Here is a 57,671-nt window from a genome sequence, read left to right on the forward strand (position 1 = left end):
GACATGGGCTTTAGAGATGATATCGAAGCGATTCTTCAGGAAATGCCAGAAGAAAGACAAACAGTATTCTTCTCAGCTACTATGGCCAAGCCAATCATGGACTTGACTAGAAAGTATCAGACTAATCCTGAGATTGTCAAAATCGACAGAAAGGAACTTACTGTTTCTAACATCGAGCAAACATTCTACGAAGTGAAGTCTCAATTGAAATTAGAATTGATGGCTCGCTTGATGAACGTACACAACATTACACTAAGTGTGGTATTCTGCAACACGAAGAGAATGGTAGATGAAGTAACTGAAGGACTAGTAGCTAGAGGTATAGCTGCAGATGCTCTTCATGGTGACTTGTCTCAAGCTCAGCGTGATAAAGTAATGGGCAAATTCCGTAAAGGACATTGCAAAGTACTAGTAGCTACTGACGTAGCAGCAAGAGGAATTGACGTAGATAATGTAGAGGCTGTATTCAATTATGACCTTCCATTAGACGAAGAATATTACGTACACAGAATCGGTCGTACAGGCCGTGCAGGTAAAAGCGGAAAAGCAATCAACTTCGTAACAGGTAGAAGAGATAGCTTCAAGATGAGAGATTTGGAAAGATATACCAAAGCTACTATCACAAAGATGTCCCCTCCTTCTGCTGCTGAATTGATCGAATTGAAGAAAGCTAAATTCGTAAAAGACGTAACAGAGCAAGTAGAGAAAGAAGAAGACAATCAAATCTTCGAAGCAACTATCGGTCAGATGCTTGCTGAAGGTCTTACTCTTGATCAAGTTGCAGTTGGTTTGATCAAAATTGTAATGGGTTCTTCAGTTAAAGAAATGGCTGATCAGAACTTCAGCATCGATGCTTCCGGCGGAGACAGAAGAAGAGAAGGTGGACGCGATGGCGGACGTGACGGAGGAAGAGATCGTGGCAGAGGTGATCGTGGAGATCGTTTCGGTGGTCGCAATGAAAGAGGTGGAGATAGAGAAAGAGGCGGAGACAGAGAAAGAGGTGGTGAGCGCAGAAGAGAATTCGGCAACCGTGAAGGTGGCTCTAGAGATGGAGGCAACAGACCTGAGCGTGTGCGTGAAGCTAACATGACTCGTCTATTCTTGAATCTTGGTAAAAGAGATAGAATCCGTCCAAATGATATCGTAGGTGCAATCGCAGGCGAAACTGGTGTACCAGGACGTAGCATTGGAGGCATCGATATTTATGACAACTTCTCTTTCGTTGATGTTCCTACTAAAGATGCTGATCAAGTGATCAACGGAATGAAGAACAACACCATCAAAGGCAAGAGCGTTAGCATGGAAGTTTCTAAAGGATAATAAGGTTATAAGGTTTATATTGTTTAAAGCACATTTCCTCGGGAAATGTGCTTTTTTTGTGTCTTAGAAAATCTGCCTATGCAACTCTTTTTTCAAGAAAATATCACCCCTCCTCTAATTAGCCTTGAGCCAGATGAGTCCAAGCATCTCTGCAGAGTGCTTCGCAAAAAACAAGGCGATCAGGTACATGTTACTAATGGAGAAGGTACGCTTTTCGAATGCGTGATCTTGGAGGCGAATCCAAAAAAAACAAGCCTGAAAGTAATTCATACAAAAGAAGTAGAAGAGGATGATTTCCATATTCATCTAGCCATAGCTCCTACCAAAAGTCCTGACCGGATGGAATGGATGGTGGAAAAGATTACTGAGATTGGATTTCATGAACTCACACTGTTGGAAACCATGAATTCTGAAAGGAGCTATCTCAAAACTGACCGCTTGGAGAAAAAGATTATTTCAGCCTGTAAGCAAAGTTTAAAGTATAGAATACCTACGCTTCATGCTATTTCAAAGCTGGATGAAATTCTAGAGAATGATAAATTTGAAGATTATCAGAAATTCATCGCTTATGTAGATGAAAACCATGATCATCATTTATTTGATCGTGCAGAAGTAGGTGGAAATTATCTCATTCTAGTTGGTCCAGAGGGTGATTTTGATCCAATTGAAATCCAGAAAGCATTCGATGCAGGCTTCAAACCTGTGTCACTTGGTAAAGCTAGACTGCGAACAGAAACAGCTGGATTAGCAGTAGTTCAAATGCTACAAACACTAAATCGTTAAAATATTCGTTTTTTTCTTCAGTAGTTAAAGTACTTGTTGAAGAAATCGAGACAGCCATTCAGCCCTTCTTGAGGCAGAGTAATTACTCAAGAGTAACATACTAGAATGTTTATAATTCATGCGAGATTCCATGTGCCAAATAAAAATCAAATCATAAACACATGAAACTATTGCATTTTCATTAATTTAGACTCAAAGACCATTTTTACCGTGCCGTACAAAGAGCGAGAAATAGAAAAAAAATATCATTCCATTGGAGAAGTAGCACTGATGTTTAAAGTAGCCCCTTCGTTGATTCGATACTGGGAAGGCGAGTTTGATATCATACGCCCGAAGAAAGATCGTAAAGGCAATCGTCGCTACACCAAGATAGATATTCAGAAGATCAAATACATCTATCACCTAGTGAAGGAAAAAGGATATACCCTTCAAGGTGCTCAAGAAGTGATCAAAGCTGGAAAAGAACAAGGATTTGATAAAGTACAGGCGGTACAAAAGCTTCAAGAAATCAAGGACTTTTTAATTAATATCCGGGACGAATTCAATGCTAAATCAGGCTCATGAAGATTTACGATATTTTCTAGCATTATCACTAGCTCCTAAAATAGGGCCTGGAGTATTTAAAGCTATTATTGCCTACTCTGGCTCAGCAACCCATTTTTTCAAACTCCCAAAAGGAAAAGTTGCTAAGACGCCGAAAGTTGGTGAGAAGCTTTTAGCACTTCGAAATCAAGAAAACGAACTGCTTCGCAAAGCAGATGAGCTAATCAACGACTGTGAGAAAAAGCACTTCAGTATCCTCACCCCCCTTCATCCTGATTTTCCTCAGCGTTTCAAAATGCAGGAAGATAGTCCTGTGGTAATTTTTGCTCAGGGCATTACCAACTTAAATTTTGATCGCACCGTAGGAATAGTAGGAACTCGAAGCGCCACGACTTATGGTAAATCCGCTACTCGAAAGATCATTGAAGATCTGGCTATTTATCAACCCGCAATTATTTCTGGTTTGGCCTACGGAATAGATATAGAAGCGCATAGAACAGCGCTAGCGATTGGCTTACCCACTATCGCAGTACTCGGATCTCCTATCGGCCGTATATACCCTGCAGTTCATAAGAAAACAGCTGAGGCAATCATGGAAACCGGTGCTGTGATCAGCGAGTACTCCTCTGGTAGTACAATGGTTCCAGGCAATTTCCCAGCAAGAAACCGTATAATAGCAAGCCTTTCTGATGCACTGATAGTAGTAGAGGCAGCTGAGAAAGGAGGCGCGTTAATCACTGCAGAGATCGCCTACAGCTATGATAAAGATGTTTTTGCCGTACCAGGCAACTTACAATCCCAGTACAGCGAGGGCTGCAATTTGCTTATCAAGAAAATGAAAGCCAACATCTATACTGGCCCCAGTGACGTAGCTGAAGCATTATTGTGGAGCAAACCCGGCGAAGTCAAAATCCAAAAAGCCCAGCTTGATCTTTCAAATCGAGACGAGGAAGAACAGATTATTTTGAAACTTTTGCAGGAAAAAGGCGAAATGGAAATTGATACCTTGAGCCTAACCTCAGAAATACCTCTAGGCTTACTTTCTTCTAAATTACTATCCTTAGAATTTGAAGGAATTGTAAAGTCCTTACCCGGGAAAAAATATAGATTGCTGATATAGCTTGTTAAGCTGAATTAAGGATTAAACACAAACCCAGCTAGTTTCATCGCCTCATCAAATTCTGGTTTGTTAAGCTTAAGATCAAATCCATTTTCCTCTAAAGTCGCTATCATCACTTCAGTGGCCATATTACCTACCAACTCGTCATCAGCCATTGGGCATCCTCCAAATCCTTTTAGCGCTCCATCGAAACGTCTACAACCTGCTTTAGCACCTGCTCTTACTTTTGCGCCAATATCCTCGGTCCTACTATGGAGATGTGCACCAAATTCTATATGCGGAAAAGCGGAAATCTGCAAGCTTAACAAACTTGTAATTAGCGGTGCATCTGCGACACCAATCGTATCAGATAAGGAAATTATTTTAATGCCCAACTGATCCAACTTCTCCACAAAACCTGCTACCAATTCAGGAGAATATGGATCTCCATAAGGGTTCCCAAAGCCCATACTTAAATAGGTGACCAGGGTTTTTCCTTTGACTTCACATAGATTTTGAATTTCCTCAACCGTATTCAATGCCTGCTTGATACTCGCATTCGTATTACGTTTTTGGAAAGTTTCCGACACGGAAAGAGGAAATCCTAAGTAATCAATCTCCGGAAAATCCATAGCATCTTCTGCCCCGCGAACATTAGCTACAATAGCCAATAATTTACTCTTAGCATTATGCAAATCCAGCAAGCTCAACACTTCTGCTGTATCTCGCATCTGTGGGATAGCCTTTGGGCTTACAAAGCTCCCAAAATCAATGGTATCAAAACCGACTTCCAATAATTGATTGATATAAGCAGCCTTAATCGCTGTATCAATGAATTCCGGAATTCCCTGCATCGCATCGCGCGGACACTCTATCAATTTTATCATGATCCAAGTTACCAAAGATCATTTACTCCCAAACAATATTTTGCACGAAGTATGACTCTTACTGATAATCAACTTCCTAACTAAGCTAAAAAAAATGGCTTTTAGTCTCTACCAAAATGTACTTATCATGGAAAAATTGGGTAATAATAATCTTAAACTGGGGAAAATCTATGACACTCACATTTCAATCACTCCAAACAAAATAGGCGTTTACAGCCAATAAAAGCACTTTTTATACCTTAGCACTTCCGCAACGAAGGATTGGAAACACTATTGCAACGGTATGGATAGATTCAACCATCAAAACCTTTAAATTTTACAACCAAACCAATCTTGAAAATGAAAACTAAAGCAATTTTAACTATCGGAGCAGCAGTAGTAGCCTTGTATTCTTGTGATACGAAAAATTACACCGAAGCAGATCGAGTTCAGGTCACTAAGAACTTAGAAAGTTATGTAGACAGTGTAGAAAATGCTGTCAAAATGGTACCTGTTCATAACTGGTCTGTGATCGACGAAAGATATGACAGCCTAGATTCAAGAGCCGAGAAAGTTTACAAGGACTTGGATATTGAGGATGACAATCTGGACATGATCGAAGAACGCTACGAAGTAGCTATAAAAAATGGTAAAGCAGAAGCTGAAAACTTCGAAAGAACTGCCGATATGCACATGAAAAATGTGGAAACTTGGTGGGACAAAACTTCAGCTGAAATAGAAAAGGGCGCTAAAAATACAGCTGATGATATCGAAGATGCCACTCAGGAAAGTATGGATTGGCTAGAGAAAAACTTTGATAAACTAGACGACAATTCTAAAAAGAAATATGAAGATATCACCTTGAAACTTCGTAAAGATTAAGAAATAATCTAACTGAAAAAAGCCTTCTGAATTAAATTCAGAAGGCTTTTTTATGTCTAAAATCACGAAATCTAGAATATTTCTTTAGCTATTTTATAAGTCGTATCGGCTTTACTCATGGTGTAGAAATGTAGGGAAGGCACATTCTGTTTCACCAATTCCTTACACTGCTGAATAGACCATTCTATCCCCACCTCTTTCACTTCTGCATTTGTCTTACACTTATACAATTCATCCATCAAAGGATCAGGTAAGTCCAAAAAGAAAGTTCTTGGCAGCATGGTAATCTGTCCTAGGGTAGTAATTGGTTTGATTCCAGGTATGATCGGAACAGAAATACCTGCCGCACGAACCTGATCCACAAACTCAAAGTATTTCTGATTGTCAAAAAACATCTGAGTGACGATGTACTCAGCTCCTTTTTCAACTTTTTCTTTCAGGTATTTCAAATCGAATTTCAGAGAAGGTGCCTCGAAGTGCTTCTCAGGATAACCCGCCACTCCCACACAAAAATCTGTCTGAAATCCTATCTCCGTTTCCTCATGAAGATATCTCCCTTCATTCATTCTCAAAATCTGCTCGACCAATTCACTGGCATAACCATGACCCTCTGCCTCAGCGATAAACTTACCTTCACTCTTAGGTGCATCACCGCGAAGTGCCAATACATTTTCTACCCCGATGAAGTTTAGATCGATCAGAGCATTCTCTGTCTCTTCTCTGGTAAATCCTCCACATAGCAAGTGCGGAACAGCATCTATGTGAAAACGATTCATAATCGCCGCACAGATTCCTACCGTGCCAGGGCGCTTTTTTGTACTGATTTTCTCCAGTAATCCGTTGGGATGCTTCTTATATATATACTCTTCTCTGTGATAAGTAACGTCTACAAAAGGAGGTTTAAAGTCCATCAAAGGAGAAATCCCTTCAAGCAATTCTTTCAAACTTTGGCCTTTCAGCGGAGGAAGTATTTCGAAGGAAAACAGCGTTTCTTTAGCGCTCCCTAAGTGTTCTGTTATTTTCATAAGGTAGGTTCTGCAAGGGTTAAATTAGGTTGATAAGCTAGATTTGGAGATAATAATCGCTCTGCATCTTTAAGCGAAATTCCTTTACGCTCAGCATAGCTGGCTACTTGATCCTCTCCTATTTTTCCAAGACCAAAATATTTACTTTCAGGGTTTCCAAAGAAATAACCGGACACCGAAGAAGTTGGATACATCGCATAGCTTGATGTCAACTCTATCCCTATCTCATTTTCCATATCCAGAAGCTGTGAAATAGTAATTTTCTCTGAGTGTTCGGGACAGGCAGGATAACCCGGTGCAGGTCTGATACCAGGATATTCTTCTCGAATCAAAGAGTCATTTTCAAGATTTTCATCCTGAGAATACCCCCAATAGTCTTTTCTCACTTGTTCGTGAATGTATTCAGCTGCAGCCTCAGCAAGCCTATCTGCAATAGATTTGAACATGATATCATTGTAATCATCTCCATCCTTTTGAAACTCAGCAAGCTTGGTTTCCATACCAATACCCGAAGTCACCGCGAAGCAACCTAAGTAATCGGTCTGCGATGGATGTAGATAGTCAGCTAAAGAACGGTTAGGTACACCTTTACCTTTTTTACCCTGCTGACGCAAAAAGTGAAAAGAAGCGGTCTGCTTACCTTCCAAATCAAATACAGCTGCGTCATCATCCGAGCGTTGAACTGGGTATAGTCCGAAAACAGCATTTGCGGAAAGCCACTTTTCAGCAATCGCCTTATCAAGCATTTCATTCGCTTCATCGTAGACCTTCTTTGCCTCCAATCCCACTACAGGATCTGCGAAAATCTTTGGAAATTTCCCACTTAGCATCCAAGTACTGAAGAAAGGAGTCCAATCAATGTACTTTCGTACTACATTCAAATCCAGATCCTTAAGTACTGTCCTGCCAAGTTTTTTAGGAACTACAGGCACATAAGAGTCCCAGTCCATCTCCACTGGATTGGCTTTGGCTTGCTCATAAGTCACCAATTGCTTGAGTGATTGCTTTGCCTCGTGCTCTATGCGAAGCTGCTTGTAAATTTCTTTGTATTTCAGTCTATAGGCTTCTTTCGTTTCTTCAGAAATAGCCTCTCCAGCGATGGGTACAGACTTACTCGCATCCATCACATGGATTACTGTACCACTGTAAACGGGATCTATTTTAACAGCAGTATGAATTCTAGAGGTGGTAGCACCTCCGATGAGTAAAGGAATCTTAATTCCCTGACGCTCCATTTCTGAAGCTACGTTCACCATTTCATCCAAAGAAGGCGTAATCAAACCACTCAGTCCGATAATATCCACCTTATTCTTTACTGCTTCATCTATAATCTTCTGAGCATCCACCATCACACCCAAATCGATGATTTGATAGCTATTACAGGCCAAAACCACACCCACGATATTCTTACCTATATCATGCACGTCGCCTTTCACAGTTGCCAAAAGAATTTTTTTCAAGGTAGACACTTCTCCTTCTTCTGGAAGTGGCATAAATGGCTCTAGATAGGCCACTGCCTTTTTCATCACACGGGCAGATTTCACCACTTGCGGAAGGAACATTTTTCCTTCACCGAAAAGATCACCAACTACATTCATTCCATCCATCAAGGGACCTTCGATCACCTTCAGCGGATTCTTTAATTCTATCCTTGCCTCCTCTGTATCTTCTACAATAAAATCCAAAATCCCCTTCACCAGTGCATGCTCCATTCGCTTGGACACAGGATCAGAACGCCAAGCTTCATTGACAACTTCCTTCTTATCTGCCGACTTTACTGTCTCAGCAAAGTCAAGCATACGCTCAGTTGCATCTTCTCTACGATCAAAAAGCACATCTTCCACTCTCTCCAACAAATCCTTAGGAATATCATCATAGATCTCCAACATGCTAGGATTTACTATCCCCATGTCCATCCCGCTTTTGATCGCGTGGTATAAGAAAGCCGCATGCATTGCTTCTCTTACCGGATTATTTCCTCGGAAAGAAAAACTCACATTACTCACTCCTCCACTGACTTTGGCGCCAGGAAGGTTTGCTTTGATCCACTTAGTAGCTCCAAAAAAGTCCAGCGCATTCTTTTTATGCTCGTCCATTCCCGTTGCTACAGGGAAAATATTAGGGTCAAAAATGATGTCCTGAGGATTAAATCTCACTTGATCCACTAGGACTCTATAACTTCTCTCGCAGATTTCGATTCGTCTTTCGTAGGTATCGGCCTGTCCATCCTCATCAAAAGCCATCACTACTACTGCAGCCCCGAACTTCTTCACAGTCTTGGCTTGCTGTATAAATTCTTCCTCGCCGTTTTTCAGAGAAATAGAATTGACAATCCCTTTTCCCTGCACACACTTCAATCCCGCTACGATGATCTTCCACTTGGAACTATCGATCATAATCGGAATTCTAGAAATTTCTGGTTCCGAAGCAATCAGATTGAGGAATTTAACCATGGCGAATTCCCCATCAAGCATTCCTTCATCCATACAGACATCGAGCACCTGAGCTCCCCCACGCACCTGATCCAAGGCTACTTCTAGCGCTTCATCATAGTTTCCATTCAGTATCAAACGGGCAAATTTCTTCGAACCAGTAATATTGGTTCGCTCACCTATATTGACAAAGTTGATTTCTGGAGTAAAAACCAGAGGCTCTAAGCCTGATAGTTTCATGTAATTAGTTCTTGCCATCTTCTCAGTCCAACGTTTCTTCTAATTCTTCTTCTTGTAATTTTCTAGGCTGAAAATTAGCAGCCATATGTGCCAGAGCTGAAATATGCTCAGGCGTAGTTCCACAGCATCCTCCCAGAATATTCAGCATTCCTTCTTTCAAAAAGTCTCTTACCTGATCAGCCATCTCATTGGCTCCCTGATCGTATTGCCCAAATTCATTTGGCAACCCTGCATTAGGATAAGCACTCACGTAGAACGGAGCCTTTTGCGCCAACACTTTCAAGTAAGGTCTCAATTCCTTGGCTCCCAGAGCACAATTCAATCCAACTGAAAGCAGAGGAACATGAGATATTGAGATCAAAAATGCTTCGGTAGTCTGTCCAGATAGTGTGCGTCCTGAAGCATCCGTGATAGTACCTGAAATCATTATAGGTATACCTCCCTCTTTTGGATCAAGTGGAATGCCTCTCTCCTCGAATACTTCCTGAATCGCATACAAAGCCGCCTTTGCATTAAGGGTATCAAAAATTGTTTCTACCAAAATGATATCTGCCCCTCCATCCAACAACCCACGTACTTGCTCAGAATAGGCTTCAGCAAGCTGATCAAAAGTAACTGCACGATAGCCTGGATCATTCACATCTGGTGAAAGAGAAGCCGTTCTATTCGTAGGACCAATAGCTCCAGCCACAAAGCGCGGCTTATCAGGGTTCTTCGCTGTAAACTCATCAGCTACCTCTCTTGCAAGCTTTGCTGATTCTACATTAATGGAATATGCCAAATGAGAGAGCTCATAATCTGCTTGAGCTATTGTGGTGGCAGAAAAAGTATTAGTTTCTATTATGTCCGCTCCAGCCTTGAAGTATTCGGCATGAATATCCTTGATAATCTGAGGTTTGCTCAGAGATAAAAGGTCATTATTCCCCTTTAACGATTTGGGATGTGAGGCCAGTTCAGGAGTACGAAAATCTTCCTCCGTAAGTGTATATCGCTGAATCATGGTCCCCATGGCTCCATCGAGTATCAATATTCTCTGAGAAAGTTGTTGAAGTAGGGATTCCGTTCTGTTTTGCATACTAATCTTTCGTTAATCTAAAAGCTTGTCGAGCAACACACGGAGATAAGTACAAAGTACTAGTCCGCTCATCTGTTTCCGGAAATCCGGAATGGGAGTTAGCACCTTATTCTCAGGTTGCTAAGACGTCATAGGGCCCTTCCCTCGGTCTTTCTCGATAAGCAACTCAAAGGTAATAGCATTTTGACAATAAAACAGCGGTTTCCCTTAAAAGGACTTACTAAAAATAGAATTGCATTACCAAAACCATAAAAACTATGGTCTCACTCCTACTCCAAAACTTAAGTATGGGCCGGCCATATAACTTGACATACTGAAATCCCCAAGTTTATAATTAGCCAATGGGATTTCATATCCAGCTGCTGCAGTAAACACTAAATCAAACAATTTTCTTTTAGTCATCGGTATTCCAAATTCAGCAAAAACCTCTGGCTTCACCATTAAACCACTGTTTTTCAAATACCCGTCAAATTCTCTCTGCTCAAATAACTCTGGAAAATCAGGCTTATTTTCCGTCATAAGTGTATAACGAATATTTCCATAACCAAGCCCTGCGAGAGCTCCCAAACCAAAATTTCTATATTCAATCAGGTTATAACCAAAATTTCCATAAACTCTCAGGCTATTCAAAGAATGCTCCTTATTCGTCTCAGCATCGCCATGCAAGGCTAGATTGTAGAGTTCTGCTCCATATAATATCCGCTCCGTATTTCCAAGAATCCTCAATCCCCAGTTTGTAGGAGTACCGTTCAGCGGATTAATTCCTGCATCCTCTAATTTGGCGTTGAATTCCTTAGCTGAAGAAAAATGCACACCTCGTATAAGTGAAATACCTATGCTTGCATCTTTGTAGAAGAAATTCCGATCCGGAAGTGAAATTCCAGCTCCCACTCTTATAAATGCTCCACTCTGTGCATTGTCAAAAGAAACTCCCTTCATATTCCATTTCCCTTCCAATGGACTGAAAGAATATCCAACCTTAGTGATAATTTGAAATGCTTCTTGTCTGTTGGGTAGATCAAAATCATAGCTTAACTGGAAACCTATCTCAGTCAGAAAATTACCATAATGAAATGTTCCTTTTTGAATATCCTTTTCTCTAAGAACAAAACCTTGCTCTGGGTTAGCTAAAAAAGATTCTAAATCATCGGGCTTTTCAGAGGGTAACATCTGAAAATTGAGAAAGCCAACTCCCAAAGACATGTAGTGTATAAGCTGAAAACGGGATTCTTCCGTAAATGCATAGCCAATATTAAGCAAGGCTCTGGATGTGCGATAGTTCATTCTAAAATCGTCCAGTTCACTCACTCCTCCTCTATTGTGGAACACATCCATTCCAATCACAAAATCATTGATCCTAGCTTGATACCCTAATCCAAGTGTTTGATACCTATTTTGCAAACCAGTCAATCCACGTTCTTCGAGCATTTTATCAAACTGATTGAGTTTTCCGCCTGAAGTACCTAACAATGCATAGAAAGTCGATCGTTTGGTCATTAACTGCTGAGCATGTGTTTCAGCAACTATAAAAAAAATAAAAAACAGTAGTATGGATTTATTAAAAAGAGGCATTGAATGGTCGATTTGTAATAAGCTGGCGTGAATCCATAGCCCACAGGCAAAATTAATGCTAAACCGATTTTAACTGCGATCTTTTGGCTTCAGATATTCTGTTACTTTCTGATACAAGCCTTCAGGACTGAATGGTTTTTCCACAAAATCATCAATCTTAAATTCATCCATCTCTGCTTTAATCTCCTGATAGGAACTGGCAGAAAGAACTAAAATGGGCACTTGAGCTTTGAGGGAATCACTGTTTTCACGAATCATTTTTGCTACCGAAAACCCATCCAAGACTGGCATCTGTATGTCTAACAGCACTATATCAAATTCCGCTTTTTCGTATTCATCAATTGCCTCCTGACCATCTGAGGCAATGACTAGATTTCCAACATGCCATTTTTTAAGAAATTTCTTGATCAAAATCTGGTTTACGACATTATCTTCTGCCACCAGAATAGACACATCATGCAAAGACTTTTCTCTATTCTCTATCGCTTGAGTAATACCAAAATTATTTTCTTCCACACTAGTAAATTTCAATGTAAACTCGAAGTTTGTACCAACATTAAGGCTTGACGATACCTCAATTCTCGCGCCGTGAAGTTCTACTAATCTTTTTACAATAGCTAGTCCTAGCCCCGTGCCTCCAAACTTACGAGTGGTGTCTGTGGATGCTTGCGTAAATGCTTCGAAAATTAAATCTAGCTTATCTTCCGGAATTCCTATTCCAGTGTCTTGTAGTCCAAATTTGATTTCACATTCATTATTAGATGCGGAGACTAATTGCAGATTAAGACGAATCTGCCCATCATTAGTAAATTTGATGGCATTGGAAAGCAAATTATTAATGATTTGACTTATCCGAACCGAATCACCAATTAGAGTGTGAGGAATTTCACCATCAATTTCAGCACTAATTTTAATTCCTTTTTCCTTCGCTTGAAAACTGTAAGAATGTATAATTCGATTTATTAAAACCCTTAAATCAAAGGAGATACTTTCTAATTCTACTTTACCCGAATCCATTTTATTATAATCAAGGATATCATTGATGAGCACCATCAGGTTCTCTGCTGAAAATTGTAAGGTATTGAGAATTTCTAATTGGTCTTCCCTTGGGTTTTCTTCCACCAGTAAATGGGACAACCCTATCACCGCGCTCATCGGAGTACGTATCTCATGGCTCATAATCGATAGAAACTGCGATTTCACTCGGGATGCTTCCTCTGCTCTTACCTTTGCATGAAACAAATCCTTTTGAGTCTGTTTTAACTCCGTAATATCTCTTGCTATTCCCGTATAATTGCGCCCTCCTCCATCTCTATCATAAACCATTTTTCCGTTGGAGCTAAACACACAATAATGTCCATTTAAATGCTTCACTCGGAATTCTAAGTATTGGTTTTCAGCCAAAAAGTCACGGGTTTCTCCAAGCATGGATTGGAATACATCCAGATCCTCAGGATTCAAGTAATTTAATATGCTTTTACCTATTACATCTTCAGCTGCATACCCTAAAAATTGCTGAACGTTCGGAGATATATACGACAGTTCAAATGTCTCAGATAGCGAGAAAATAATCTCAGTAGATTCTTCTACCAGAGTCCTATACTTTTCCTCTGACTTTAAAAGATTTTCTTTTGTCTGTTGCTCCTCCGTTTTATCCCTAACCACGCTCAAGGCATACTTCACTTCACCATTCTCAATGATAGGTCTGATGATGCGATGATAAAATCGCTTCTTAAAAGTAAACTCAGTCTCAACTATTTCTCTATCTATATAAACCTGATGAATTATCGTTTCCAGCTTGGCATAATCAGTCAGGGATATTTCGGATATATTTTTACCTTCAAAATCGAAACGAGACATCTCCCAATGATCAAAGTTTGTACCCTCAGCTAAAATGAAATTCCTGTCTTTATCGAGTAAAAAGATATTAATCCCAGGAATATTAGCAGCCAGTATACGGTACAACTTATCTTTTTCTTTATTGTAAATCTCTAGGTTTTTGCGATCTGTAATATCCTGCAAATAGCCTTCATGCATGATAATATCCCCCTTGTCATTCAACACATCATAGGTTCGATCTTCTACCCACGCGTAAGTTCCATCTGACTTCCTGAACCTATATTCTCCAGAAACTGATGGGATTCCTGTAGCTCCTTTTGAATTTTCTGCGTGGAATCTAATGTTTTTTGCATCGTCCGGATGAAGAAAATCCACAAATGAGATTGATTTCAGCTCCGTCGACTTATATCCATATTGAAGTATATTTTCTGAGATATACTTAATGATATAAGATTTTTCGGGATCTACTCGAAATAGCACTGCAGAACTGTTTTCCACTATCATTTGTGCGCGCTTAGCCACACGCTCATTTTCATACTTTTCTGCTAGGCTACGCAAAATGAAAGAATAGCCAATGAGGTCTTCCTGCTCAGCCTGAAACTTCTGAATAGAAATTTCAAAAGGGGTAGACTCAGTATAACTATTCTCTAAATAGGCTACCTTTTTCCATTGCTCCCCAACTTTCAATGCAGAAGAAACCTCCTTTAAACCTAACCCATCATCCAGCTTCAGCTTAAATAATTCGCCTATTTGACCTGAAAATCCAGAAGTTGATTCAGGACAACACAGAAGAATTGCCGCTTCATTCAAAAAAATCACATCTAGATTCAAATCTGTCACTAAGATTGGATCACTTACCTGTGCCAATATTTGGGATTGTAACTTCAGGTAATTCTCAGTCGCTCTTCTATGAGTGATATCATTACAAAAACCAAAAACTTCTAGACCTTGGGTTAGCGCATCTTTCCTGGCTTCGATTTCATAATTGATATACGTGAATTTCCCAAGTCTATTTTTAATCACAAATTCACCGGAAGCTTTACTCAACTCCTTAATGACCTTTTTGAGATTCTTTAAAAAATCAGGTCTGCTCGATTTCTCGATTTTATAAAGCAACGTTGGAAAATCCGCAGCCCCCAAGTCTCCTTCGAATTCAAACAGATTAGACAATCCTTCGGAGATGAAAAATATCTTGAGTGAATTGTTAAATCGCCAAGAACCTGACTTTGATAGTAACTCAGTCGTGGTGAGCAAACTCTCATTTCTCTCTATTCTCTTGGTCAGTTGATTTCCTTCGTATGCACTAGCAAGTAGATCCCCTAATTGACGAAAGATTTGAAGTTCAATATGCTGTTGAGAAAAAGAATCTAACCCAAGTGCAATAACACCGTTCATCTTAGATTTTGAAATCATCGGAATCAGCAGCACTGAGACATCATCACATAGCTCAAGTAAAACTTCCCCTACTTCAAGAACTTCTTTGCAATTCTCCAGCAGGATTAATAATTCTACATCCGTATAAATGCTAGTTTTATTGGAATTCATTTCCAATCCAGTCAGCGATTCAAATCGCTGAGAATCCTTATTAAAAATAAAAACCTGTGATTTAGTAGCCTGGAAAAACTCTGCAACGAGCCTTAAGGAATCTTTGAAAAGGGTTTCAATCTTCAATGAGGAGGAATTAATTAACAGACCGGAAATCTGATTAATCAAATTCTCTATTTCATACCTTCTTTTAAGGGAAATTTGAGATTCTATGTAATCAGTGATATCCCGAGAACTAAAAAGGACTCCATTAATCTGAGGATGCTGAAGCAAGTTCTTAGCAAAACTTTCCAAATAGACTCTTTTGCCATTTCTCAATCTTACCCAAAAGTCTATGCTCATAGCTTCATTGGAGCTAAAAACATCCTCGAAGCTACCTTTTACCAGTTCCAATATTCCAGACTGAACAAGTTCCTTATAGTTTTTACCAATGATTTCCTCCACCGGGAATCCCATTTTTTCACCTACTGAAGGACTGACAAATTTGTATGTTCCTTCTTCATCCAATATTGCAATTAGATCATGGCTGTTCGAAAGAATGCTTTGCACATACTCGAGTTCTTCAAAAAAAGACCCTTTAGTATTGAAATCCAATTTCTTCTTATCCCAATCTTTTTGAAACTTAATCTCATGACCTCTTATTATAAGAAATCTGGATGTATAGCTTGATGGGAGATTGGTAAATGACCACTCAAACTCTTGATAAGTCGCTGTCTTGGTCTGAATCTCACCAATAAAAGTATTCTGTGGCACTTCGCCGGTTTCAAAAAATACTGCCAATGACTTTATCAGCTCCTTATCCTTGAAAACTTCCATCCAAAAATCAGCGATGGGAGAGAAATTCTCAAGATAGAACGAATTGAAAAATATGATTTCCTCTGAATCTAAGACCAATAAAGGATCTTTAATTTCATTGAATACATCAGAAACATCAAATTGATTGAATTGATTACGTCGATTCATGAGCTGAAATTTTCAAGCAATCCGAAGACACTTAAAAGACTGTTGGGTTTATATGCAAATCCAATATCAGAAAAATTGAGATCAAAATATAAGAACTAGATCTTACAAACTAACTAATGAGACCAATTAGAATTTTTAGTTTGATGAATTAAAAGAATCTACTCTAAGCAAGGTTCAAAACTTTTGGCAAGGTAAATTCGTGAAGTGAGACATAATTACTAATTCTAAAACTATTAACATATCACAATGATTGTAACTACCACTAACACTCTTGATGGCTACAGCGTGGAACAATACTTAGGTATTGTTTCAGGAGAAACCATTATAGGAGCCAATTTATTTAAAGATTTTTTCGCCAGTATCACAGATATAGTCGGTGGACGTTCTTCAGCATATGAGCAAGTTCTAAGAGAGGCAAAAGCTACTGCTATGACTGAAATGGAAATGCAAGCAAGAGCATTTGGGGCAAATGCAATAGTTGGAATTGACCTAGATTATGAAACCATCCGCGATGGAATGCTCATGGTCACTGCAAGTGGCACGGCGGTTAAAGTAATAAAGCATTAAAATAGAAAAAGCCCTTTAAAAGGGCTTTTTCTATTTATTGAACACGATACTTTCTCTATATCGATGGATATTTCTTAGGGTTAACCTCATTCATCATCGCATATACTTTTTCCACTACATCTTCTACACTAGGCTTGGAGAAATAATCCCCATCAGATGAATATGCTGGTCTATGTGGTTTGGCAGTGATAGTCTGTGGCTCTGAATCTAAATACTTAAACACATCCTGTCCTTCTATCACTTGCTGAAGCATAAATGCTGATCCGGCACCAGGAACATCCTCATCTGCAAAAATCACACGGTTGGTTTTCTTGATAGATTCGCCTATGATCCCGTGAACATCAAACGGCAATAGAGTCTGCACATCCAGCACCTCTATTTCAATACCAATCTCAGAAAGCTCAGTAGCTGCTTCCATGATGATTTTACACATAGAGCCATAAGTCACTATGCTCAAATCATTTCCTTCTCTTAAAATCTCTGGCTTACCTAGTGAGACAGTATATTCACCCAAGTTTGAAGGCATTTTTTCTTTCAATCTATAGCCATTCAGACATTCAATGACTATTGCAGGTTCATCAGATTTCAACAGTGCGTTGTACATTCCTGCTGCCTGTGTCATGTCTCTAGGCACACATACCACCATACCTCTCAGTGTGGAAAGTATCATGCCCATAGGTGAACCGGAATGCCATACTCCTTCCAATCTATGGCCTCTCGTACGAACAATCATAGGAGCTTTTTGCCCTCCTTTAGTTCGGTACTGAAGACATGCTACATCATCGGCAAGCATCTGCAGGCCGTATAGCAAGTAATCCAAGTATTGAATCTCAGCGAGTGGCCGTAAACCTCTTAAGGAAGCGCCAATTCCCTGGCCTATAATTGTACATTCTCTAATACCTGTATCTGAAACTCTTAATTCTCCATGCTTTGCTTGTAACCCCGCAAAAGCTTGGTTTACATCACCGATTTTTCCTACATCTTCCCCGAAAGTAAAGAATCGAGGATCCTTTTCTAATGTGTAATCAAAATAGGATTGTAAAATCTCTCTGCCATCTACCATGGGAGAATTGTCATTAAATTTGGCAGGAACTTCCTCCACATTCAACACACTCCATTTGGAATGACTATAAAGATGGCTGTTATACCTATCGAAATTCAAATCAGTCTGCTTCGCATACCATGCTTTCAAATCTGCCTTGGCTGCAGGCGAATCCAACCTTAAAGTCAACAGCGCTTTTCTCACTGCCACGACAACATCTTTTCTTATAGGATTGATCGTCTTGGACAGCTCTTCTGCGAGTTGATTGATTAGTACTTTACGTGTGCTATGTTGTGCAGCTGCTCTCAAAAGAACTACTGCTTCATTTAACTCATTTTTGATATCATTAGAAAACTTGGACCAAGCAGCTTCTTTCTCCTGCTTCACCTGCGCTTTGGCTTCTGCTTCTATTTTATCCAGTGCATCTGCATTAGCAATTTGGTTGCTCAGAATATATTCTCTGAATTTGGAAATACAATCCCAGTCTTTCTCCCACTGAAGACGCTTTTTGTCTTTATATCGCTCATGAGAACCTGAGGTAGAATGTCCTTGTGGCTGTGTCATCTCCAGTACGTGAATCAACACGGGCACATGAGAAGTTCTCGCCAATTCTCCAGCTTCAACATATGCATTTAGCAAAGCCTCATAATCCCAACCATTCACCCGCATTATTTCAATGCCCTTTTGTGAAGCTGATCTTTGAAAACCTGCTAAGGCCTCTGAAATACTGCCTTTGGTAGTATGGTATTCATTTGGAACAGAAATACCGTAGCCATCGTCCCACACTGAAATTACCATAGGCACTTGCATCACTCCTGCAGCATTGATAGTCTCGAAAAACATACCTTCAGAAGTAGATGCATTTCCGATTGTGCCCCAGGCGACTTCATTTCCATTTACAGAAAATTTGGTCATTTCCTTCAAACCCTTATTTTCTCTAAAAAGCTTTGAAGCATAGGCCAAACCAAGAAGTTTAGGCATTTGAGCGGCAGTAGGTGAAATATCTGCAGCGGAATTATATTTTTTGGTTAGATCCTTCCAGCTCCCATCCTCATTTAGAGATCGGGTAGCGAAGTGACCATTCATAAGTCGTCCAGCACTGGCTGGCTCTGCTTCTACATTGGTATAAGCGTAGAGCTGAGAAAAATATTGTTGAACGGTCAACTCACCGATCGCCAGCATGAACGTCTGATCACGGTAATAGCCTGAACGAAAATCTCCGAGCTGGAAAGCTCTTGCCATAGCTATTTGGGCTATCTCCTTTCCATCTCCAAAAATCCCGAACTTCGCCTTCCCCATAAAAACCTCTTTCCTGCCAACCAAAGATGCATGCCTACTAATCATAGCGACTCGAAAGTCTTCAAGTATGGCCTCTTTAGAAAGATTCGGAGAATTCAGGTTTTTTGGTACTGATTGAACTTCTGACATAAATGTTAATTTACTAAAGTTATCTGGGTTTTGCTTTTATGATTTTTTGAATCATTCAAAAATAGCCAAATCCATTTTCTATGCAAATTTCGCTAATATTATTTTTCAATCAAAAATTTTGAAAGCGATGTCAATCGATAGTTAAAACAAAATTATATTTTGAAAATAGATCAATAGACAATAATAGAAGTACGTAAATCAAAAACACTGTCCACTATAAACCAAGCATTTAGCAAAAAAATCTACTCAAAATTATCAATGCTTAAAATTAGAATTTTAAAATTTATTGAACACTTACAGGTTTAATCGAAATATAATTTTGTAATCTTATTTTTTTCCAAAGCATACCAAATACTATTCTTTAACGTGCAAGTTGGTAGCCTCTCGCTTATTATATTTGTGCGCGAATTTATTTAAATCCAAATATAGAAGTCATGATTATAGGTGTTCCTAAGGAAATCAAAAACAACGAGAACCGTGTAGCGCTTACCCCTGCCGGTGCTAAAGAGTTAGTAAAAAGAGGTCATACTGTTTACGTTCAACATACTGCTGGTGAAGGAAGTGGATTCCCAGACGAAGTATACGTAGAAGCTGGCGCTACAATTCTCCCAACTATCGAAGCCACATATGAAATCGCTGAGATGATTATGAAGGTGAAAGAGCCTATTGAATCAGAATACAAACTGATCAAAGAAAATCAATTGTTGTTCACCTATTTTCACTTTGCTTCTTATGAGCCATTGACTAAGGCCATGGTCGCTAGTAAGTCTGTGTGTCTAGCATATGAGACGGTAGAAAGAGCAGACAGAAGTCTTCCTCTTTTGATCCCAATGTCTGAAGTTGCAGGTAGAATGGCAGTGCAGAAGGGTGCAAACTATCTAGAGAAACCACTTGGAGGAAGAGGTATTCTTCTTGGAGGCGTACCAGGTGTACTTCCTGCTAAAGTTTTGATTCTTGGCGGTGGTATCGTAGGTACTCAAGCTGCTTGGATGGCTGCTGGACTAGGTGCTGACGTGACTATCATGGATCTCAACTTACAACGTTTACGTTATTTGGCTGATGTAATGCCTGCCAATGTGAATACCATGATGTCTAATGAATTTAACATTAGAAAATTGATTCAGAATCATGACTTGATTATTGGTGCAGTATTGATTCCAGGTGCTAAAGCTCCTCATTTGATCACCCGTGATATGCTTAAAGAAATGCTTCCTGGTACTGTACTAGTAGATGTGGCAGTAGATCAGGGTGGTTGCATCGAAACTTGTAAGCCTACCACGCATCAGGACCCTACATTCGTTATTGATGATGTGGTTCATTACTGTGTAGCTAACATGCCAGGTGCTGTGCCTTACACTTCTACCTTAGCTTTGACTAACGCCACCCTTCCTTATGCTATGCAATTGGCAGACAAAGGCTGGAAAAAAGCAGCTCAGGACAACCCAGACTTAGTCCCTGGCTTGAATATCATCAATGGAGACATCGTATATCAGGCAGTTGCTGAAGCTTTTAATATGGATTACACTCCAGTTGTAAAATACCTTGCTGACTAAGCTCAGTATAGTTCAAAATAGAGAAATCCCTCTGGTGCAAACTGGAGGGATTTTTTTTTGCCACGCAAAACACCTAGAGATTTACTAAAGATCACAGCATAGAAATCAGCTTTCTACTGGCTCGTTAATTCGTAACTCCAAGCGGAATAGAAATATTGAATCCCGTTGGGCCAAAACTAATCTGATTAACGATCTGCGGAAGCTCCTTAGCATGTGTATGGTGAAATGTATACATCACCGCATCAAATGTTAATAGAAAGGCACCTTGGAGAATAATTGACTTGCCAAATCCCACAAATTTATCTTTGTTGATCCTTAGTCCACGCTCTTTCAAATACATACCTCCAGCGATATAGGCCACATCTAGTGCAGCGTTGAAAAGTAAAATTTTCTCCATATTCTGCTGTGCTTCCATTGTACTCCAAAAATCAGCTCCAGGATTCTCCTTAGTTGCTTGCCAATATCCAAATCCGGCAATGACCAGATTCACAGAATTCCAGTATAGGTTCATTTGGTGAAAAGCCTTGGTTTGACCAGACGTCTGACCGGCAGCTATTCCTCCCCAAATCATATTTCCAACGGCCCAGCCACCCAGAATCAGCATTCCTTTTTCGTTATATGAAATTCTGGTTTGATTGTATCCCGTAAGCTCGGGGATGTTTTGGGCCAGAGTTTCAAAAGGAATGAAAGCCAGCAAGATTAAAATCAGAAAAAGGATACCTGAAAAAGAAGATGATTTACTGAGCATAAGACATTTTTAAAACCCTGAAATTTATTGATTTAAAACAAAACTTATAACTTCATAAAGGTCAAACTGTTTGGCCGAACTACATTAATCAGCAATCTGAGAATACATATCCAAACTTTTCCAGAAATCTACTTCCATCGCTTTAGCATCCAGTTTGGTATGTACTTGCACCAATCGCGGAGTATTCTCAGGAGGAGTCAAAAACTCAGATTTTGAGCTCCATGCTGGATTGATCAAGCTCTCAATAATCGCCACATCCCACATGATCCACCTTTTCTTTTCCTTATCCTCCTCAGTCCAAAAGCGATCGAAACTATCCCAACGAGCAACCAAATAATCCCCTAATTCTGATTTGCCTTTGAGATGCGCATCCACAGTCTTTTTCTCAAAAACCAAAGCCTGACTTGCCGTAGCACTCATGATGATCAGGTCCAGGTCAGGTGTGTTAAATAACACCTCCACAGCAAGCGTGTCATTTCCAGAGTTGAATTCTTTCTTATTGTAGTGATTGGTAGCTGCGTCATGCCAGATCCCAAGGTAATGCACCTGAATATTCGGTATAATAGTAGGGTCTTGCAATATCGCTGAAGCTACATTCGTACAGGAACCCAGTATAACCAAGCGAAGTGGATTATCCGGACTTTGCTGCTTGGCTTGCTCAATAATGAAATTAGAAGCGGGAGAAATCGCTGGTTTGCTACCTGATTCTATTGGCATATTAGCTCCCAAAGGCAAAGGAATATCCTGCCTATTCATTAGGCGGATGATGTCCTCATTAAGCACCTGACTCTCTCGAACAGTGCTATCAGACGCTATCGGGGAAGTATGCCATTGGGCAGAAGTAATTCCTCTCAGATCAAAACTTGGTTCCAAAATCGCCCGAACCAACGCATACAGGTCATCCACCTCATTTGCGGTATCAGCGTCAATGATGATGGGAATTCTCGTCTCTTCTGGCTTGCAAGAAATGAAAAATGTCAATAAAAAGATGCTGATTAAGCTCAGGGTGATTCTATGCATGAAGATTTTATTAGGGGTTTTAGGAGAGTTTGCAGTCACAGTGCCAGTCTTCAGTTGTTAAATTCAGTGTCGGTGCACTGCTCATAGCCAACGTTAACTCAACCAAGCTAAGTTTCATTACTGCGATAAAACCCTACCATGAGTTAACGCTCGTGTTACCTAGTGCATATTAAACTAACCCATCGCAAACCAAATCAGCCGGAAACCGAAACCGATCATGGCTATTCCCACTGCTTTGTTCAGCCAAAACATAAACTTGGGAGTCACAAATTGCGAGAGTTTCTTAGCGATATAGGCTTTAGTCAAGTCTATTGAGAAAACTGTAACCAGAATTCCAATGTAGTAAAGCCATACATCCACTGAGTCATACGATTCCTTCAGATGAACCAAACTGGCTATTGAAATCCAGAAAAGCAGTACAAATGGATTAATACCATTGATGCTGAATCCTTTTAGAAAAGCACTTCTTTTCTTGGCTTTCTTTACCTCCTCTAAGCTAACTTCAGGTTTGACGGTCTGCCTTTTCACTAGGTAGCTAATTCCAAAACCAATCAAAATAGCCCCACCTACATAACCCAAAACAGATTCAAAATAGGTAGCCTCTGCCAAGAATTTAATACCAAAAAATGTAAGTAACACATAAAGTGTATCACTGGTCAAAATCCCCAAGGCAACCATCGTAGCATAACGAAAACCGTTTTCCAGACTACTTTGAATTAAAGTAAAAAACACTGGACCTATCATCGCCGATAGCAATAACCCCATGCTTATTCCTTCCAGCAAAGCTTGACTCACAGCTTCACCTCGTTTTTGAGCAGAAACTCCTGCCAACTTGCCACTTTATCTCCTTTCAATACTCGTGGAAATTTGTATTGCCCACCTTCTTTACCTTGTTCTTTCAGCCAATCGTAAAAGAAGGAAGAAGGCAAAACTGTTACTTTCACCTGCTTCAAAGCATGGTTTCGCTCCACGGCATAGTCATCATTGAGTACCTTCAAATTTTCATCAATGGACTTTTTCAACAAACTTTTCTTGACTTTGTCGTCTGATCCTATGAACCAGTGATGCGCGAATAAACTTTGGTGAGGCACTCCGAGCACAGTGAACTCACGAATATTCATATCATGTTCTTCGGCAGTAAGCTCAATGGCTTTGTTCATATTATCCACCGAAAGATGCTCTCCACAAAGACTTAAAAAATGCTTTGTTCTACCGGTAATTATAATCTCTGATTCCTCCTTAGACACAAAACGGACGATGTCTCCAATCAAATACCGCCATGCTCCAGCACAAGTGCTGATCAGTAGCGCATAATCCTTGCCCACCTCGATCTCATCGATTTTCAATGTTTGAGCCTCTGTTTTGATATTTCCTTCTTCATCAAAATTCTCCTCATTGAAAGGCACAAACTCATGGAAAATACCATTATTCAGTACTAAACGCATGGATTTCCGATTTGGCAAAGCCTGAAATGCCAGAAAGCCTTCTGAAGCCAAATAGGTTTCGAGGTATAATAGTGGCTTGCCTAATAGCCTTTCAAAACCTTTTCTGTATGGTTCAAACGAAACTCCTCCGTGTACGAAAATCTGTAGATTTGGCCAGATTTCATGAATATTATTGAGCTGGTAATGTGCAATGATTTTTTCTATCAGGATCTGTAACCAAGCCGGCACACCCACGATAATTCCTATATCCCAGGATTCAGCTTTCTCTACGATCTGATCTAATTTATCTCCCCAGTTTTTGCTTCTAGAGATCTTTTTCCCTGGCTTATAAAAACGCTGAAACCAAATCGGCAATCGCCCGGTGGTAATACCACTCAGATCACCTGAGAAATAAGTACCATTAAACTCCAAATCAGTACTTCCCCCAAGCATCAAAATCCCTTTGGTCAAAAGTGAAGCTGGCAAGTCGTATTTAGAAAGTGACAAAATCTGACGAACACCTGTTCTACGGATAGCTTTCACCATATCCTTGGTGATGGGAATGAACTTGGAAGTAGCTCCTGATGTCCCACTGCTCAGCGCGAAATGTCTTACAGGGCCAGGCCAGGTGACATTTGGCTTGCCCTCCAGCAGTTTGTACCACCATTCGCTGTGTATGCGATCATAATCGTAAATCGGAACCTGAGCCTTGTATCGCTCATAAAACTCATCTTCTCCACGACGAAAGCCTTTCAGAATTTTAGGAAAATCATACTTTTTACCTATTTCTGTTTCAGCTGCCTGAATCAGTAATTTCTTCAATTCCTGTCGCTGAAGTTCTAGTGGATGAGAATACTCTTGTTCTAAACTCTCTCTCAGGCGAATGCCTTTTTTTAGCAAAGTACTAATGATCGCCATATCTTTGTTTTAGGCCTTTTGGAAAAAAGTAAAGCATAAAAATAGAAAATGGACATCAAAGCCAACCTCGAAGCAGTAAAAAAAACATTCAAAAGTGAGGATTGCCTACTGGTAGCAGTAAGTAAAACCAAACCACTCGAAGATCTAAAAACCGCCTACGAGGCTGGAATTAGGGATTTCGGAGAGAATAAAGTTCAGGAACTTCAGGTAAAGCAACCCGAAATGCCTGAAGATGTCAATTGGCATATGATCGGACACTTGCAGAGTAATAAGGTCAAATTCATAGCTCCTTTCGTATATCTGATACATGGAGTCGATTCCTTCAAGCTTTTGCGAGAGATCAATAAGCAAGGCAAAAAGATCGACAGAAGGATCAATGTGCTCCTGCAAATGCATATAGCCGAAGAAGAAACTAAATTCGGTTTTGATAAGCTAGAATTAGATGAAATGCTCTCCAATCCGGATTTCCTAAGCCTTAGTCATGTGAAAATCCAAGGACTGATGGGAATGGCAACCTTCACAGAAAACAAAGATCAAGTCAGGAAGGAATTCAGAAGTTTGAAGACTCTTTTTGAAGAATTGAAAAGTCGTACACTTCCGGATTTCGTCCAACTCGAAGATATCTCCATGGGAATGAGCGGAGATTACCTGATAGCCCAGGAAGAAGGAAGTACGATGGTGAGAATCGGCTCAGCGATATTCGGAGGAAGGAGTTAAGGTTGCTGTTGGTTGTTAGTTTTTTGTTGGTGAGAATTGTGAATTTAAAATTGGAGACTTACATCACTTAAAGAGTTTTAGAATAGCTAATCACTAATAGCGGAATCTATTTTGTCGATTTGAAAAGACAATATAAATATATTTATGTGGTTTATATTCGACAATTATTAAATATATTTGCAGAATAGATTCGACAAATAATGGATATTCTATTTTCAAATTCCCAAAACTTACTCAATCAAACTGACGGTAAGTTCTTCAGGTACCTTTTTGATAAAATAGAATGGAATCAGCGGATGATTGCCATTAAAGGGCCTAGAGGTTCTGGCAAAACAACCTTAATGCTCCAACGAATCAAGTATGGCATAAAGCCTCAATCCTACGAAGCGCTATACTTTTCTGCTGATCACTATTGGTTTTACACCCACAATCTGGTAGAGACAACCGCAACTTTCTACGAAAATGGTGGTCGCTTTTTATTCATCGATGAAGTTCACAAATACCCGAATTGGTCACGGGAGCTCAAGAATATTTATGATTCATATCCTGATCTGAAAGTGGTATTCTCCTCCTCTTCAGCACTGGATATTTATAGAGGTGAATCCGATTTGAGTCGCCGCGTGATCAGCTATGAATTACCAGGAATGTCGTTTCGGGAATACTTGAATTTAACTCAAGAGAAGAATTTTCTACCAGTTTCTCTTGCAGAAATCCAGAATTCACATTCACAAATCACTCCTGAGATCACCTCAAAACTCCAACCCCTACCAGCATTCAAGGAGTACTTGAAAAGGGGTTATCTCCCCATCATCACCGAGTCAAACCCAGAATCCATCCCGGTTTTCCTCCAGCAGATCATCAACACTGTAGTTGAGTCTGATCTGGCATTTATAGCCGATTACAATGCTGGAACAGCTTATAAAGTCAAAAAATTGCTTGGTGTATTGGCAGAGTCAGTTCCTTTCAAACCGAATGTATCTTCGATTGCAAGAAAAGTGGAAACCAGTCGGGACTCAGTGTATGAATGGCTTACCCAATTAGAAAAAGCCAGATTACTTAATTTCCTGATCGCAGAAGGTAAAGGCATTTCACTTTTACAAAAGCCTGATAAAGTGTACTTAGAAAACACCAATCTATCCTACGCATTAAAGGCAACTCCAGAAATCGGTTCGGTGCGGGAAACCTTTCTACTAAATCAACTCAAAAACATCAAAAAAGAAGTTCGACTTCCAAAGTCAGGTGACTTCCAACTGGATGACCTAGTGATAGAAGTTGGTGGTAAAAACAAAGATGCAAGCCAAGTGAATCACCTAGAAAACTACCTCATCGCAGCCGATGAGATCGAGCTTGGCTTCGGTAAAAAAGTACCGCTGTGGATATTTGGGATGATGTATTGAAAAACTCCGTCCATGTAAGTGTCCTCACTCACATTATCAACCAGAGTTAGAGAGAACTTAAATTACAACGTTAAGCAAAAACAAAACAGTCGTGAGTGAAGACACCCACGACTGACGAAAAGTAATTTCTTTGCGCCTTCTTTGCGCTTTTTGTGTTTTAAAATTCTATCCTCCAAACTTCCCTTTCAGCATCTTTAGTTTATCCGCCATTGAGCCTTCAGGTTCTTTGGTTTGGGTTCTGACCTCAGGCTTTTTCTCCATCTTTTTTCCGCGCTCCGCAAAAGGATCTGACTTCATGCTCAGCCCAACGCGCTTTCGTGGAATATCAATTTCCATCACTGTCACTTGCACTTTTTGATTCACGGATACGATCTCATTCGGATCTTTCACGAAGCGATCTGCCAGATGACTCAAGTGCACCAAACCATCCTGGTGAACTCCCACATCTACGAAAGCTCCAAAAGCCGTGATATTTGTCACCACGCCTGGTAGCTTCATTCCTACCTTCAGATCAGACATGCTATTCACTGATTCTTCGAAAGCAAAAACCTCAAAGCTCTCACGTGGATCTCTTCCTGGCTTGGCCAGTTCCTCCAAAATATCCTGAAGCGTAGGCAAACCCACAGTTTCAGACACGTAATTCTTTAGGGAGATTCTATTTCTCAAGTCATCCGAACTCATCAAATCAGAAACCGAAGCATTCACGTCTTTAGCCATTTTTTCTACCAATGCATAGCGCTCTGGGTGAACAGCTGAGGAATCCAGCGGATGTTTTGCCTTGCTGATTCTCAGGAAACCAGCTGCTTGCTCAAAGGCTTTATCTCCAAGTCTTGGTACTTTTTTCAGTTGAGCGCGGCTCTTAAATGGTCCATTCTCATTTCTGAAATCAATGATGTTTTGCGCAAGCGTCGGTCCTAATCCGGAGACATAAGTCAACAATTGTTTGGAAGCTAAATTCACCTCTACTCCTACTCCGTTTACCGCCGACATCACCGTGTCATCCAGCGCATTTTTCAAAGCATTCTGATCCACATCGTGTTGGTATTGGCCTACACCAATGGATTTCGGATCTATTTTCACTAGTTCCGCCAATGGATCCATCAATCTACGACCTATAGAAACGGCTCCTCTCACTGTCAAATCAAGGTCAGGAAATTCCTCCCTAGCCACATCTGAAGCAGAGTAAATAGACGCTCCTGATTCATTCACCATAGTTACGATAACTGATTTTGGAAGACCAAGCCCTTTCACAAAAGCTTCTGTTTCACGACCTGCAGTACCATTTCCTATGGCTATAGCTTCAATCCCAAATTTTTCTACCAACCCTTTTACATTCATCGCAGCCTCTTGATTTCTACGGTTGGCTTCGTGAGGGAAAATAGCTTCGTAATGTAAGAATTGACCCTGAGGACCCAAACAAACCAATTTACACCCAGTTCTGAACCCCGGATCAATAGCCATCACGGACTTCTCTCCCAAAGGAGCCCCAAGTAATAATTGGCGGAGATTCTCTGTAAATACTTTGATCGCTTCCTCATCCGCTTTACGCTTGGTAAACAGACGAACTTCTGTTTCCATGCTTGGTTTTAGCAATCTTTTGTAACATTCCTTAATGGCGAGTCTCACCTGATCCACAGAAGAATTTGCCGCATCGGCAAGAATCATTTTCTCCATCTGATAGATCGAAGATGCTTCTTCTGGCACCGAATCCAACATCAGGAAAAGTTCTTTTTCCCCTCTTCTCATCGCCAAAACACGGTGAGAAGGCGCTGTCTTTATAGGTTCAGACCAGTCAAAATAATCCTTGTACTTAATGGCTTCTTGCTCCTTGCCAGGCAGAACTTTCGAAGAAAAAACTCCTTCATTAAGGAAAAGCTTTCGCATCCTTTCTCTCAACTCTGCCTTCTCATTGATCCACTCAGCCATGATATCACGGGCGCCTTGCAATGCTTCGTCTATGCTATTTACTTCTTTAGAAGCATCTACAAACTTCTCTGCTTCGGCTTCTAGATTGATAGAGTTCTGCCCAAAAACCTGCTCAGCAAGTGGTTCCAGACCTTTTTCTCTGGCAATAGTAGCCTTTGTTCTTCGCTTAGGCTTGTAGGGCAAATAGATGTCTTCCAGCTTCGACATAGTCTCGGCATCTTCTACTTTAGCCTTTAATTCTGGCGTCAATTTCCCTTGTTCCTCTATAGATTTCAAAATGGCTTCCTTACGCTTAGCTAGCTCTCGCAACTGCAATACACGGTCACGGATAGCAGCTACCTGTACCTCATCCAACTCACCAGTCGCTTCTTTTCTGTATCGAGAAATAAACGGAACCGTACCTCCATCATCCAGTAATTGCACAGTGGCATTCACTTGGTGCGGTTTGATTTGGAGTTCGGCGGCTATTTTTACTTCGTAATTCATATGGAAATGGGAAATCTACTCTTAATTTGTACCGCAAGGTAATGGTCATTTTGGAGACAAAAAGAGTGAAGTGTGTGTAATGTCACTAAGCGTCTGGAAATGTGCGAGTAATTTTGGGTTGAAATTTTGATTGCGACACTTAACTTTTGAAAAAATGGAAGGACAAGGCAGAAAACAACATTGGGAGAATATCTATCAAACCAAGGATTTTAAAGATGTCAGCTGGTATCAGGAAAAACCCGAAACTTCCTTAGAATTTCTACAGAAGTTCAATGTCCCCTTGGATGCAAAGATCATTGATTGCGGAGGTGGGGACAGCTATTTTGTAGACAACCTTCTCTCTCTTGGCTATCAAGACATTACGGTTCTAGACATATCTGAAAAAGCATTGGATAGAGCCAAACAAAGACTTGGAGATCAAGCCTCCAAAGTGAACTGGATTGTTTCTGACGCAACTTCATTTCAGCCTTCCGAAAAATACGATTTCTGGCATGATAGAGCCGTTTTTCATTTTCTTCAAGAAAATGAAGTCGCCCAGTACCTGGATACTATTAAGGCAAATTTAAACCCAAACGGTCACCTTGTCGTTGGCACTTTTTCAGTAAATGGTCCTACCAAGTGCAGTGGGATTACAATCACGCAGTACTCAGAAAAATCCTTAAGTGAAAAAATTGAAAAGTATCTAAAGAAAATCTATTGCTTTACTGTTGATCATCTTACTCCGTCCAAGTCTGTTCAAAACTTCGTGTTTTGCAGCTTTCAAAATCAGTTGGGCTAATCACCTTACTAATCTTCATTAATAACCTGCAAGATCAGAAAACCGCAAAGGTTCCAATGAATCTCGTAAATCGTAAATCAACTATCTGAAATGAGTATAGATTGGAAAAAAGAAATTAAAAGCTGGGGTATCATGCTCAGCGTAGTAGCATTTTTATATTTCACGGGGCTTTTGCCTGTTATCATTGGGGGATTACAATCCGTGTTGCTTTCTACGGGATTGATCAAACCTAAAATTGAAGTTCCTGATCTTACCGAGCAGCAATTCGACTACAGAGGGAAGTTCCTAACATTTGACGGTCAGCAAATCGATCTGGAAAGTTACCGTGGCAAAACACTATTTATTAATCTTTGGGCATCTTGGTGTGGACCATGTCGTGCAGAAATGCCGCATATTTCTGAACTCTATAAGTCTGTTCAAGATGAGCCTGACTTAGAATTCCTGTTGATTGGAATTGACAATGACATCAAAAAAAGTCAGGGTTTTATAGAAGGTAAAAGCTGGACTTTCCCTACAGCTCATGCTAGCTTCGGACTGAATCAAAGTTTACAAAGCCAATCCATTCCTACTACTTTGGTAGTAAACCCGGCGGGAAAAATCGTTTTCTATCAGGAAGGGATGAGCAATTTCAACACAGATGAGTTTCGGGAGTTTTTAATAGACCAATCCAAAATTTCAGAATAAGTCTCAGCAATTCGGCCGGTAAAAGCGCCAGAATGATAAAATGTGATGACTTTCTATCAAAATTTTTATACTTTATCCTTTTCTGTAAGATTGAATACCAGATCAATTCAGGTACCTGATCATTTACCTGAAAACAAAAATTAATTTGGCTTTATAAACTCTTTTTTCTTTTTCTTTGGCATCCATTTTCAGCATCTATGAACGAAAACAACCCTTCTACACAGGAACTCAATAAAGCCGAAGGCAAATTGATGGATTCTGTATTGGGGGAATTTCAGGAATTCAATACAGGATTAGCGTCTCAATCTTCGGCAGAAGAACTCTACTCCTACCTCTTCAACACTGGTACTACGTTACTTGAGTCCTACACCCTAGCGGGGGACACTTGCCTCGATACTTCGGGAAAGAATGCTGAAGTAACTGATCCGGATCATTATCTCGTTCACTTCTCCTACCCTGATCGATTCAAATCAATTATTCTGCTGGTACGGGATGTCTTACTGCAACTCAGCATTGCTAATCTTCGCGCTCTAGAGAATCTAGTGTCAGAGGAGACGGTGATTGATCACTTCGGGAAATCCAAAGAACTTCTACACACCGAATTAGAACAATGCCTCAACTACTTCAAGGTTGAGCGCAAAAGCCTGCTTGAAAAACCTGAAGTTCTCAAGCGGAAATTGGAATCAGTGCAGCACTTTTCCAATCCATGGAAAACCTATGCTTTGCAGTTTGAAACCATTTTGGGTCAATTCAAGGAAATCGATCTCAGTTATACTCGTCTGGAACAGACTATTACTCAATACAGACTTATTCGGGAGATGATACTCCAGATGAGAGCGGATGTTCAGAAAACCAACTCCTTATTGAAAACCAAAGCTGATCTATGTCTTACTGGGCTTGAAAACATCAGTGAATTACAGCAGCTAAACGATACAATTAAGTCATTTGAAGATCTAATCACTTCAGGCATCAGTCAGGAGATCCGGCCCGAAAGCACGATTCGCGATCTGGAAGACTCTGTAGACAAACTCCCCTCACTCTCTGTTCCTGTAGGCGCTCAGGAGGGATACTTGATTTTGAAAAAGATAGATTTCAAAAAGTCTGCTGAAAAGTGGTTGGATTACGAGATCTTGCCTTACCTCTCAGATTTATGGGATGGTCAGGAGGCTAATTTCTCACATCTTCTTAATGTCGCCACACAAATCAAAAGCAGCCTTTTGGTTGCAAAAAAAACGCAGCAACTCACAAGTTTTCATGGGGAGATTTCTTCTCTAAAAGCAATCAACTTAGAGCAGAAAAACACTATTCTACAAAGTGAAGAGGCGGTTGTTCATATAGAAAAGGAACTTGAATTGAAATTCAAAGTGACTGAAATCTATAAGGAAGAAGAATACCTCAAAGTCCCTTTACAGACCAATTTCTCACTTTTATCGAATAGCAAGCCTGGGAACTTCAGGTACTTTTCAGCACAAGTAGCGCAGCTTTTCAAAAATGTAGGGAAACAAGTAAAGGACGTTCAGGAAAAAACACCACATCAGCGGTTAGAAATAGCCTTGGAGATTCTGGAAACGAGAAACGAGAAAGAAACACCGGACCACTACCACTCCTTGTTTTTAAACAAGAATTTCATCGGTGATCTGTTTTTAGTAAAACGAAAGCAACAAGAAGAAGCGCTGGAGAAAATCATTCCATACTGGAAAAAAGGCCAAAACCGCTCCCTTGCTGTTATTGGAGACCCACTTACCGGTAAGTCCACACTTTTGGAATACGCTACCCATCAATTCAAGTCTAATGATGTGCATTATCTGACTCCGGGTGGAGAGATCAGCATCGAGGGCAGAAAACTCAAAATGGGTAGAAACTTAGAAGAAGTTTTAAGCTTCGTCAAAAGATCTATCAGTAATTCAAAACCTATTCTGGTCTTAGATGATCTTCACCTTTGGCGTGATTCAGATCGCTCACTACTCACCAATGTCACATCACTGGTTGATTTCATGAGTCTGAATGCTTCCAAAGTATTTGTAATTGTCGCTATTACTAATGCACTTCGATTACACTTAGATACCAGAATCGCATTTTCGCAAAGCTTCACAAATCTTCTGGACACGAATCTTTCCACATCCGACGAGATATACAAAGCAGTCATGTTACGTCATGGAGCATCTCATCGCACCTTATTTGAGAAAGAAGGCAAGGTGATGAACGATGGACAACTGAGAAAAAGAATTGGATGGTTAACAAAAAAATTCGATTTTAACATCGGAGCCGTTTTGCAGGCTTGGATATTCTGTACTGATGTGCAGGAGGATAGCACTATCCAATTTTCAGAGAAAGAAACTCATCTCAATGATTTCCTCTCCACTACAGAACTTCTAATCTTAAAAAACTGCTTGCTCTTCGGCTACAGCAGCGATCTTGAACTCAAAAATTTGTTTACCAACAGATACGAATCAGAGTACAAACCTGCCATACGAAAACTCCTAAACATTGGTATTTTGGATCGAGATCCTAATGGCTATTTGATAGTGAAAAACACAGTAAGACAGGATCTTTACTCCATTTTGAAATACAGAGAATTACTCGCTTAATAGAAATGAATCACTGGAATGATCTTTACGCTTTAATCCTTATCGTCTTTGCGATCTACCTCTTCCTTACCTTATGTTTTTTCGGATTTACTCGATATTTGAAAAAAAGAAGGATCAACAAAAGGTATTTAGCCTTAGTCAAAAAAATTCGGCTTTTCTATAAGCCGATTGCATGGCTGGTTGTCATTGGCGGTTTTGTAGCATTAGATCCTGTGACACACGGATTGATAATACTATTGGTAGCTGGATTCGGCTACAAGCAATTGGGAAATTATATCAGTGGCCTCTTTATTCGAGCCAGTCCTCTGCTTGCAAAAGACACACTTGTGAGGGCTGGAAAGATCCACGGCAGGATCAATCGCATAGGAAGTTTAGGAATGGTACTTGGTACCGACCAGGGTGAACGATGGGTTTGGTATCATTCTTTTGACCGAACTGGCTTTACGTTAATTTCCAATCAGACTAATGTGCTTCAACGTGCGCTCTACTTACGGTCAGATCTTAGCAAGGAAAGTCTCTTGGATTTGATTTTTGATCATCCCATCCTGGCGCTCGGCAAACCTACAAATCTGAAAGCCTCAGCAAATAAAAACACCTTCCTAATGCATTACACTCTTGTAAAGGGTGCGCGACACGAAGATTTTATAAACTACTTGCATGACCACGACGTCATGACTTATTCTACTGAAAACTTTGACGCCTAATGGAAATTATCTCCTCATATAATCTGATCATTGAGTTTTCGGTGATTATTATTTTATCCTTCCTTTTCAACGGCTTGTCGAAAAAAACCAATATCCCTGCGGTATTGATGCTGATAGCTTTGGGAGTGATTCTACAATACATCCTGCAGTATTTTACTACTGAGACAATAGACTTTTTCCCATTTTTGGAGGTTCTGGGCATAGTAGGATTGATCATGATCGTGCTGGAAGCTGCACTGGAACTGGAACTTAAGCGTGAGAAGCTAATTCCCATTCTGAAGTCACTAGCTATCGCGTTGATCGGACTAGGCCTTTCCACTTGGGCAGCTGCAAGTATCCTCTATTACTTCATTCCGGATATGTCCATGCAGTCAGCTTGGCTATATGCTACGCCTCTGTCTATTCTGTCGAGTGCTATCATCATTCCGAGTGTGATTGGGCTGAAAAGTAAAAAACGGGAGTTTCATATCTATGAAAGCACCTTTTCAGATATTATAGGAATTATGCTTTTTTACTTTCTGACTGGAAAGTTAAACCCTGCTGAAGATTCCGGATTGGTTGGATTTGGAGGAAATTTCCTACTTACTATTACCATCTCTCTCATCGCGAGTTATGCGATTATTTTGATTTTCCAGAATATCAAAAGCAACGTCAAACTATTCCTTATGATCGCGGTGCTGCTTTTACTCTATGCGTTAGGCAAAAAGATGCACCTTTCCTCACTGATAATTATTTTGATTTTTGGTCTGGTCATCGCCAATATGAAGTTGTTTTTTAAAGGACGTCTTTCGCGCTTGCTGGATTATGAAAAAGCACATCAAATTTACCATCAGTTGCACACGATTACGGGTGAAACTGCATTTGTCGTACGCACGCTATTCTTTGTAATTTTTGGACTTACTATTACCATTACCTCCCTGTTTAATATGCAGGTAGCCTTAATTAGTAGCATGCTGATTGGATCGATATATGGAATTCGAATCATTCTGCTTCTGATTTTTGAAGGAAAAGACATTATCCCTCAGGCATTTATAGCACCTAGAGGTTTGATCACTGTTTTACTTTTTTATGCCATCCCTGAGGAGGCTGAGGTAGCAGGTTTCGAACCAGGCATATTACTTTTTGTGATTATCGGAACGAGTTTGATTATGACTTTCGCGATGATTTACGAAAAAAGACGCTCCTCCAAAGCCGTTGATCTGGCGAGTAGTAGAACTGTAGGTTCCGTCAAATGGAAGGTGCCAAGTGTCATAGAAAATGATGAAAAAACTAGCTAAACCAAGCCATACTGGCTTAGCTGGCAGTTTTTCATTTCTCCCTTTTATCACTACTCCTACATTCGAATATCAGCCATTACTCATGTCAAATAGGCATTTAAGAACATTTTGGGTTGGCGACTTCAAAGATTTGTCGTAATCTTAATTTTTGACCCAAAATACTATGAAAAAGTTACTGCTAAGCACCCTGCTTACACTTGCTCTATACAATTTCACTCTTGCCCAATCCTCTTCAATTCTTTGGTATAATCAGCCGGCAGTGGAGTGGGAAGAGGCTTTACCCGTAGGGAATGGCCGGCTAGGAGCAATGGTGATGGGTCTTCCTGGTCAAGAACACCTGCAGCTAAATGAGGATTCTCTCTGGCCGGGTGGATATGATGACTGGGGATTGGCAGATGGTAAAAGAGCCGATTTGGATCAAATCAGAGCCTATCTACTAGCTGGAGAAAACAAGAAATCAGATTCACTTTTGGTATTGAAATTCTCTAGAAAAGGAGTCACCCGATCACACCAAACTATGGGTGACCTATGGTTTAACTTCGACTGGATCGAGACCAAAAACTACAGAAGAAGCCTAAATCTTGAGACTGCTACAGTTCTCACCCAATTCATAAGTGAAGGCTACGAAGTCAGTCAAGAAGTGATAGCTTCTGTACCAGATGATGCCTTGGTCATAAGATTTAAGACTACTCACCCAAAAGGCTTCAACGGTCAAATCACCATGAGTCGTCCACTGGACAATGGCTTTGCAACAGCAAAAACCAAAGCACTAAACGACAGTCAGCTGGAAATGTCGGGCATGGTCACTCAGCGCGGTGGACAGTTGGATTCCAAACCTATTGAGATTTTGAATGGTGTGAAGTTTCGCACATTACTATTCGCACAGAATCAATCTGGAGACATTTCTACTTCTGATTCATCATTAGTGATATCCGGTGCAAAGGAATTCACTCTTAAGTTGGTCTCAGAAACTTCCTTTTACCATGAGGATTTTGAGGCAGAAGCAGAGCGTCAGCTAGAAAAAATACAGTTGAAAAGCTGGGGGCAGATTCTTCATTCACATCAAAGTGAATATGCTTCCTGGTTTGAGCGTATGAGCTTACAGCTGGGTGCTGACATACCGGATAATATTGCTTCTGATGAGCGAATTAGTCGCGTGAAGAATGGAGAAGTAGATTTACATCTGGAGAAGCTTCTGTTTGATTATGGCAGATACCTATTGATTTCATCCAGTAGACCAGGCACTAATCCGGCAAACTTGCAGGGACTTTGGAACAAGCATATCGCAGCTCCATGGAATGCGGATTATCATGTGAACATCAACCTGCAAATGAATTACTGGCCTGCGGATGTCACCAATTTAAGTGGATTAAACCAGCCACTTTTTGATTTTATAGATGGAGTAATAGAAAATGGAAAAAGTGCAGCCAAGGATAATTTTGATATGGCTGGTTCCATGGTTCCACATACCACAGACCTTTGGCAAGTTGCATTTTTACGCGCGGCTACTGCCTATTGGGGGAGTTGGATTGGAGCTGGAGGATGGATAGGAAGACATTATTGGGAATATTATTTATTTACTCAGGACAAGAAATTTCTCGAAGAACGCACCTACCCTGCTCTGGAAGCAATATCAGCATTCTATTCTGACTGGTTGGTGGAATATCCAAAAGACGGAACTTTGGTCTCCTCTCCTTCCACCTCACCAGAGAATCAATTTATCAATGCGAAAGGAGAAACAGTTGCCTCCACCATGGGAGCAGCGATGGATCAGCAGATTATCGCAGACGTATTTAGTAATTATTTGAAAGCATCTGAGCTTCTTGGTAAGGATACTCCGCTTCGCAGAAAAGTAACTGCTCAACTAGGTAATCTTCGCCCAGGCGTGCAGATAGCAGAAGACGGAAGAATACTCGAATGGGATCAGCCCTATGAAGAAAGTGAGAAGGGCCATCGTCACATGTCTCACCTGTATGCTTTCCACCCAGGAGATGCCATTACATTCAGCGCAACTCCAGAGGCATTTGCCGCGGTACGCAAAACCCTTGAATTCAGGCTGGCAAATGGCGGCGCAGGAACCGGCTGGTCACGTGCTTGGCTAATCAATTTCTCCGCAAGATTATTGGATGGAGAAATGGCCCATGAGCATATACAAAAGCTACTTTCTCAGTCACTCTACACTAACCTATTTGACGGCCATCCACCTTTTCAAATCGATGGTAATTTTGGCTATACGGCTGGTGTAGCAGAGATGCTGATCCAATCGCATGAAACTGGAATGATTCGCCTACTACCTGCTTTGCCAAAGGCATGGGCAAGTGGAAGTGTGAAAGGGTTAAAGGCCAGAGGAAATTATACAATCGACATGACATGGGCAGATGGCGAACTCAAAACATGCCGAATTCATGCTGGAAAAAGCGGTAAAGTCATGGTTTATTATGATGGATCTGAAATGGATTTGGATCTGGAAAAAGGACAAAGCTTTGAGATAGAATTATAAAGTCAGCATAACTCAACTAAATATCTCAGCAAATAAAACAGATCTTTGCCTTACTAAAAGCAATAATCATGGATGCTATCGCTAAATTCGACTAATGATAAGAAAGTTAATTACCCTATTCCTCTTAACTATTTTTATTTGGCTTATTTGGTCTTCTTCAGGGAGAAACACCCCACTACCTGAACCAATAAACCACATTTCCTTAGTAGAAGAAGTTAATTCTAGCGACAGCCTTTCTAGAAACATAATTGGTATTCAGCCACTGATGGATGTATCTGATTACTTTATAGAAACTACATTCAAAGACAAAATCCGTCAATATTTAGTAGCTGCTACCAGAAAGTCCTTTATTCAGAAAAACTCAATCATAGTTTACCCTGAGTCCATAGGCACATGGCTTTTTCTACTTGGAGAAAAGCATAATATCATCCAAAAAAACACCTTTTTGGAAGCGAGAAACACACTGGTTTACAGTAATTCCTTTGATTATATGCTTGGGTACATCAAAACCTCTGATGAAGAAGACAAGCAATTATCAGCGATCTTCCGGATGAAAGCCAAGTCCATGCTAAGCGCCTATTATGACACGTTCAGCGCGCTATCCAAAGAGACAAATACTTATATCGTGGCAGGATCGATCGTGCTACCTGACCCTAAAGTTGTGGACGGGGAGATTTACGTAGAACTAGGCGGACCACTTTATAATGCATCTTTCATTTTTGGTCCTGATGGATTAGTGATCGGGAATCCTATTTTGAAGGCCTTTCTTAATACATCCGAAGCACGATACACTTCAGCGGGGAACCCCCAAGACCTGCAGGTTTTTGACCTTCCTTTTGGTAAAACAGCAGTAATGTTGGGAACGGACAATATGTATTCTGAATCTTATCAAAATCTAATTAAAAGCGAGGCAGAGATCTTATTGTCTCCTGCATTTTGTTACTCAGACAAAAAAATGAGTGAGAAGATCTCATCATTGGATAGTTTGGGCACTTTGACACATGCCAACAATGCATCGAATAGTGCAAAACCGGAAAGATATGAAGTCAATAAGCTACAAAGCCTTATCGAAAACACAAGTGTTCAGGTTGCAGTAGGCGTATCCATGTTTGGTGAATTGTGGGATTTGAACAACCCCAATCCTCCCATAGTAATTTTCAAAGGAGAATCCCTCCCGCTTACCCCCTCTGACCAAGGCGCCGTCTTTTCTTTCAATTTTTGATTACTTCAAAATCTCACTTTTCCCAATAAATAGATAAAGTAGCTACTTTATATAGATACAAGATTACTCCTTATCGGTAAACTGTAGAAGTGCACCTAATACGTTGAGCGTTGGAGTATAGAATTTCATCGATGAAGGCTCTTTGGAAGTATTCAGTAAAAGGAAAAGCATTTCAGAAACTGAGATTAGATCAAGAAATTTAGATGTAATAGACTCATTAACATGTTGTAAGCCTAAAAGAATAGACTTAAATTACCTCAGCACTAATTCACAAAACCATGAAAACACTAGTCTCTTTTATTTGCATATGCTTGGCGGCAGCTCCAAGTTTTGCACAAGAAAAATCTGTTGCATCAAAGGAGGTACAAATTAAAACTGCTGTCTTAGCAGCTCCAGATGAAAAACAAGCTGACGCTACTGTACTGGGATACAATGAAAGCGGAGAATTAATTGAACTTAGAAAAGGGTCCAATGGCATGATTTGTATAGCTAGCGATCCAAATGGAAAAGGCTTTAGTGTTTCTTGTTATCAGGCAGATTTGGAGCCGTTTATGATCAGAGGAAGAGAACTCAAGAAGGAAGGGAAATCATTTCAGGAAATATTTGACACCCGAGAGGCTGAAGCGAAAAGTGGCAAACTCAAAATGCCAGCTGAGGGAGCAACGCTCTTTGTACTAACAGCAGATGCTGAAAATTACAATAAGACTACCGGTGAGGTATCTGATACCTATCTGAGATATGTAGTGTATTTGCCTTGGGCAACTTCCCAAACTACGGGACTTCCTCTTAAGCCTAGTGCACCAGGCATGCCTTGGATTATGGATCCAGGTACTCATCGAGCACATATCATGATCACACCAGCTAGGGATTAACCCTTGGAAAATTGTTTAAAAAAGGCTCACTGGATTTCTATTAATATAGAAACTCAGTGAGCCTTTTTGTGTAAGAGATCAGTTGCGCCAAAGTCAAGAATAGTCTTTTCATGAAACTGCCCCGCTACATCTCGGTGTAGCGGGGCAGTTATATCCGTAGTTGGCTTTTGGTCCTACCACATAATCACTGGCTGTGAATCTGTTCTTACATTGTCTCGGAACAAGTTAAATACTGCTGTAAACTCGTGGGTATTTCCTGGGAAGTTGTAGCTTCCACCATTAGGAAATTCATAGAGGTAACCTATTCTAAGTCGTTTGGTTACTATACCTGCCTGCGCATTGGTAGCATAATCAACCCTGTGCCCAAGTCCCAACCATAGCCTATCCATTAAGACAGCTTTTAGGTTGAACTCGATATTATCATCTAGATTCTTTTGAGTGCGATAGAAAGCGTTGAATATTACAGCGACATTTTCACTAACGGCACTTCTATATCCAGCCTGAACAATAGAGCTAGCAGGATATCCATTCATGAACTCATCCCCATTGGAAATTTTACCTCCATTTACCCGGTGGATGCCATACGAAATGTAGTAATTCGCATGTGTCAAGGCCATACCTAGATTAAAGTCCACCACACTCATGCTGGAGAATTGGCCTATGTATTGCCCAAGTGTAGGATCACTCTGTTCCTCAGTCGACAATGCATTACCATCCAAACGTATTGTCTGGTAATTGATACCAGCACCCATTCTTAAGTTGTGTGTTTCTGAAAGTCTGATTCTACTTGCATAACCCACAGTCAATTCGGTTTCCCGAAATGCGCCATAGGTGTCGTGAAGTAAATTCAAAGACACTGCATTTTTACCATTAAGCGCAGGATCCAATTCTCCAGCTAGCTCTCCAAAATCCAGCTCTGTACTAAAGAAATATGTTTTTGGAGCTCCATCCACCCCGGACCACTGATTCCGTACAAAGCCTCGAACTGTCGAGCCTTCATAACCTGTCAAGGCTGGGTTAAAGTAACTCTGAAACTGGCTGAACTGGGATATATATTTCTGAGATTGAGCCTGCACTTGTGAAAGTGCTAATCCAAGGAAAAGGAAAATGGTTAAGTATGTTACTCTTTTCATGATGTCATTGTTGAAAGACTGAAAAATGAAATTCTGTTTCGTATAAATTTAATAGATGAGATAGACCTTTGAGGCTTCATAGCCCCAAAGGTCACTAGTCCTGTTACTGTCTCAAAAGGTTTAGCATGCCTCTTCTGATCTCGCCGGTTTCACCCACTTGGATCACATATAAGTATGACGATACTGGCACTTCTTTGCCTTTAAACGTTCCGTCCCATTGCTCATCAGGATTATCAGTATAGAATATTCTGTTTCCACCCATGTCAAACACCTGAATAGTCACACCTGAATAGTATCTCAGTGCTGGTATGCCCCATGCATCGTTAGTACCATCTCCATTTGGAGTGAAGGTATTTGGCACATCCAACTGATCTAGTGGTGTTCTCAACCTGCGTATAGCAAATGCTCTTTTGATTTCATTACCTGCTCTATCTACTACGCTTAGTACTATAGTGAAATCCACTCTACCAGCTTGCTGATCTGCACTGCTCCAGAACAAGATGCCTGAATTAACTTCGAAGAACGCATTGTCGCCTTCCCCTTCTGGCAAGCTCAGTATATGAACGTTATCCGTAGGATCAATCACCGTAAAGGCTCCAATCTCTTGGAAGAACTGATCTGGTATCCCGATAAACTCAGAGTTGCTCAGTGTAACATCCTGTGGTGCTGGTTTAGCCAGAATGGTTATGTCCAGCATAGGCTGTAAGTCAGCTGGATTAAATAAACCTCCTGGTATTTCCACCATACCTGTATAGCTCATTATGGCTGAGTTCATTGGGTCGTAGCCCGTCAGATCCCATGTCACAGGTAGGTTTATAAAGGCTCCTTCTGTAGTAATAACCACCACTTGGGTTGGTACATTCAAGTCAGTGATAGCTGTGCCCCATGCTACATTCAAGCTCTGGACTACAAACTCCATAATAGACTTGGACTGCACGTAATCAGAAACACCATCTCCATCTTTATCTAGGAAGTCTTCTGAATCGTTCGGATCAGTTCCTTGCTGTACTTCTACATAATCTGGAACATTGTCTCCATCTGTATCCAAATAATCTCCCGCATCTGTTGGATCTGATCCCTCTTGCATTTCTACAAAGTCTGGAACACCATCACCGTCAGAATCTTTGAATTCGGTTGGATCTTTTGGATCTGTTCCTTCCACTTCTTCCACATCATCTGGAACACCATCTCCATCGCTATCATTGGTAATGATCTCAAAGTCGGCCCCAGTGAAGTCAAACATGTAGTTATTTCCTGCATCCAGTGTACCTATACTGATCGCATATGTTCCTACTGCCTCACCTGCTGCTCTAGCAAGTAAACCTGATAGTATACTTACATCATCTCCTGCTCCAAAGCCCGAAGCTGTATAGGTCAGGATTGGATCTGCAGTACCGTACAATTTACTTTGTCCTGCATCTGCTGTAATCACTAGGCTTGCCTTAGTAATTTCAAGATTTGCAGAAAGTTCAGAAGATGTGAAGTTAGATCCTGTGATTGTTGCTATCACTTCTTGAATCCCTTCCTCAGTCCTGCTGTTGTTGCTATATGCTACCTCAGCTCCTACTGGAAGAGTACCGGTGATCGCAAGAGATTTAGCAGTTCCGTCGTAGACAAAACTTTCATCTTCAAAGCTGATTCCAGTGATAGTTGCCTGAGTGACCATCAGATTAGCATTCAATACCAGAGTGGTATAATTTGATCCTGACACCGTAGCACTTACCTCCTGCACACCTACATCAGTTCTGCTGTTGTTACTGTAAGCTACGCTTGTACCTACCGGAAGAGTTCCTGAGATCGCAAGTGATTTGGCTGAACCGTCATAGACAAAGCTTTCGTCAGAGAAAGTAATACTGGTGATCATTGCTTTTGTGATCGTTAGATCCGCTGTCAACACTAAGGTGGTGTAGTTAGATCCTGTGATCGTTGCCGTTACTTCCTGAGTTCCTACGTTCGTTCTGCTGTTGTTCGCAAAGTTCACTGAAGTCCCTACTGGAAGGGTTCCTGCTATCGCTAGCGACTTGGCTGTTTCGTCATAGACGAAGCTTGCGTCAGCGAAAGTGATACCGGTGATCATTGCTTTTGTGATCGCGAAGTCAGCTCCCACAAAGTTGATTGCATAATTTACTCCAGCTTGTAGGCTACCAAGTGAGATGGCATACTTACCTACGTTTTCACCAGCTGCTCTGGAAAGTTGTCCGCTTAGAATTGCATTCGTATCTCCATTTTCAAAGCCTGAAACTTGATAAGTAAATACCGGATCTGCAGTACCGAAGACTTTAGACTGCCCTGCATCCGCTATCACGTTCAATACTTTGGAAGCAATTTCAAAGTCTGCCGAAGTGAAGTTGATTGTATAGTTCCCACCTGCATTCAAGCTTCCTAGCGTAATTGCATACATTCCGATATTCTCTCCTGCTGCTCTGCTTAAAGCTCCTGTCAGAGTTAATACATTATCTCCATTACCGAAGTTACTGGCCGTAAAGGCGAGCACAGGGTCATCAGAACCGTAAACTTTAGCTTGATTTGAATTGGCTACGATAGTAAGTGTGCGAGGCGTAATACTAAAGTCAGCACCTGTGAAGTTAATGCTGTAGTTAGCACCTGCATCTAAGGACCCAAGGTTGATCGCGTAGTTACCTACATTCTCACCTGCTGCTCTAGCAAGAGATCCAGCTAATATGGAATTGGTATCACCACTCTGGAATCCATTTGTAGTATAGCTGTAAGCAGGATTAGCTGCTCCATAGATTTTAGACTGACCTGCGTCTGTTATGATATTCAAAGTAGCAGGCGTGATTGCAAAGTTAGCGCCCGTGAAGCTAATGCTGTAATTAGCACCTGCATCCAAGGATCCAACGTTGATCGCGTAGTTACCTACATTTTGACCTGCTGCTCGGGTAAGAACTCCGCTGATGATAGCTTCTGTATCACCATTTTCGAAACCTGAAGCAGTATAAGTCAATGCAGGGTCTGCCTGCCCATAGACTATACTCTGAGTATCAGCGGTAATGGTCAATAGTTTATTACCAATAGTGAAATTGGCTCCTACAAAATCAATCGTATAATTAGCATTTGCAGCTAATGTACCTTGATTGATCGCGTAGCTTCCTACTCCTTCACCAGCTATTCTCACTAGTGCTCCAGTTAAAATTGTTTCAGTATCTGCTCCTTCAAAACCTTTAGCAGAATAAGTAAAGACAGGGTCTGTGGTACCATAAACTTTAGATTGACTTGGAGAAACTATAATATTCAATCCTGCAGGTGTAATGGTAAGATCAGCTTTCAACACTAGCGTATTGAAATTCGCTCCTGTAATCGTAGCAGTTACTTCCTGAGTACCTACATTGGTTCTGCCGTTGTTTGTATAAGCTACGCTTGTTCCCGTTGGAAGCGTTCCGGTAATCGCCAAGGATTTGACAGCCCCGTCATAGACAAAGCTATCGTCATTGAAAGTTATACCTGTTGTAGTTGCTGGTGTGATCATCAGGTCAGCTTTCAATACTAGCGTATTGAAATTCGCTCCCGTAATCGTAGCAGTTACCTCCTGACTACCTACATCGGTTCTGCCGTTGTTGGTATAAGCTACGCTTGTTCCCGTTGGAAGCGTTCCGGTAATCGCCAAGGATTTGGTAGTTCCGTCAAAGACAAAGCTATCGTCATCGAAGGTGATACCTGTGATGGTGGCTCGGGTGATTTCAAAATCGGCTGAATTAAAATTGATATCATATTTTATTCCTGCACTCAGATCACCTTTGCTGATAGCATACGTCCCTACTCCTTCTCCCGCAACTCTTGAAAGAGCTCCAGTTATAATTGTTTCATCGTCACCATCCACAAACCCTGAAGCTGTGTAGGTAAGAACCGGGTCAGTAGTTCCGAAAACTTTGGATTGACTCGCATTTGCAGTAATTGAAAGAGTAGCCGCATCATCATTTAAAATATTACCGGTTCCGGTAAGGCCACCTATTTTCAGTGGCACTGTTTCGGTTGGCTCGAAGTCATTATCATCGACTGTAGGCAAGGTTACGATGAAGCTAGTTACCAATGCAGGTAGAATAAGGTTACCTGCGACCAAGGTTACTCCATTGCTGAAAGCAGGTGTACCGTAATCGCTTGCCGAAGCTGAGCCACCGCCCAAGACAAATGCGAAGCTTGTACTGGTAGTGGAAGCGTTGCTGAGTGCGATGTTGTAGACCAAGTCCTCACCTTCAATTGCGTCAGGGCTGCTGATGCTGCTCACCGTCGGGCCGCCATCGTTATCTACAATGGTACCAGTGCCAGTCGCTGTGAGTAAGCTGGCGTTGGTGGCTCCTGTTAGGGTGATGGTGAAGTTTTCTGGACCTTCAAAAATACTATCATCAGTAATCGGCACCTCGATTGTTTTGGTAAGATCGCCAATAGCAAAATTTAGTGTACCGTTCACCGCGGTGTAGTCGCTGCCAGCTTTGGCAGTGCCGTCGCTGGTGGCGTAGTTTACGCTGATCAACTGGCCTGAGGCTGCAGACAAGGTTACTGTGAAGGTCGCTGTGCCTGAGTTCTCGTTGAACGCGATAGTATTGATATAGAGACCTGGCTCAACATCATTATCATAAATGTTGCCTGCAATTGTCAGGGCACCAAATTTAAAAAGTACAGTTTCAGTCGCTTCGCTGTGCGTATCGTTTACGGTAGGCAAAGTGATACTAAAGCTGCTAATACCAGCTGGTATCAACAAATTTGTTCCCACTACGGTAACTCCATTATTGTATATAGGCGTTCCATAATCAGCTGGTGAGGCCGTACCACCACCAATACTATGTGTCAAGGTGAAAGTTGTACCTAACACTTGGTCTAGTGTTACAGTGCAAACTAAATTGTCACCTTCAGTAGCATGCTGCACACTCATACCCGTAATTTTTGGCGTGGGATCATCATTCACAATGATACCTGTACCGGTTGCTGTACCTAATACAGCGTTGGTCGGGTTGGTTAAGGTAATACTGAAGTTTTCAGAATCCTCAAAAATAATATCATCGGTAATAGACACCACGATGGTTTTGGTAAGATCCCCCGCTGCGAAGTTGAGTGTACCCGAGACTGCAGTGTAGTCGCTACCTGCGCTGGCAGTACCGTTGCTACTTACGTAGTCGACACTAGCGGCGCGTTCGGAGGCGGCTGAGAGCGTAACCGTAAAGGTCGCGACTCCCGCATCTTCATTTACACTGACATTGTTTATGCTGAGGCTTGGAAGGGGATCGTTATCAGTGATCGTATAAGTAACTTGTTGTGTACCATTTTCTAGACCGTTATTCACCGAAGAGATATCAACGATTACCGTTTCATCCCCTTCATAAATAGCATCGTCGACATTATTGATCTCTATAGTACCAGTGAGTTCACCAATTGGAATCACAATAGTGCTTCCAGATCTAGTATAATCTGTAGTATTTGTAGCTGTGCCAGTGAAAACGAGGTTCACGGTTACTTCTGAGGTAAAGACACTGGACAAGGTGGCTGTCACGACATTATCGGTCAGCACATTCTCCGCTTTACTCGTAGGTGATAGGGATAGCGTTACGCTTGGTTGAGCATTTTGGATATCAATATTTACTGTTCCCAAGCTCACATTAGTACCTCCACCGGTTCCTGTATTACCCCCATCGTTGGCGGTAAGAGTTAATGTGGCGGCATCATTTCCTGTCACTGAAACTGGCCCAGTGTATTTAATATTGGATGCTGTATTCAAATAAGCATCAATTTCAGAAGCAGTTCCGGTAAGAATTAATGTCACTGTACCTGATCCTGCTACAGTTACTCCACCCGCATCTGAGGCAGTCAAAGTACCTGTTGTAACACCTAATTTTAGCGTAATATCATTCGAATTCGCATCGGGATCTCCAAAAGTAGCAGCAGAAAGATCAACGTTACTTGCCGTATTTTCTACTACACTGATATCTGTTGGAAGACCAGAAATAGTTGGATTGTCATTTACAGAACTAATAGCTATTCCAATATTACCTACTGCACTGGAAGTGGCAGAGTTAGCATCTGTCACATAGAAGCTTATTGCACGAGTATTTTTACTATTACCTTGACTAGGATCATCCGTAGAATTGCTAAATACCACAGTTCTCAAAGCAGCTTGCATTTGAGCAGCCGTTCCGGTTCCGGATAATGTAAGTATCCCAGTCCCAGAATTATAACTTGAGGTATAAGGTGATGGAGTGGTAATTCCTAATATATCACCGGTGACAAAATCAACAATACTTATAGTTGCTGAGGTAATATTATCACCCTCCACATCACTCACCAAAATTGAAGAATTTACAATAGTAGGGCTAGCGCCTTCTGTCCAATTAGCGCTTGACACACTATTTTGGTCAACCACTGGTGCATCATTTTCTCCAGCAATATTGAAAGTTACTGACGCGTTATTTGAGTCAGCTGTTCCATCGTTGGAAACAAAGGCTATAGTTCCTGCATTTGTTCCAAATAAATTTGAGGTAGGTGTAAAAGTGGCAGCATCCAGCGCTGTATTGATAGCAGCTAAGGTTCCAGCTGCTGTGAAGCTTGCTGAGCCATTTCCTGATCCTCCAAATGTAATACCTGTAGTACCAAGAGTTACTGTTCCTCCAGTGATCGTAAACGTAACTGTCTGATCATCTCCATCAACATCCACCACTTGAATATCATTGTCCAGTGCCACATTGGTAGCATCCTCGGTCACCACTGGTGCTGTAGGAGCCGTAGCCACTGGGGCAGTGAATACTCGCTTCAATGCCGTGTCTTCTGATGCATCACCCTCATTGCTGGATGCATCTGTAAGTGTAACAGAAAGGGTGATGGTACCCAATCCTAAACCACTTAAATCAATTCCTGTAATCTGATCCGTAGCCGTAACAATCGTACCTGTACCCGTTACGTTTGTTCCGCCTCCAGCACTTGAAAAAGTGTAATCGTAAGTTGTTCCAATTTCAGAACCGGCAAAAGTAAAGCTTACCGCATCATCGTTATCCGGTGTGATTGGATCTTGATCAATAGAAACGCTGTAACCACTTGGAGCTACATCATCTGCACAGAATTCGAAGTTATCGATGTTGATATATTGGAAAGCACCTCCTAATGAAATTTCGATTTGATCTACAGCTTTAGCGGAATTATCCGTTCCTCCCTCGGTCCTTAAATCAAAAATATAATAACCACTGTTGGCTAAGAAATCGGTCGGGAAGCCCGTAGCTTTTGAAACAGTATAAACCGTGTTTCCATCCCTTTTCCCTACTACTGTAATGCTTCCATCACTGGTAGGTACACTGCCATCTGCATGAGAGGAAAGAAATACTGCAAATTTCTTTAAGTTGATGTCAGAGGTAGTTGAAGAAATAATGTAGGTACCCGCGTCGGTGTTGGTCAACACATAACTAGACCCATATATACCAATTTTCGGAGTTTGTGTGTGAACCTCCATGTTTGCTGCGGAGGTAATGGAGAAACTATAGCCTCCATGAGAAAAAGTAGTGCTTCCGGCAGTTTCATCCTCAAATCCCTCCACTAGGCAGGGGCTTATATTATGAACCTGACCTGAATTATAGGCTGAGGTTCCGGTAACGTCAGTGGCACTGGCGATATTCGTACCAGATTTTAGATCTAGACGAATGGTCCCTTCTCCAGAAATCCCAGTTATAGGTACAGTATAAGTTGCATTACTTCCTGTAACCGCCCCAATCGTTCCAATGGCAGTCCCTGTTATGGTTAGCACAAAATCATCAGCACTTACATTTTTGGCAATTTTTGAAAAGTCGACTTTATATTGAACAGAAGCAGCGGTGCTAATAGGAGAACCGACTAGATAGATTCCTGTTACCTCGGTAGGGTCTGTATTTCCAACTATAAAAGGAGCACCGTAAGTAACCTCATCCAAGATTAAGTACAAATCTGTACCTTCTATAACTACCTCGTCCACCTCATAAAAATCAGGATTAGAAGAAAATGACTTCAGTCCTGCTGAATTACTATTGAAATCAATATTTACTGTTGAACCCACTTGCGAGCCACCTGAGAAAGCTTTGATGGTCCCCGCCGTAGAAGTACCCGCTCCTCGATGCTGCACCCAAATACTTAAAAATCGGAAGGAGGAATTATCCGCTCTTGAAATTTTCCAGCCCTTAATTCCTTCGATCTCAAAATTGGCATCATCCAATCCAGGACCACCGTCCTTACCCTCATCAGTATCAATACCCATGCAAACGACACAGATCGCAGTAGAGCCTTTTATCACATCAAATTCCAGCTCCCCTTCCACATGAGGAGAGGCAAGACCTTGATTGGTGGTGTAGGTATTAAAATTAAGCGTTGTCTGAGCGAATGCATCTAATCCGCTGAAGGACAACAGCATAATTAGAAAAATAGATTTGGTAACAGTACGTATCATCGGGATAATTTAATTAATCAAAAACAGCTGACTCCCCTCGAAGTCAGCTTTATTAGCTTTAATGTGGGGAAGGGTAAATTCCAAACAAGGCTATAATATAATTCACTGCTAAACTTGGCTGCATATTATTGTGTGACCTGTCACCACCTGATGCTCCTATGTTTGAAGCATGCATGGGTGCGGTAGCCGCAGCATCAATAAAACCGTTAGCCGGAATAGAATCGGCTCCCCTTTCTCTTGTAATACTGCTTTTTGCTATAGATTTAGCAGCTGGGTCGTTGGTTGTACCATCTGCACTATTACCTAAGAGTACGTGAGTATGAGATGGCAGATGATTTGGGATCATTGTTTCCAATTCTCCTCCTAACCTTACCCCCTGTCTTCTATCGCTTAGACCTGGTCCATGACCCGCTCCAATAACACATCGACCTCTAAGGTCAGGTAAAGCAAATGTGGTACTACCATCCCCACCATATATGGTACCCAGTAGGGAAAAAAGCGCATCATGTTCAGAAACCGCCAACAGCTGACCGTAACAGAAAGCCCAACCTCTAGGTGCAAAGTTTCCCCCAAAAAGTTCTATTTGTCCAACAAAAGGATTCATAATATCTGTTTTTAGTGAAAAGTGAATTAATTTCTAGAAGGAAAACTCCCTACTAATGCAATGATATAATTCATTGGTAGTGAAGGTTGCATATTATTATGTGGTAGACCCCCACCAGCTACAGCTATACTTGAAGCATGCATTGGTGCGTTAGCTGCAGCATCAATAAATCCATTTGCAGGAATCGGATCTGCTCCTCTTTCTAATGTAACAGTACTTTTAGAGTGCACTTTACCTGCTGGATCATTGGATGTACCAGGAGTACTATTGCCAAGAAGTCCGTGGGTATGCGATGGCATTTCATTTTGTGTTAGTGTCACTGTTTCCTGACCTAAAGTAGCACCCTGTCTTCTGTCAGTAAGACCCGGCCCATTCCCCATTCCAATTGCACATCTACCTCTAAGGTCAGGTAATGCAAATGTGGTTCTACCGTCACCACCATAAATGGTACCTAGTAGTGAAAAAAGAGCTGAATTTTGAGCAATTGGTAAAAGTTGGCCCGCACAAAACGCCCAACCTCTTGGTGCAAAGCTAAAACCAACAAGCGTGATTTGTCCTAGAAATGGATCCATGGTATTAAAAGTTTAAGTGAAAATAAATTATAAATAATATTGTTTAAATGCTATTCAACTCAAAAAACAACCTTACCTGAAGTAGTTATTATCAGTGTGAAATCCAGGTATTTGCAACTAGTATGCTTAGAAAATTGAAAAATGAGTCTTAATCGCTTAACAACTTAGGCAAAAATGCAATAATATTTAATCAATTTCCATACGTATAAACACGTATATGATAAATCGACCTAATGCTTTAGATTAATTGAAAGTCTGAAAATCTTCCCTTTTGGAGAGAAACCACAGATTGTTTTTCCGCCTTCGGATTAGTAATTGCCACCAAAACCTGACGCTTGTCCTTGTTCTGCATCACGTGCAATTCGCTTTGCTGTTTTAGCGAATCAGATCCAAAAAACTTATTAATATTAAGGCTAGCTGAAGCCAGATCCTTGAGCGTATAGAACTGAAAATATGGATTAGGATCATCGGCCAAACAGTAAACCTCATCACAACCTAAGTCATTCTTGAGACGAGATGCAACTTGATTCATCTTCTCTATAGTTCCTGAAATACGCTGACCTTGTTCGCCAAATCCTATGCCCATAACCCCAATTTTTCTATTGGAACTTGGGAAAATCAAGTGATTTGAAACTGATTCTGGCATTTTATCTGAAGCAAAATTTGAGTTAACAAAAGGCAAGCTCTCCATAAGAGCACTATCTGAGTCCGTACTAGCTAGTTTATGTGCCCAACCACCTCCAAAAAGCATCGCATTGATACCGATTTTATTCAGCTGAGCTACATGTTGATTTGCAATATCTGAAGGAGTCAAAGTAGTAACCACCATTCTATCGTAAGTACGAGCACTACTTAGAGAATACCCCGTATTAGCACCTACTAATGAGTTGCCACCTATTTGCAAAATCTGTTGCGGAGCAAAATTATTTTGAGAAAATGCTGATGCAAAACCAATTCCGGGAAGGGAAGCAGCCCCGATTGATATTGACATTTTCTTCAGAAATTCTCTTCTATCAAAAGTCATATTAGAAAAATCAAAATTAGAATGAAACGAAAAATTACAAGAATTATTTCTAAAACTCTAATTATAAATATATTGAGAGATATTTAGTCGAACGGGTTAAACCATTCTCAATTCTCAGATAAAAATGGAATCAAGTCCTAAATCATTTGCTCATAAGACCTTACACCTAGCGCAGCCAACTTAGGCCCTGTAATGATTGTCCCATCCATTTGGAAAATATTTATTCTCAAATATTTGTAATCAGCGCACAGCACAAAAACGCCATACGTCGCGTCAGCATAAACGATAGTGCCTGCCGAGAAAACCCCTTCTATATTCACTTCCGCTGGACTAACTTCTAGTATCCGAATTTGGCTTCCTCTGAACGTAGTGATAGCTCCACCATAATTTGGATTGGCAGCATTTACCAAAAACTCTACTTCATCGGCACTCTGAGTTTTCCAGTCAATCGTCAAATCCTCTTCTTTTGGTCTAGGGAAAGGATACTCATTGGGAGTAAGCAACTCGCCTTCCGAAAGAGGAAGTTTATCCAAGGCTTTTAGAAGTTCCTTTCCTGCCAATACCGACAATCGGGAAGCTAAAAAACCATAAGGTTCTCCAGGAAATATCGGAACTATGGATTCTGAAACTAATATTCCAGCATCCCAATTTTCATCAATTTTATGAAAGGAAATAACTGCAGATTTTTCTCCGTTTTTTAAGGTCCAAAAAAGTGGCGCAGCTCCAGCATACTTCGGCAATTTCCCATAATGAACATTTAGAACTCCCCATTCGAAACTTTCGAAAATGGCTTTTGGGATTTTATATGAAAATCCAAAACTCACACCTCTGTCTACATTTAATGTGGCAATCCACGCTCCTATCTCCACTTGGTCTTGGCCATCCCATCTGAAAATCTCAAGACCGAAGTTGATAGCAACTTCCATTAGCATTTCCTGATTTTGGAAATCTTTCTGCGGTAGTACAATACCTGAAATTTGCTTATTTAAGGCTAATTGCTGAATGGAAGGAATGCTCCATATACTCTGCGTAAAAATTACAATTCGCATGAATTAAAGATTCTAGTTGGTTCGAATTTGAAAGTAGTTGTATAATCCCAGCATTCAAAATTCATTAAGCAGTCCCAACTGCTCGTGTTGCCCAGCCTCGAAAGTAGCTCTCTTCCACTGCACAAAAAATAAGAAGACCTGATGTCCATACTTATTGGAGAACTATATAGGCCTCAATTCAGAAACCATCAGACCTTTAACTTCGACATCAACCTATTTTATTATAGTCTCCTAGCTTACCCAATAGGAATATAGGCAGCACGGCAGCCCGATAATACTAGCCATTTGCGAAATTTTCACTAAAATTGCCACCTAGACACACTCTCGTCTCGATCCCCCACACTCATGGCTTACCAAGCAGATCAGTATTATAAAAACAGTGATTTTACTGTCGAAGAATTTCAACTGATTGAATATGAGAACTGCAGATTCGAACAGTGTAAATTCTCTGATCTTAATCTTCGGGGAGCCAGTTTTGAAAACTGTACTTTCAAAGCTTGCGACATGAGTAACCTCAAAGTGACTGCTGTACCTTTACGGCAAGTGACCTTCGAGGATTGTAAAATGCTAGGTATACATTTTCATGCTGCAAATCCTTTTCTGCTGGAATTCAGCTTCAAAAGTTGTCAAATGGATTACTGCAGTTTTTACAGTCTGAAGATGAAAAAGACAAAGTTCATCTCCTGCAAAATGACTGAAGTAGATTTCTCACAGGCAGATTTATCAGGAGCAGATTTTCAGAATTCAGATCTTAGCGGAGCTACATTTGACAGGACAGAGCTACTCAGCGCTGATTTCAGAAATGCTTCCAATTATCAAATAGATCCAGAACTTAACAGAATCAAAGCAGCCAAATTTGATTTAGATGGACTGCCAGGATTATTGGGTAAATACAAGATCAAAATCGGCTAAGGAACTTAAAAAACCAGAAGTATAGTACTGAGTAGGAATTGCTGCTAAACAGAAATTGGAAGAGTATACTTTTTGTCCTATTTCTTAAAGCTGTACAGAAAGGGCGCTTTGTGTGAGCCGCCTAGAAAGAGCTTCTCGTGTCTTTCCAAAATATTAAGGCTAAGCATTTTACGTTGGAAATTAGCCCTATTTTGAGTTTCACCAAGGATAGCCTCATAAACCTGCTGCAGTTCTTTCATCGTGAATCGCTCAGGCAGCAGATTGAAGCTCAATAGCTTATGATCCAAATTTGAACGAAGGTGATCAAGTGCTTTTTCCACTATTTCAGCATGATCCATCATCAATTTGGGCAACTGATCATAATCATACCATTTTATAGAATCAGATAGTTCATCTGGTTTGGGTACCACATTTTCATAATTGATCAAGGCATAGTAGCCCACTGTGATAAATCGGCCGAAAAACCAATGATCTTCATAATCATACCCTTGCTCCAGGAGCATCTTACGCATGACAGCAGGACTAAATCTATCCATGGAGCCAAAGGTGTGAAACTGCTCTAAGTAGATTTCATCCAAACCAGTGCGCTCTGAAAGCCCCCGCTTCACCGCTTCATCCAATGGTTCATTCACTTTCACAAAACCTCCTGGCAGTGCGAAAGTCTTCATGTTATGATATTCCAGAACCAAAATTTTGAGCTTTTCTCCAGAAAATCCAAAAATAACCGAGTCATAAGATATGTTCTGGAGATATTCTTCTTGTAATAGGGGCATGCGCAAAACTATGAAATACTGGTATAAGTAATAGGATTTATAAAAATAAGCAATTACTATTGTTTCACAAAGAAACAATAATTCCTGCTCATGAAACCTATCTCAAAACTAGTCAGTTTTTTTTCTATGGTTCTTCTTTTTGGAATCTCTACCTCCCTGGTTGCCCAAAACAAAAACTCATTTGAAGTGCAAACTAAAGTCAAAAATGGAATAATCGCCGGATCATATGATACCAAAACTAGCATACAAAAGTATTTTGGAATTCCATTTGCAAAGCCACCAGTAGGCGAGCTTCGCTGGAAAGCACCACAGCCATTGGACAATTGGACTGGAGTAAAAGAAACCAATAAATTCGCACCTAGAGCTGTTCAAGCTCCTGTTTTTGGAGATATGGATTTCAAGTCAGACGGCATCAGTGAAGATTGTCTTTACCTCAACGTATGGACACCTGCCGATCGGAATACTAAAGACTTACCTGTCTTAGTCTATTTCTACGGAGGTGGATTTGTAGCAGGTGATGGATCAGAACCACGCTACAATGGTGAGGCCATGGCTCAAAAAGGAATTGTGGTAGTCACTGTCAATTATAGATTAGCCGTATTTGGATTCCTAGCTCATCCAGGCTTAAGTGCTGAAGCTCCTTACAAAGCATCCGGAAATTATGGTTTGATGGATCAGCTGGCATCTTTACAATGGGTGAAGGAAAACATATCGGCGTTCGGTGGAGATCCTAAGAAAGTTACTATTGCGGGTGAATCTGCAGGTTCGATCTCTGTGAGTTATCAAATGGCATCTCCCCTAGCCAAGGATCTAATCGCCGGGGCAATAGGTGAAAGCGGAGCTGGCATTAACCCAACTTTGGCTCCAACTCCCCTAGCAGAAGCAGAAAAGATTGGAGCTGACTTCGCAGCAAAAGCTGGATTTAATAGTATTCAGGAACTGAGAGCACTTTCGACCAAAGACGTCTATGACATCTACAATGAGTCCAAGCGCTTTGGATTTCCTGTTGTTCTAGATGGCTATTTCCTTCCAAAAACTCTTCCTGAGATCTTCGAAGCTAAGGAACAGGCAATGGTTCCACTCCTTGCCGGTTGGAATTCGGCAGAGATCCCAGGTTCGGCTTTTATGCAGGGTCAACCCTACACTGTGGATGCCTTCATCGCAAAAGTAAAAGAAACCTATCCTAAAGATTATGAGGAAGTTTTGAGCCTGCATCCTCATGCTGATGCAAAAGAAGTGGAGAGGTCAGCCACCGACTTGGCGGCCGATAGATTCATCGCCTATTCTACTTGGAAGTGGTTGGATCTGCACGCTAAAAACTCTGATCAGCCAGTTTACAGGTATTTATACAGCAAGCTTCGTCCTCCATTGAGAGATGCAAATTTGACTGCTGGTCTAGCTGGTGGCACTATAGAAGGTGGACCTAAAGCACCTGAGGCTATTGGCGCTCCACATGCCTGTGAAATTGAATATGCTATGGGAAATCTTCCCCTGGTAGATGTCTTTGCATGGACAGCTGATGACTATACTGTATCTAAAACCTTCATGAATTACTTTGCCAACTTCATCAAAACAGGAAACCCTAATGGAGATGGGCAGGCAGAATGGAGCCCAATGAAGGGTACGGACTCTGCACCTCCGGTGATGGTGATCGACACCAAAAGCAAACTTGTAAAGGCTAGCGATGATGCGAGATACAACTTTCATGATAAGTCATACGGAAACAAAAAATAAGTATATGTAAATCCGCAATCGCACCAGTAAAGGCCTAAAAGCGACTTCTAATATGGTAAAAGTTGGTATTTAGGCCACTTCGGTCATCGGTCTTCCGTCCTGTAAAGCAAAGAAACTATCGCTACTGGCATCATTGCGGATAATCATAAATAAGTAAATCAATCAACCAAATACAACTAAAAGAGAGGCTCATGGCCTCTCTTTTTTTATTGTGCTTCTTAATACTAATGCCCTACGACTAACATCTCCTTAAGGTATCCACTTATTTGCCCCGAAGTTCGGCTTACGCTTCTCCAAGAAGGCATTTCTTCCTTCTATAGCTTCATCCGTTCCATAAGCCAATCGAGTAGCTTCCCCAGCAAAAACCTGCTGACCTACCATTCCGTCATCTGTCAGGTTCATCGCAAACTTCAGCATTTTGATGGAAGTTGGGGACTTGGCTAATATCTCCTGAGCCCATTCATAGGCGGTAGATTCAAGTTCAGCATGAGGAATCACAGCATTCACCATCCCCATCTCATATGCTTCCTGAGCGGAATAGTTTCTTCCCAAAAAGAAGATCTCTCGTGCTTTCTTTTGCCCTACCATTTTCGCTAGATAAGCAGAACCATAACCACCATCAAAGCTGGTCACATCCGCATCCGTTTGCTTGAAGATCGCATGCTCCTTGCTTGCCAGAGTCAGATCACTTACCACATGTAGGCTATGCCCTCCTCCCACAGCCCAACCTGGGACCACTGCGATCACCACCTTTGGCATAAATCGGATCAAACGCTGTACTTCCAGAATATTCAATCGGTGATAACCATCTTCGCCCACATAGCCTTGCTTGCCGCGTGCTTTTTGATCGCCACCTGAGCAAAATGCCCAACCACCGTCTTTAGAGGAAGGTCCTTCCCCACTCAAAAGCACCACGCCAATTGACGTATCTTCCTGCGCATCGTAGAAAGCATCATATAATTCCGCTGTAGTTTTCGGGCGGAACGCATTTCTTATTTCTGGGCGATTGAAAGCGATTCTTGCTACTCCGTCGCATTTTTTATAGGTGATATCCTCGTATTCTTTTGCTGTGATCCAGTTCATAACTTCCGATTTGGTTAAAAATCTAATTCTTTTGCAAGATAACAGGCTTCCCTGAATTTTGAAGTCAGGATTATTACCTTCGGGAAAGCCATTATACAGCATAGCGCAAAATGTTTCAACTTACTTTCGGCAAACACATATTTCAGACAAAAGAAGACTTTGAGCTTGATAGCCCGGGCTTTCCTGACTATGCGAGCGCTGCCATTCTATTCTGTAAGGATTGGCATTCAGGTAAGGAAAGCTTTGTGCAACAGACTTCTGGCTCTACTGGAACACCCAAGAAAATTGAGATTTCCAGAGCACAGATGATTGCCAGTGCCAAAGCAACTCAGACGTTTTTCC

At 40.9% G+C, this 57,671-nt stretch carries 40 protein-coding genes and 1 riboswitch (2 of these 41 cut by a window edge); of the genes, 20 read left to right on the forward strand and 20 right to left on the reverse strand.

Annotated elements, in window-relative coordinates; all coding sequences use genetic code 11:
• From BM291_RS14595 to dprA, 4 genes are all read left to right on the forward strand, one after another.
• Positions 1 to 1,320 carry the 3' portion of a DEAD/DEAH box helicase gene (locus tag BM291_RS14595; protein WP_092898712.1) on the forward strand. The gene continues 483 nt to the left of window position 1, outside the view, so the window shows 1,320 of its 1,803 coding nt (coding positions 484-1,803); its start codon lies off the left edge, out of view; the stop codon is at positions 1,318 to 1,320.
• A 78-nt stretch (positions 1,321 to 1,398) separates the two neighbouring features.
• The gene (locus BM291_RS14600; protein ID WP_092898714.1) at positions 1,399 to 2,103 is read left to right on the forward strand and encodes a 16S rRNA (uracil(1498)-N(3))-methyltransferase; all 705 of its coding nucleotides are present in this window, start codon (positions 1,399 to 1,401) and stop codon (positions 2,101 to 2,103) included.
• A gap of 210 nt (positions 2,104 to 2,313) precedes the next feature.
• Entirely contained in the window at positions 2,314 to 2,667 is a 354-nt protein-coding gene (locus BM291_RS14605; RefSeq protein WP_092898716.1) for a MerR family transcriptional regulator, read from the forward strand.
• Entirely contained in the window at positions 2,648 to 3,766 is a 1,119-nt protein-coding gene (gene dprA, locus BM291_RS14610) for a DNA-processing protein DprA (RefSeq protein WP_092898718.1), read from the forward strand. Before BM291_RS14605 ends, dprA begins: the two co-directional genes overlap by 20 nt.
• Before the next feature lie 14 nt (positions 3,767 to 3,780).
• Here dprA and BM291_RS14615 read toward each other — a convergent pair whose 3' ends face one another.
• Positions 3,781 to 4,632 carry a hydroxymethylglutaryl-CoA lyase gene (locus BM291_RS14615; protein WP_092898720.1) on the reverse strand — a complete coding sequence of 284 codons (852 nt, stop codon included), beginning with the start codon at positions 4,630 to 4,632 and terminating at the stop codon, positions 3,781 to 3,783.
• A gap of 339 nt (positions 4,633 to 4,971) precedes the next feature.
• Between BM291_RS14615 and BM291_RS14620 the strand changes: the two genes are divergently transcribed.
• Positions 4,972 to 5,493 (forward strand): hypothetical protein, encoded by a 522-nt coding sequence (locus tag BM291_RS14620; protein ID WP_092898722.1) that lies wholly within the window; start codon positions 4,972 to 4,974, stop codon positions 5,491 to 5,493.
• 71 nt (positions 5,494 to 5,564) lie between these two features.
• Here BM291_RS14620 and metF read toward each other — a convergent pair whose 3' ends face one another.
• The 5 genes from metF to BM291_RS14645 all read right to left on the reverse strand — a co-directional run bounded on the left by metF (position 5,565) and on the right by BM291_RS14645 (position 16,184).
• Entirely contained in the window at positions 5,565 to 6,518 is a 954-nt protein-coding gene (gene metF, locus BM291_RS14625) for a methylenetetrahydrofolate reductase [NAD(P)H] (protein ID WP_092898724.1), read from the reverse strand.
• Positions 6,515 to 9,208 (reverse strand): methionine synthase, encoded by a 2,694-nt coding sequence (gene metH, locus BM291_RS14630; RefSeq protein ID WP_092898726.1) that lies wholly within the window; start codon positions 9,206 to 9,208, stop codon positions 6,515 to 6,517. The genes metF and metH overlap by 4 nt, the downstream gene beginning before the upstream one ends.
• A gap of 4 nt (positions 9,209 to 9,212) precedes the next feature.
• A complete protein-coding gene (locus BM291_RS14635) occupies positions 9,213 to 10,265 on the reverse strand; it encodes a homocysteine S-methyltransferase family protein (protein WP_092898728.1) in 1,053 nt (350 codons plus the stop codon).
• Positions 10,266 to 10,330: 65 nt separating this feature from the next.
• A riboswitch (SAM riboswitch) is annotated at positions 10,331 to 10,429 on the reverse strand.
• A 91-nt stretch (positions 10,430 to 10,520) separates the two neighbouring features.
• The gene (locus BM291_RS14640) at positions 10,521 to 11,837 is read right to left on the reverse strand and encodes a hypothetical protein (protein WP_245786888.1); all 1,317 of its coding nucleotides are present in this window, start codon (positions 11,835 to 11,837) and stop codon (positions 10,521 to 10,523) included.
• Between the two features lie 69 nt (positions 11,838 to 11,906).
• Positions 11,907 to 16,184: a PAS domain S-box protein gene (locus tag BM291_RS14645; protein ID WP_092898730.1), complete on the reverse strand. Its 4,278-nt coding sequence runs from the start codon at positions 16,182 to 16,184 to the stop codon at positions 11,907 to 11,909.
• Positions 16,185 to 16,430: 246 nt separating this feature from the next.
• Here BM291_RS14645 and BM291_RS14650 point away from each other — a divergent pair, with 246 nt between their 5' ends.
• Entirely contained in the window at positions 16,431 to 16,751 is a 321-nt protein-coding gene (locus BM291_RS14650) for a YbjQ family protein (protein WP_092898732.1), read from the forward strand.
• A gap of 55 nt (positions 16,752 to 16,806) precedes the next feature.
• Here the strand turns inward: BM291_RS14650 and BM291_RS14655 are convergent, their stop codons facing one another.
• Positions 16,807 to 19,221, reverse strand: coding sequence for an alpha-ketoacid dehydrogenase subunit alpha/beta (locus BM291_RS14655; RefSeq protein WP_092898734.1), 2,415 nt, complete (start codon positions 19,219 to 19,221; stop codon positions 16,807 to 16,809).
• 434 nt (positions 19,222 to 19,655) lie between these two features.
• Between BM291_RS14655 and ald the strand changes: the two genes are divergently transcribed.
• Positions 19,656 to 20,774, forward strand: coding sequence for an alanine dehydrogenase (gene ald, locus BM291_RS14660; protein WP_092898736.1), 1,119 nt, complete (start codon positions 19,656 to 19,658; stop codon positions 20,772 to 20,774).
• A gap of 124 nt (positions 20,775 to 20,898) precedes the next feature.
• Here the strand turns inward: ald and BM291_RS14665 are convergent, their stop codons facing one another.
• The 4 genes from BM291_RS14665 to BM291_RS14680 form a co-directional block, all read right to left on the reverse strand.
• Entirely contained in the window at positions 20,899 to 21,522 is a 624-nt protein-coding gene (locus BM291_RS14665) for a DUF6992 family protein (protein WP_092898739.1), read from the reverse strand.
• Positions 21,523 to 21,606: 84 nt separating this feature from the next.
• Positions 21,607 to 22,542 (reverse strand): nucleoside hydrolase, encoded by a 936-nt coding sequence (locus BM291_RS14670; RefSeq protein WP_139229103.1) that lies wholly within the window; start codon positions 22,540 to 22,542, stop codon positions 21,607 to 21,609.
• Between the two features lie 174 nt (positions 22,543 to 22,716).
• The gene (locus BM291_RS14675; RefSeq protein ID WP_317045667.1) at positions 22,717 to 23,373 is read right to left on the reverse strand and encodes a LysE family translocator; all 657 of its coding nucleotides are present in this window, start codon (positions 23,371 to 23,373) and stop codon (positions 22,717 to 22,719) included.
• Positions 23,334 to 24,884: a GH3 family acyl-acid amido synthetase gene (locus BM291_RS14680; protein WP_092898743.1), complete on the reverse strand. Its 1,551-nt coding sequence runs from the start codon at positions 24,882 to 24,884 to the stop codon at positions 23,334 to 23,336. Before BM291_RS14680 ends, BM291_RS14675 begins: the two co-directional genes overlap by 40 nt.
• Before the next feature lie 48 nt (positions 24,885 to 24,932).
• Here BM291_RS14680 and BM291_RS14685 point away from each other — a divergent pair, with 48 nt between their 5' ends.
• Together BM291_RS14685 and BM291_RS14690 are read left to right on the forward strand one after the other, a co-directional pair.
• Entirely contained in the window at positions 24,933 to 25,601 is a 669-nt protein-coding gene (locus BM291_RS14685; protein ID WP_092898745.1) for a YggS family pyridoxal phosphate-dependent enzyme, read from the forward strand.
• 200 nt (positions 25,602 to 25,801) lie between these two features.
• Entirely contained in the window at positions 25,802 to 26,998 is a 1,197-nt protein-coding gene (locus tag BM291_RS14690) for an ATP-binding protein (RefSeq protein WP_092898747.1), read from the forward strand.
• Between the two features lie 165 nt (positions 26,999 to 27,163).
• Here the strand turns inward: BM291_RS14690 and BM291_RS14695 are convergent, their stop codons facing one another.
• Positions 27,164 to 29,410, reverse strand: a complete 2,247-nt coding sequence (locus BM291_RS14695) for a Tex family protein (RefSeq protein ID WP_092898749.1) — start codon at positions 29,408 to 29,410, stop codon at positions 27,164 to 27,166.
• A 154-nt stretch (positions 29,411 to 29,564) separates the two neighbouring features.
• Here BM291_RS14695 and BM291_RS14700 point away from each other — a divergent pair, with 154 nt between their 5' ends.
• The 8 genes from BM291_RS14700 to BM291_RS14735 all read left to right on the forward strand — a co-directional run bounded on the left by BM291_RS14700 (position 29,565) and on the right by BM291_RS14735 (position 40,035).
• Entirely contained in the window at positions 29,565 to 30,188 is a 624-nt protein-coding gene (locus BM291_RS14700) for a class I SAM-dependent methyltransferase (RefSeq protein WP_092898751.1), read from the forward strand.
• 96 nt (positions 30,189 to 30,284) lie between these two features.
• Positions 30,285 to 30,872, forward strand: a complete 588-nt coding sequence (locus BM291_RS14705) for a TlpA family protein disulfide reductase (RefSeq protein WP_092898857.1) — start codon at positions 30,285 to 30,287, stop codon at positions 30,870 to 30,872.
• Positions 30,873 to 31,069: 197 nt separating this feature from the next.
• Complete coding sequence (locus tag BM291_RS14710; protein ID WP_092898753.1) at positions 31,070 to 33,460, forward strand: P-loop NTPase family protein; 2,391 nt, start codon at positions 31,070 to 31,072, stop codon at positions 33,458 to 33,460.
• A gap of 5 nt (positions 33,461 to 33,465) precedes the next feature.
• A complete protein-coding gene (locus tag BM291_RS14715) occupies positions 33,466 to 34,164 on the forward strand; it encodes a hypothetical protein (RefSeq protein WP_092898755.1) in 699 nt (232 codons plus the stop codon).
• Positions 34,164 to 35,441 (forward strand): cation:proton antiporter domain-containing protein, encoded by a 1,278-nt coding sequence (locus tag BM291_RS14720; RefSeq protein WP_092898757.1) that lies wholly within the window; start codon positions 34,164 to 34,166, stop codon positions 35,439 to 35,441. Before BM291_RS14715 ends, BM291_RS14720 begins: the two co-directional genes overlap by 1 nt.
• Before the next feature lie 163 nt (positions 35,442 to 35,604).
• Positions 35,605 to 37,941 carry a glycoside hydrolase family 95 protein gene (locus tag BM291_RS14725; RefSeq protein WP_092898759.1) on the forward strand — a complete coding sequence of 779 codons (2,337 nt, stop codon included), beginning with the start codon at positions 35,605 to 35,607 and terminating at the stop codon, positions 37,939 to 37,941.
• Positions 37,942 to 38,035: 94 nt separating this feature from the next.
• The gene (locus BM291_RS14730) at positions 38,036 to 39,163 is read left to right on the forward strand and encodes a carbon-nitrogen hydrolase family protein (RefSeq protein ID WP_092898761.1); all 1,128 of its coding nucleotides are present in this window, start codon (positions 38,036 to 38,038) and stop codon (positions 39,161 to 39,163) included.
• 278 nt (positions 39,164 to 39,441) lie between these two features.
• Complete coding sequence (locus BM291_RS14735) at positions 39,442 to 40,035, forward strand: hypothetical protein (RefSeq protein WP_092898763.1); 594 nt, start codon at positions 39,442 to 39,444, stop codon at positions 40,033 to 40,035.
• A gap of 173 nt (positions 40,036 to 40,208) precedes the next feature.
• On the opposite strand, the gene BM291_RS14740 is transcribed toward BM291_RS14735, so the two are convergent.
• The 6 genes from BM291_RS14740 to BM291_RS14765 form a co-directional block, all read right to left on the reverse strand.
• The gene (locus BM291_RS14740) at positions 40,209 to 41,168 is read right to left on the reverse strand and encodes a PorP/SprF family type IX secretion system membrane protein (protein WP_092898765.1); all 960 of its coding nucleotides are present in this window, start codon (positions 41,166 to 41,168) and stop codon (positions 40,209 to 40,211) included.
• Between the two features lie 103 nt (positions 41,169 to 41,271).
• Positions 41,272 to 49,578, reverse strand: a complete 8,307-nt coding sequence (locus tag BM291_RS14745) for an MBG domain-containing protein (RefSeq protein WP_092898767.1) — start codon at positions 49,576 to 49,578, stop codon at positions 41,272 to 41,274.
• 58 nt (positions 49,579 to 49,636) lie between these two features.
• A complete protein-coding gene (locus tag BM291_RS14750) occupies positions 49,637 to 50,182 on the reverse strand; it encodes a phage tail protein (protein WP_217647324.1) in 546 nt (181 codons plus the stop codon).
• A 26-nt stretch (positions 50,183 to 50,208) separates the two neighbouring features.
• On the reverse strand, positions 50,209 to 50,754 hold the full coding sequence (locus tag BM291_RS14755) for a phage tail protein (protein ID WP_092898771.1): 546 nt from the start codon (positions 50,752 to 50,754) through the stop codon (positions 50,209 to 50,211).
• A gap of 238 nt (positions 50,755 to 50,992) precedes the next feature.
• The gene (locus tag BM291_RS14760; protein WP_139229104.1) at positions 50,993 to 51,745 is read right to left on the reverse strand and encodes a hypothetical protein; all 753 of its coding nucleotides are present in this window, start codon (positions 51,743 to 51,745) and stop codon (positions 50,993 to 50,995) included.
• A 170-nt stretch (positions 51,746 to 51,915) separates the two neighbouring features.
• Positions 51,916 to 52,827 carry a methionyl-tRNA formyltransferase gene (locus tag BM291_RS14765; RefSeq protein ID WP_092898775.1) on the reverse strand — a complete coding sequence of 304 codons (912 nt, stop codon included), beginning with the start codon at positions 52,825 to 52,827 and terminating at the stop codon, positions 51,916 to 51,918.
• A 345-nt stretch (positions 52,828 to 53,172) separates the two neighbouring features.
• On the opposite strand from BM291_RS14765, the gene BM291_RS14770 reads away from it, so the two are divergent.
• Entirely contained in the window at positions 53,173 to 53,739 is a 567-nt protein-coding gene (locus tag BM291_RS14770) for a pentapeptide repeat-containing protein (RefSeq protein WP_092898777.1), read from the forward strand.
• A gap of 77 nt (positions 53,740 to 53,816) precedes the next feature.
• Here the strand turns inward: BM291_RS14770 and BM291_RS14775 are convergent, their stop codons facing one another.
• Positions 53,817 to 54,512 (reverse strand): NUDIX hydrolase, encoded by a 696-nt coding sequence (locus tag BM291_RS14775; RefSeq protein ID WP_092898779.1) that lies wholly within the window; start codon positions 54,510 to 54,512, stop codon positions 53,817 to 53,819.
• 90 nt (positions 54,513 to 54,602) lie between these two features.
• Here BM291_RS14775 and BM291_RS14780 point away from each other — a divergent pair, with 90 nt between their 5' ends.
• The gene (locus tag BM291_RS14780) at positions 54,603 to 56,246 is read left to right on the forward strand and encodes a carboxylesterase/lipase family protein (protein ID WP_175499714.1); all 1,644 of its coding nucleotides are present in this window, start codon (positions 54,603 to 54,605) and stop codon (positions 56,244 to 56,246) included.
• A 249-nt stretch (positions 56,247 to 56,495) separates the two neighbouring features.
• Here the strand turns inward: BM291_RS14780 and BM291_RS14785 are convergent, their stop codons facing one another.
• On the reverse strand, positions 56,496 to 57,329 hold the full coding sequence (locus BM291_RS14785; RefSeq protein ID WP_092898861.1) for a 1,4-dihydroxy-2-naphthoyl-CoA synthase: 834 nt from the start codon (positions 57,327 to 57,329) through the stop codon (positions 56,496 to 56,498).
• Between the two features lie 110 nt (positions 57,330 to 57,439).
• Here BM291_RS14785 and BM291_RS14790 point away from each other — a divergent pair, with 110 nt between their 5' ends.
• Positions 57,440 to 57,671, forward strand: partial view of an AMP-binding protein gene (locus BM291_RS14790; RefSeq protein WP_092898781.1) — the beginning only. It continues 833 nt past the right edge of the window; 232 of the gene's 1,065 nt are visible here — the first part of the coding sequence; it begins with the start codon at positions 57,440 to 57,442; its stop codon lies off the right edge, out of view.

It is taken from the genome of Algoriphagus aquimarinus (genome assembly GCF_900112005.1).
GTDB classification, from domain to species: Bacteria; Bacteroidota; Bacteroidia; order Cytophagales; family Cyclobacteriaceae; genus Algoriphagus; species Algoriphagus aquimarinus.

Coding starts and splice junctions, on each gene's coding strand:
- BM291_RS14600 (WP_092898714.1), top strand. CDS start 1,399: ATGCAACTCTTTTTTCAAGAAAATATCACCCCTCCTCTAATTAGCCTT.
- dprA (WP_092898718.1), top strand. CDS start 2,648: ATGCTAAATCAGGCTCATGAAGATTTACGATATTTTCTAGCATTATCA.
- BM291_RS14615 (WP_092898720.1), bottom strand. CDS start 4,632: ATGATAAAATTGATAGAGTGTCCGCGCGATGCGATGCAGGGAATTCCG.
- BM291_RS14620 (WP_092898722.1), top strand. CDS start 4,972: ATGAAAACTAAAGCAATTTTAACTATCGGAGCAGCAGTAGTAGCCTTG.
- metF (WP_092898724.1), bottom strand. CDS start 6,518: ATGAAAATAACAGAACACTTAGGGAGCGCTAAAGAAACGCTGTTTTCC.
- metH (WP_092898726.1), bottom strand. CDS start 9,208: ATGGCAAGAACTAATTACATGAAACTATCAGGCTTAGAGCCTCTGGTT.
- BM291_RS14635 (WP_092898728.1), bottom strand. CDS start 10,265: ATGCAAAACAGAACGGAATCCCTACTTCAACAACTTTCTCAGAGAATA.
- BM291_RS14640 (WP_245786888.1), bottom strand. CDS start 11,837: ATGCCTCTTTTTAATAAATCCATACTACTGTTTTTTATTTTTTTTATA.
- BM291_RS14645 (WP_092898730.1), bottom strand. CDS start 16,184: ATGAATCGACGTAATCAATTCAATCAATTTGATGTTTCTGATGTATTC.
- BM291_RS14650 (WP_092898732.1), top strand. CDS start 16,431: ATGATTGTAACTACCACTAACACTCTTGATGGCTACAGCGTGGAACAA.
- BM291_RS14655 (WP_092898734.1), bottom strand. CDS start 19,221: ATGTCAGAAGTTCAATCAGTACCAAAAAACCTGAATTCTCCGAATCTT.
- ald (WP_092898736.1), top strand. CDS start 19,656: ATGATTATAGGTGTTCCTAAGGAAATCAAAAACAACGAGAACCGTGTA.
- BM291_RS14665 (WP_092898739.1), bottom strand. CDS start 21,522: ATGCTCAGTAAATCATCTTCTTTTTCAGGTATCCTTTTTCTGATTTTA.
- BM291_RS14670 (WP_139229103.1), bottom strand. CDS start 22,542: ATGCATAGAATCACCCTGAGCTTAATCAGCATCTTTTTATTGACATTT.
- BM291_RS14680 (WP_092898743.1), bottom strand. CDS start 24,884: ATGGCGATCATTAGTACTTTGCTAAAAAAAGGCATTCGCCTGAGAGAG.
- BM291_RS14685 (WP_092898745.1), top strand. CDS start 24,933: ATGGACATCAAAGCCAACCTCGAAGCAGTAAAAAAAACATTCAAAAGT.
- BM291_RS14690 (WP_092898747.1), top strand. CDS start 25,802: ATGGATATTCTATTTTCAAATTCCCAAAACTTACTCAATCAAACTGAC.
- BM291_RS14695 (WP_092898749.1), bottom strand. CDS start 29,410: ATGAATTACGAAGTAAAAATAGCCGCCGAACTCCAAATCAAACCGCAC.
- BM291_RS14700 (WP_092898751.1), top strand. CDS start 29,565: ATGGAAGGACAAGGCAGAAAACAACATTGGGAGAATATCTATCAAACC.
- BM291_RS14710 (WP_092898753.1), top strand. CDS start 31,070: ATGAACGAAAACAACCCTTCTACACAGGAACTCAATAAAGCCGAAGGC.
- BM291_RS14715 (WP_092898755.1), top strand. CDS start 33,466: ATGAATCACTGGAATGATCTTTACGCTTTAATCCTTATCGTCTTTGCG.
- BM291_RS14720 (WP_092898757.1), top strand. CDS start 34,164: ATGGAAATTATCTCCTCATATAATCTGATCATTGAGTTTTCGGTGATT.
- BM291_RS14725 (WP_092898759.1), top strand. CDS start 35,605: ATGAAAAAGTTACTGCTAAGCACCCTGCTTACACTTGCTCTATACAAT.
- BM291_RS14730 (WP_092898761.1), top strand. CDS start 38,036: ATGATAAGAAAGTTAATTACCCTATTCCTCTTAACTATTTTTATTTGG.
- BM291_RS14735 (WP_092898763.1), top strand. CDS start 39,442: ATGAAAACACTAGTCTCTTTTATTTGCATATGCTTGGCGGCAGCTCCA.
- BM291_RS14740 (WP_092898765.1), bottom strand. CDS start 41,168: ATGAAAAGAGTAACATACTTAACCATTTTCCTTTTCCTTGGATTAGCA.
- BM291_RS14745 (WP_092898767.1), bottom strand. CDS start 49,578: ATGATACGTACTGTTACCAAATCTATTTTTCTAATTATGCTGTTGTCC.
- BM291_RS14750 (WP_217647324.1), bottom strand. CDS start 50,182: ATGAATCCTTTTGTTGGACAAATAGAACTTTTTGGGGGAAACTTTGCA.
- BM291_RS14755 (WP_092898771.1), bottom strand. CDS start 50,754: ATGGATCCATTTCTAGGACAAATCACGCTTGTTGGTTTTAGCTTTGCA.
- BM291_RS14760 (WP_139229104.1), bottom strand. CDS start 51,745: ATGTCAATATCAATCGGGGCTGCTTCCCTTCCCGGAATTGGTTTTGCA.
- BM291_RS14765 (WP_092898775.1), bottom strand. CDS start 52,827: ATGCGAATTGTAATTTTTACGCAGAGTATATGGAGCATTCCTTCCATT.
- BM291_RS14770 (WP_092898777.1), top strand. CDS start 53,173: ATGGCTTACCAAGCAGATCAGTATTATAAAAACAGTGATTTTACTGTC.
- BM291_RS14775 (WP_092898779.1), bottom strand. CDS start 54,512: ATGCCCCTATTACAAGAAGAATATCTCCAGAACATATCTTATGACTCG.
- BM291_RS14780 (WP_175499714.1), top strand. CDS start 54,603: ATGAAACCTATCTCAAAACTAGTCAGTTTTTTTTCTATGGTTCTTCTT.
- BM291_RS14785 (WP_092898861.1), bottom strand. CDS start 57,329: ATGAACTGGATCACAGCAAAAGAATACGAGGATATCACCTATAAAAAA.